37 protein-coding genes are annotated in these 53,959 nt (G+C 57.6%); 23 read left to right on the top strand and 14 right to left on the bottom strand.

The genetic code is table 11. The annotated features are described in order from the left end of the window. Nucleotides 1-23: 23 nt before the first annotated feature. The 6 genes from KHU33_RS11930 (at nt 24) to KHU33_RS11905 (ending at nt 6,104) form a co-directional block, all read left to right on the top strand. Nucleotides 24-1,322, top strand: a complete 1,299-nt coding sequence (locus tag KHU33_RS11930; protein WP_211463065.1) for a CitMHS family transporter — start codon at nt 24-26, stop codon at nt 1,320-1,322. A gap of 28 nt (nt 1,323-1,350) precedes the next feature. After that, a complete protein-coding gene (locus tag KHU33_RS11925) occupies nt 1,351-2,679 on the top strand; it encodes an acyclic terpene utilization AtuA family protein (protein ID WP_211463064.1) in 1,329 nt (442 codons plus the stop codon). A gap of 8 nt (nt 2,680-2,687) precedes the next feature. After that, entirely contained in the window at nt 2,688-3,008 is a 321-nt protein-coding gene (locus KHU33_RS11920; RefSeq protein ID WP_211463063.1) for an AtuA-related protein, read from the top strand. Nucleotides 3,009-3,037: 29 nt separating this feature from the next. Continuing rightward, nucleotides 3,038-4,447: a M20/M25/M40 family metallo-hydrolase gene (locus KHU33_RS11915; protein ID WP_211463062.1), complete on the top strand. Its 1,410-nt coding sequence runs from the start codon at nt 3,038-3,040 to the stop codon at nt 4,445-4,447. 148 nt (nt 4,448-4,595) lie between these two features. Next, on the top strand, nt 4,596-5,534 hold the full coding sequence (locus KHU33_RS11910) for a DMT family transporter (protein ID WP_211463061.1): 939 nt from the start codon (nt 4,596-4,598) through the stop codon (nt 5,532-5,534). A 78-nt stretch (nt 5,535-5,612) separates the two neighbouring features. Next, nucleotides 5,613-6,104 (top strand): YccF domain-containing protein, encoded by a 492-nt coding sequence (locus tag KHU33_RS11905; protein ID WP_230414206.1) that lies wholly within the window; start codon nt 5,613-5,615, stop codon nt 6,102-6,104. Nucleotides 6,105-6,156: 52 nt separating this feature from the next. Here KHU33_RS11905 and pbpC read toward each other — a convergent pair whose 3' ends face one another. Next, nucleotides 6,157-8,394, bottom strand: a complete 2,238-nt coding sequence (gene pbpC, locus KHU33_RS11900; protein WP_407928275.1) for a penicillin-binding protein 1C — start codon at nt 8,392-8,394, stop codon at nt 6,157-6,159. Beyond that, nucleotides 8,391-14,279: an alpha-2-macroglobulin family protein gene (locus KHU33_RS11895; RefSeq protein WP_211463059.1), complete on the bottom strand. Its 5,889-nt coding sequence runs from the start codon at nt 14,277-14,279 to the stop codon at nt 8,391-8,393. Before KHU33_RS11895 ends, pbpC begins: the two co-directional genes overlap by 4 nt. Before the next feature lie 310 nt (nt 14,280-14,589). Between KHU33_RS11895 and KHU33_RS11890 the strand changes: the two genes are divergently transcribed. Further along, nucleotides 14,590-14,904 carry a transcriptional regulator gene (locus KHU33_RS11890; protein ID WP_211463058.1) on the top strand — a complete coding sequence of 105 codons (315 nt, stop codon included), beginning with the start codon at nt 14,590-14,592 and terminating at the stop codon, nt 14,902-14,904. Further along, nucleotides 14,897-15,196, top strand: coding sequence for a helix-turn-helix domain-containing protein (locus tag KHU33_RS11885; RefSeq protein WP_329956044.1), 300 nt, complete (start codon nt 14,897-14,899; stop codon nt 15,194-15,196). The genes KHU33_RS11890 and KHU33_RS11885 overlap by 8 nt, the downstream gene beginning before the upstream one ends. A 66-nt stretch (nt 15,197-15,262) precedes the next feature. On the opposite strand, the gene KHU33_RS11880 is transcribed toward KHU33_RS11885, so the two are convergent. Beyond that, nucleotides 15,263-16,519, bottom strand: a complete 1,257-nt coding sequence (locus KHU33_RS11880; RefSeq protein ID WP_211463057.1) for an alkaline phosphatase family protein — start codon at nt 16,517-16,519, stop codon at nt 15,263-15,265. 433 nt (nt 16,520-16,952) lie between these two features. Between KHU33_RS11880 and KHU33_RS11875 the strand changes: the two genes are divergently transcribed. The 5 genes from KHU33_RS11875 (at nt 16,953) to KHU33_RS11855 (ending at nt 22,168) form a co-directional block, all read left to right on the top strand. Continuing rightward, on the top strand, nt 16,953-17,105 hold the full coding sequence (locus tag KHU33_RS11875; protein ID WP_211463056.1) for a hypothetical protein: 153 nt from the start codon (nt 16,953-16,955) through the stop codon (nt 17,103-17,105). A gap of 280 nt (nt 17,106-17,385) precedes the next feature. Further along, complete coding sequence (locus KHU33_RS11870; protein ID WP_211463055.1) at nt 17,386-18,933, top strand: ABC transporter ATP-binding protein; 1,548 nt, start codon at nt 17,386-17,388, stop codon at nt 18,931-18,933. Beyond that, on the top strand, nt 18,926-20,020 hold the full coding sequence (locus tag KHU33_RS11865) for an ABC transporter permease (RefSeq protein ID WP_211463054.1): 1,095 nt from the start codon (nt 18,926-18,928) through the stop codon (nt 20,018-20,020). Before KHU33_RS11870 ends, KHU33_RS11865 begins: the two co-directional genes overlap by 8 nt. A gap of 10 nt (nt 20,021-20,030) precedes the next feature. Next, nucleotides 20,031-20,951 carry an ABC transporter permease gene (locus tag KHU33_RS11860; protein ID WP_211463053.1) on the top strand — a complete coding sequence of 307 codons (921 nt, stop codon included), beginning with the start codon at nt 20,031-20,033 and terminating at the stop codon, nt 20,949-20,951. A 74-nt stretch (nt 20,952-21,025) separates the two neighbouring features. Then, nucleotides 21,026-22,168: a BMP family ABC transporter substrate-binding protein gene (locus KHU33_RS11855; RefSeq protein WP_211463052.1), complete on the top strand. Its 1,143-nt coding sequence runs from the start codon at nt 21,026-21,028 to the stop codon at nt 22,166-22,168. 539 nt (nt 22,169-22,707) lie between these two features. Here KHU33_RS11855 and KHU33_RS11850 read toward each other — a convergent pair. Further along, nucleotides 22,708-23,631, bottom strand: a complete 924-nt coding sequence (locus KHU33_RS11850) for a hypothetical protein (protein WP_211463069.1) — start codon at nt 23,629-23,631, stop codon at nt 22,708-22,710. A gap of 151 nt (nt 23,632-23,782) precedes the next feature. On the opposite strand from KHU33_RS11850, the gene KHU33_RS11845 reads away from it, so the two are divergent. The 4 genes from KHU33_RS11845 to KHU33_RS11830 all read left to right on the top strand — a co-directional run bounded on the left by KHU33_RS11845 (nt 23,783) and on the right by KHU33_RS11830 (nt 30,554). Then, nucleotides 23,783-24,622 carry a M15 family metallopeptidase gene (locus KHU33_RS11845; protein ID WP_211463051.1) on the top strand — a complete coding sequence of 280 codons (840 nt, stop codon included), beginning with the start codon at nt 23,783-23,785 and terminating at the stop codon, nt 24,620-24,622. A 302-nt stretch (nt 24,623-24,924) separates the two neighbouring features. Then, nucleotides 24,925-28,788, top strand: coding sequence for a type VI secretion system membrane subunit TssM (tssM, locus tag KHU33_RS11840; RefSeq protein WP_211463050.1), 3,864 nt, complete (start codon nt 24,925-24,927; stop codon nt 28,786-28,788). Next, the gene (gene tagF, locus KHU33_RS11835) at nt 28,785-29,768 is read left to right on the top strand and encodes a type VI secretion system-associated protein TagF (RefSeq protein ID WP_211463049.1); all 984 of its coding nucleotides are present in this window, start codon (nt 28,785-28,787) and stop codon (nt 29,766-29,768) included. Before tssM ends, tagF begins: the two co-directional genes overlap by 4 nt. Nucleotides 29,769-29,771: 3 nt before the next feature. Then, nucleotides 29,772-30,554, top strand: coding sequence for an OmpA family protein (locus KHU33_RS11830; RefSeq protein WP_211463048.1), 783 nt, complete (start codon nt 29,772-29,774; stop codon nt 30,552-30,554). 5 nt (nt 30,555-30,559) lie between these two features. Here KHU33_RS11830 and tssA read toward each other — a convergent pair whose 3' ends face one another. After that, nucleotides 30,560-31,648 carry a type VI secretion system protein TssA gene (gene tssA, locus KHU33_RS11825; RefSeq protein WP_211463066.1) on the bottom strand — a complete coding sequence of 363 codons (1,089 nt, stop codon included), beginning with the start codon at nt 31,646-31,648 and terminating at the stop codon, nt 30,560-30,562. Between the two features lie 493 nt (nt 31,649-32,141). Here tssA and KHU33_RS11820 point away from each other — a divergent pair, with 493 nt between their 5' ends. The 6 genes from KHU33_RS11820 to KHU33_RS11795 all read left to right on the top strand — a co-directional run bounded on the left by KHU33_RS11820 (nt 32,142) and on the right by KHU33_RS11795 (nt 42,840). Continuing rightward, entirely contained in the window at nt 32,142-32,756 is a 615-nt protein-coding gene (locus KHU33_RS11820; protein ID WP_211463047.1) for a hypothetical protein, read from the top strand. A gap of 299 nt (nt 32,757-33,055) precedes the next feature. After that, a complete protein-coding gene (locus tag KHU33_RS11815) occupies nt 33,056-35,299 on the top strand; it encodes a type VI secretion system Vgr family protein (RefSeq protein ID WP_230414205.1) in 2,244 nt (747 codons plus the stop codon). 22 nt (nt 35,300-35,321) lie between these two features. Further along, entirely contained in the window at nt 35,322-36,959 is a 1,638-nt protein-coding gene (locus KHU33_RS11810) for a hypothetical protein (RefSeq protein WP_211463045.1), read from the top strand. 22 nt (nt 36,960-36,981) lie between these two features. After that, a complete protein-coding gene (locus tag KHU33_RS11805; protein WP_211463044.1) occupies nt 36,982-41,613 on the top strand; it encodes an RHS repeat-associated core domain-containing protein in 4,632 nt (1,543 codons plus the stop codon). Between the two features lie 16 nt (nt 41,614-41,629). Continuing rightward, the gene (locus KHU33_RS11800) at nt 41,630-42,121 is read left to right on the top strand and encodes an SMI1/KNR4 family protein (protein WP_211463043.1); all 492 of its coding nucleotides are present in this window, start codon (nt 41,630-41,632) and stop codon (nt 42,119-42,121) included. A gap of 305 nt (nt 42,122-42,426) precedes the next feature. Next, the gene (locus KHU33_RS11795) at nt 42,427-42,840 is read left to right on the top strand and encodes an SRPBCC family protein (RefSeq protein WP_211463042.1); all 414 of its coding nucleotides are present in this window, start codon (nt 42,427-42,429) and stop codon (nt 42,838-42,840) included. Between the two features lie 982 nt (nt 42,841-43,822). On the opposite strand, the gene KHU33_RS11790 is transcribed toward KHU33_RS11795, so the two are convergent. The 9 genes from KHU33_RS11790 to KHU33_RS11750 all read right to left on the bottom strand — a co-directional run bounded on the left by KHU33_RS11790 (nt 43,823) and on the right by KHU33_RS11750 (nt 53,564). Beyond that, nucleotides 43,823-44,191, bottom strand: coding sequence for a hypothetical protein (locus tag KHU33_RS11790; RefSeq protein ID WP_211463041.1), 369 nt, complete (start codon nt 44,189-44,191; stop codon nt 43,823-43,825). A gap of 12 nt (nt 44,192-44,203) precedes the next feature. Then, a complete protein-coding gene (gene tssH / locus KHU33_RS11785; RefSeq protein WP_211463040.1) occupies nt 44,204-46,903 on the bottom strand; it encodes a type VI secretion system ATPase TssH in 2,700 nt (899 codons plus the stop codon). A gap of 24 nt (nt 46,904-46,927) precedes the next feature. After that, nucleotides 46,928-48,010: a type VI secretion system baseplate subunit TssG gene (gene tssG / locus KHU33_RS11780; protein ID WP_211463039.1), complete on the bottom strand. Its 1,083-nt coding sequence runs from the start codon at nt 48,008-48,010 to the stop codon at nt 46,928-46,930. Beyond that, nucleotides 47,974-49,818, bottom strand: coding sequence for a type VI secretion system baseplate subunit TssF (tssF, locus tag KHU33_RS11775; protein ID WP_211463038.1), 1,845 nt, complete (start codon nt 49,816-49,818; stop codon nt 47,974-47,976). The genes tssG and tssF overlap by 37 nt, the downstream gene beginning before the upstream one ends. Nucleotide 49,819: 1 nt before the next feature. Continuing rightward, entirely contained in the window at nt 49,820-50,311 is a 492-nt protein-coding gene (gene tssE, locus KHU33_RS11770) for a type VI secretion system baseplate subunit TssE (protein WP_211463037.1), read from the bottom strand. Nucleotides 50,312-50,382: 71 nt separating this feature from the next. After that, the gene (locus KHU33_RS11765; RefSeq protein WP_211463036.1) at nt 50,383-50,874 is read right to left on the bottom strand and encodes an Hcp family type VI secretion system effector; all 492 of its coding nucleotides are present in this window, start codon (nt 50,872-50,874) and stop codon (nt 50,383-50,385) included. 24 nt (nt 50,875-50,898) lie between these two features. Beyond that, entirely contained in the window at nt 50,899-52,386 is a 1,488-nt protein-coding gene (tssC, locus tag KHU33_RS11760) for a type VI secretion system contractile sheath large subunit (RefSeq protein WP_211463035.1), read from the bottom strand. 1 nt (nt 52,387) lies between these two features. Beyond that, nucleotides 52,388-52,897 carry a type VI secretion system contractile sheath small subunit gene (tssB, locus tag KHU33_RS11755; RefSeq protein ID WP_211463034.1) on the bottom strand — a complete coding sequence of 170 codons (510 nt, stop codon included), beginning with the start codon at nt 52,895-52,897 and terminating at the stop codon, nt 52,388-52,390. A gap of 76 nt (nt 52,898-52,973) precedes the next feature. Further along, the gene (locus tag KHU33_RS11750; protein ID WP_211463033.1) at nt 52,974-53,564 is read right to left on the bottom strand and encodes a tetratricopeptide repeat protein; all 591 of its coding nucleotides are present in this window, start codon (nt 53,562-53,564) and stop codon (nt 52,974-52,976) included. Between the last annotated feature and the right edge of the window lie 395 nt (nt 53,565-53,959).

Here is a 53,959-nt window from a genome sequence, read left to right as displayed (position 1 = left end):
CAAAAGGATAGGAGACAGACAACATGCTGGCATTACTCGGTTTCATCACCATCGTCACCTTGCTGGCGGCGATCCTCACAAAGAAAATGTCGCCGCTGGTGGCCCTGATCGCGATCCCCATCGCTGCCGCCCTGATAGGCGGCTTTGGGCTCGACACCTCCAAATTCATCGTGTCAGGCATCACCAATATTGCGCCGGTGGCCGGCATGTTCGTATTCGCGATTCTGTTCTTCGGCATAGTCACCGACGCCGGCATGCTGGACCCGATCATCTCCGCCATCCTGCGCATCGTCGGCAGCCGCCCTACCCGCATCGTTCCCGGCACCGCGCTGCTGGCGCTGCTGATCCATCTGGACGGTTCGGGCGCGGTCACCTTCCTGGTGACGATTCCCGCCATGCTGCCGCTCTACCAGCGCCTCGGAATAGACAAGCGCATCCTGGCTTGCGTCGCCTCGCTGGCGGCCGGTGTCAATTTCCTGCCATGGACCGGCCCCATGATTCGCGCCTCCGCTGCCTTGCATATCCCGGTCAGCGAGATTTTCGCGCCCTTGATTCCGGTGCAGATTGCCGGCCTGATATTCGTTTTTTCGGTGGCCTATTACCTGGGCTTGAAAGAAGAGCGGCGTCTCGGCCTGACTCAAGGTACGGCCGTCGGTTTCGTCCACACCCATGAATTGTCAGAAGCAGAAAAGAGCATCCGTCGTCCGCAGAATTTCTGGATCAATATCGTGCTGACCGTTTTTGTATTGGGCCTGATGATCAGCGGGAAAATCGATCCGGTGGTGATGTTCATGGTCGGCGTGGTGCTGGCCTTGATGATCAATTATCGCAACGCCGATATGCAGCGCACGCGTATCGATGCGCATGCCAAAGCCGCCTTGCTGATGGCCAGCATCTTGTTTGCTGCCGGCGTATTCACCGGCATCATGAGCAAATCCGGCATGTTGTCGGCCATGGCCAAGATGGCGGTCGGCCTGGTGCCGCCGTCCATGGCCTCGCATATTCCGGTGGTGCTGGGGCTGCTTTCGATGCCGCTTTCCATGCTGTTCGATCCCGATTCTTTTTACTTCGGCGTGCTGCCGGTGATCGCAGAAGTCGGCCATATGCTGGGCGTGCAACCGCTGCATGTGGCGCAAGCCGCGCTGCTAGGCCAGATGACCACCGGCTTTCCGGTCAGCCCGCTGACACCTGCCACTTTTCTGGTGGCCGGCCTGGCTGGTATCGATTTGGCCGATCACCAGAAATACACTTTTAAATATCTGTTCGCGGCATCCGTCATCATGACGATTGCCTGTGTCGCGATCGGCGTCTTCCCTTTGTAAAACGAGTACCTGGATTGAGGAATTTATCGTGAGGCATATCAGAATCGGCGCCGGCGCCGGTTATTCCGGCGACCGCATCGAACCCGCCATCGAGCTGGCAGAAAAAGGCGAGATCGACTACCTGGTCTTTGAATGCCTGGCCGAGCGCACCATCGCCATCGCCCAGCAAAGCAAGATGAAAAATCCAACTCTGGGTTTCGATCCGCTGCTGGCAGAGCGGATGCAAGCGGTGCTCGGCATCTGCAGCGAAAAGAAAATCAAGATCATCACCAATATGGGCGCGGCCAACCCGCTGGCCGCGGCGGCGATGGTCAGGCAGATCGCGCTATCCATGAATCTCAAGCTGAAGGTGGCTGCAGTGATTGGCGACGACGTACTGGATATCTTGAAAGCAGGCGCCTACATCAGTGATCAAGATATCTTGGTCAACACCCTGGGCGACAAGCTGCTTTCGGCCAATGCCTACATCGGCGCCGCGCCGCTGGTAGCGGCGCTGGCGCAAGGCGCCGATGTCATCGTCACCGGCCGCGTCGCCGATCCGGCTCTGTTCCTGGCGCCTTTGATTCACGAGTTCAACTGGGCCATGGACGATTGGCATCGCCTGGGACAGGGCACACTGGTCGGCCACTTGCTCGAATGCGCAGGCCAGGTCAGCGGCGGCTATTTCGCCGATCCAGGCTACAAGGATGTGCAGGGGCTGGCGCGGCTGGGTTTCCCGATCGGCGAAGTGGCGGAGGATGGCTCGGTGGTCATCACCAAAGTAGCGGGATCCGGCGGCCAAGTGACGCCTGCTACCTGCAAAGAACAACTGCTGTACGAGATACACGACCCCGCCGGTTATCTGACGCCGGACGTGGTGGCCGATTTCTCGGGAGTGACGATGAAGGAAATCGGTCCCGACCAGGTTCTGGTGCAAGGCGCAAGCGGACGCGCCAGGCCGGATACCCTGAAAGTATCGATAGGTTATATCGACAGCTATATCGGCGAAGGACAAATCTCCTACGCCGGACCGGGAGCGCTAGCGCGCGCCAGGCTGGCGCAAGCCATCGTTGCGGAAAGACTGGAGTTGAGTGCGGTGAAATTCGACGAAATCCGCTACGACCTGCTGGGAGTCGACGCCATCCATGGCACGAGCTTGTCGGTACAAACCTCCGAACCTTATGAAGTGCGCGTCAGAGTGGCCGCCCGCAGCGATAACATGCGCGACGCGGTCCGCATCGGCAACGAAGTCGAAACGCTGTATACCTGTGGACCGGCAGCCGGCGGCGGCGTCACCAAATCTGCAAAAGAAGTGGTCGCCGTGCAGTCCTGCCTGCTGCCACGCCAGCTGGTAAAAACCGCTGTTCATTTCGAGTGAGAACCAAGATGAAATTACGCGAACTTGCCCATTCCCGCGCCGGCGACAAAGGCGACATTTCGAATATCTCAGTGATCGTCTATCAGGAAAAAGACTATGCGTTACTGGAAAAATACCTGACTGCGGAAAGAGTCAAAGCCCATTTTTCGGACATCGTGCAAGGCGACGTGCTGCGCTATGCACTGCCGACTCTAGGCGCGCTGAATTTCGTCATGCAACGCGCTCTGGGCGGCGGCGTCACGCGCTCGCTTGCGCTCGATGCCCACGGCAAATGCCTGAGTTCGGCGATAATGAAGCTGGAAATCCCTGACGACATAAAACCATCCTGACGCATCCATCCCGCCAAGAAAGGAAGTCCATGAGAACACAGATTCGCCGCTTGCCCGCCCGCGCCGCACTCGCTTTGACGCTTGCTACACTGGGAGCTGTAGCCTCCGCGCAAGCGCTGACGCCGGAAACCCAGCGTTACCACGACATCTACAAAGAACTGGTGGAAATCAACACCACGCACTCCGTGGGCGATACCGCCAAAGCCACCCGCGCCATGCAAAAACATTTGCTGGACGCCGGCTTCGCGAGTAGCGACATCCAGCTGTTCGAGCCGTTTCCGCGCAAGGGCAGCCTGGTGTTGCGCTTCAAGGGCAATGGCAGCAAGCAGCCGCTGTTGCTGCTGGCGCATATCGACGTAGTCGAAGCCAAGCGCGAAGACTGGAAAACCGATCCCTTTCAGTTGCAGGAAAGCGGCGGCTACTTCACCGCCCGCGGTTCCATCGACGACAAAGCCATGGCTTCAGCCTTCGTCTCGGTGCTGAGCCAGCTGAAACAGGAAGGATTCAAACCTAGCCGCGACATCATCCTGGCCCTGACCGCCGACGAAGAACGCGGCGATGTGCCGAGCAACGGCGCTTACTGGCTGATCAACAACAAACCCGAACTGCTGAAAGCCGAGTTCGGCATCAACGAAGGCGGCGGCGGCGAACTGCGCGGCGGCAGACCTAATCTGCACCGCTTGCAAGTCGCCGAGAAAATGTACACCACCTATGAACTGGAAGCACGCGATGTCGGCGGCCACAGTTCGATCCCGACCGCCAACAACCCGATCTACGCCCTCTCCGCCGCACTCGACAGATTGGGCGCCTACCGCTTTCCAGTGCACCTGGCCGACGTTACGCAAACTTATTTCGCCCGCAGCGCGGCGTTTGCCAGCGGCCAGTTGGCGGCGGACATGCGCGCAGTCGGCAGCGGCAAACCGGATGCCGCCGTGATCGACCGTCTGTCGGCCACCCCCGCCTACAATGCACAGTTGCGCACCACCTGCGTGGCGACCATGGTCACCGCCGGCCACGCCGAAAACGCTCTGCCGCAATCGGCCAAGGCCACGGTCAATTGCCGCATCCTGCCGCAAGACGATCCGCAAGATATCGATCGCCAGCTCAAGCAGGTGATCAATAACGACAAGATTACCGTGCGCTACATCAACCAGCCGCTGCGCAGCCCCGCGTCGCCGCTGAACGGCGATCTGGTGAAGACGGTGGAAACGCTGACGCAGGAAATGTGGCCCGGCGTGCCGGTAGTGCCGGCCATGAGCACCGGCGCCACCGACAGCCGCTTCATGCGCAATGCCGGCATCCCCATGTATGGTGTGACCGGGCTGTTTGCCGATCCGGCCGACTACCGCACCCATGGCCTGGACGAACGAGTCGAAATCCAGCGCCTGTACGACAGCCGTGAATTCCTTTACCGGCTGGTGAAGCGTCTGGCGCAATAAGATAGCAAACCGAAGCGGCTCCGGCGTTCGCCGGGGCTTCCTCCTTGCAGCCGAATTCGAGCGCAAGAACCAGAGTGCCCAGGGTCTCGATATGCCCTATGTTTCAATTGTGCAGCGCCCGCTGCTCGCCAATTGACGGACACTCCCCATGAACTTTATCGAACTGCTCCTGCTCGCCGCAATCTGGGGCGCATCCTTTCTCTTCCTGCGGATTGCCGCACCCGAATTCGGCCCCTTCGCATTGATCGCGCTGCGCGTCGGCATTGCTGCGCTGATGCTGGCCCCGGTGCTGCGTTCCGCTGCCGCCCGTAGCCAATGCCGCAGCAAAGCGTGGCCCTTGCTGGTGGTCGGCGTCAGCAATTCCGCACTTCCGTTTGGCCTGTTTGCTTATTCAACGCTGTACGTCAATGCCGGCATCGATTCCATACTGAATGCGACCACGCCGATCTGGGCTGCCATGATCGCAGCGCTGTGGTTTCAGCAAGCGCTGAATCGTGGCCAAATCTTTGGCTTGATGCTGGGACTGGCCGGCGTCGTGGTATTGGTTTGGGATACCGTAGGCGCCGGCATCGCAGGCGTGCCGCTGGCAATCGCCGCCGCGCTGCTGGCCACCGTATGTTACGGCTTCGCAGTGAATTACTCGAAACGCCATCTGGCCGGCGTCGAGCCGTTGGTGGTCGCCTTTGGCAGCCAGTTCTTCGCTACCATCGTGCTGCTGCCGCCGGCGCTGCTGTTCTGGCCGCAACAGGCTATCTCGCCGTCGATCTGGGCCGGTGTCGCCGCACTTGGCGTGGTCTGCACCGGCTTTGCCTACATCCTTTATTTTCGGCTGATCGAGCGAGTGGGCGTCGCTTATGCTGCATCCGTGACTTTCCTGATTCCGATTTTCGGTCTGATCTGGGGCGCTGTTTTCCTGGATGAAAAAGTCACGCCCACCATGCTAGCCGGGTGCACCATCACCCTGATCGGGACAGCGCTCGCCAGCGGTAAACTCAGCGGCTTGCGGATCAAGGCAAAGTCAAAGGGGGGAGCCGATATGCCTCTAGCCTATACGCAGCGGGTTGATAACGACAAACAGAGCAGGTAAGGATTCTCTTGTGAGCCGTTACCTGCAATGTTACATTTTCTCTTTTTGCAATTTCCGGCAGCAAAGGACGAAGAACCTTTGTCATGCCTTCATCAGGAAGAAAAAGATATGCGCGCCATCGGCAATTTTCTGTGGTTTGTTCTGGGCGGGGTGTTTATGGGTCTGGGCTGGTGGCTGATTGGCGTATTGGCCTTCATCACGATCGTCGGCATCCCATGGGGCAAAGCCTGCTTCGTGATTGGCCAGTTTACTTTTTTCCCTTTCGGTAAAGAAGCGGTGAGCCGAAAAGAACTGACAAACAAGGACGATATCGGCACCGGCGGTTTTGGTCTTATCGGTAATGTCATCTGGTTCGTGCTGGCCGGTATCTGGCTGGCTATCGGCCATGTACTCTCGGCTATCGCATGCTTCGTCACCATCATCGGCATTCCGTTTGGCATCCAGCACCTGAAGCTGGCGGGTATTGCGTTGGCGCCGATCGGGAAAACCATTGTGACCAAAGAAGTCGCGGCAGCGCTACGCAAGCAAGACGCAGAAGCAAGCGTCGCCAAACTGCGCAGCAAAACCTAATAAAACGCCGGATAAGTCGAATCACCGGTGCAGCCTCGACCGGAGACGCCAACTATTTCTTGGTGGCGCGGCTGGATTTCTGTTGCGCCACGTTCTCGACCGCGCCACGCACTTCGAATCGGACCTGGTCGACCACGGTCATTTTATGGTCCAGCAATTCCAGCACATGCCTGCCTGGCCATGGCATCCAATCGAAGACCAATTGCGAATCTGACGCCGTTGCCTGAAGGCTGGCTTTCTTGCCGGTCTTCGGCGCAAGCGAGGTTAGCAACTTGCCGTCCAGCCGCCATGTGCCGCTAGACAATCCATCTGCCGCAAAACGTATGCGTTGCCGCTGCGGCGGAATATCCGGATCGAGCGCTACCAGCATGCCTGGCGTCGGGTAGCGTATGGCGATGTTGATGTCGTCCGATCTGGCGGTCGTGATCAGGCTTTGTTCGGTCCCGGCCAGAAAATATTCCTGGCGCGGCGCTTCAAGCTTGTCGGCATAGCGGATATCTTGTTGCACCACACCGGCTGGTTTTTGCGGGATCTGTTGCCGTAGCTGGTCACGCGTGTGCAGGTATTGCATCACTTCTTGCCAGATCGGCGCGGCGCCGGTCACGCCGGACACATCCCACATCGGCAAACCGGAAGCATTGCCGACCCAGACGCCGACCGTATACCGATCCGAATAGCCAACCGCCCAGTTGTCGCGCATGTCTTTCGAGGTGCCGGTCTTGACCGCCGCCCAAACCCGTGTCGAGAGTGCATTTTCAAGGCCGAAAGTGCGGCTGCGGGCGCTGCGGTCGGCCAGGATATCGCCGATGATAAAACTGGCGCCCTGATCCATCACCTTGTGCATTGTCACTGCAGGATCGCTCAGCGCAGTACGCACGCCGCTGTAGCGCCCTTGATTGGCCAGCGCGCGATAGGCATTGCTCAACGCCAGCAGGCTGACATCGGCGCTGCCCAGCGCCAGGCTATAGCCGTAATAATCGCCGGATTCGCGCAGCTGAAACCCCAGGCCCTGCAAGCGTTCGAAAAAAGTCGTTGGCGTGACGGTTACCAGAGTCCGCACTGCCGGAATGTTCAAGGACGACGCCAGCGCGGTGCGCGCACTGACCAGGCCTTTAAACTGCTTGTCGTAATTTTGCGGAATATACAAACCGCTGGCGGTGGGCAGATTGATCGCCGAATCGTTCAGGATCGAGGCCGCGGTCAGCCATTTTTTTTCGATGGCCAGCTCGTATAAAAATGGTTTCAAGGTGGAACCGGCTTGGCGCAAGGCCAGCACGCCGTCGACCTCGGCAGCATTCGAAAACGAACCGCTGGAACCGACCCAGGCCAGGACATCGCCGCTGGCATTGTCGAGCACCACGATAGCGCCGTCTTCGATGTTGCGTTCAACCAAAGCCGCCAACTGCCGCCGCAAGGCATCGTTAGCGAAGCGCTGGACACCGGCGTCCAGCGTTGAGCGCACGGCTTGGCCGGGTGTACGCAGCAGTTTGCGCGCCAGATGGGGCGCCAGTTGCGGTGCGGTGGTGGTGACGATCACTTCGGAATTCGAGCCGCTGCGGACCAGCGCCAGCAAGGTGAAATCTTCCAGTCCCTTGCATTCCTGTGCCGCACGTTGTTCCTGCAAGATGCGGCAGGCGCGTTGCGCGACCCGGACCGGCGTCGCGTTCGGGCCGCGGATCAAGGCGACGGCAATCGCCGCCTCGCGCTGGCTCAAACCGCTAGGATGCTTGCCGAACAAGACCCGCGACAACGCATGTATGCCGACCAGCTCACCGCGAAAACTGACCAGGTTCAGATAGGCTTCCAGTATCTGATCTTTGCGCCAGTTACGCTCCAGCAGCTGCGCAACCATTACCTGCGACACCTTTTGCTGGATTGAACGTGGCGCAGTGCGACGCCGCAGATCGTCGTCCAGCAAACCCGCCAGTTGCATGGTGATGGTCGATGCGCCACGGGTCTTGGTGTTCCACAAATTGCCCCACGCGGCGGCAGCGACCGCATTCCAGTCGACCCCGCTATGCTGGTAAAAGCGCCGGTCTTCCGACGCCACCAAGGCATTGCGCAAGGCCGGCGACACATCCTCCAGCGCCACCCACGACAAGCGGCGTTCATTCGGATTCAGGCGGATCTGCTGCAGCAACTGCCCCTTGCGATCGTACAAGCTGGCTTCGGATGAACGGAATTCCTGTTGCACATCGGCGAAGCTTTGCAGGGCGTGCACCGGGGCGGCGCTCAGGGCCAGCAACAATGCAGCGCCCAGCCTCCGGCACCTGATACCAATCGAACTCACTTCACCGTCCATTTCGGATTGGGGCTTTCACCAAACATTTCCGGCGCATACATCGCTTCCACCCGGGTCGGCGGCAAGCTGAATTCGCCCTGGTTATTGATGCGGAAGGTATACGTCATCGTGAATTTCCCTTTCGGCACATATTCGTAATAACTGCGGAACGCTTCAAAACTGCGCTCTTCATACGCCACCCAGGCGCTGCCGCTAGGCCGCTCGCTGGTGGTGGCAATCGCCGAATCGCGTCCCAGGCCGGAACCGAGCAAGGTAGCGCCGGCCGGAATCGGATCGGTCACCACTACCCAGGTCATATCGGACTGCGCATCGACTTCGAGGTCGACTCGCACAATATCGCCACGCGTGTATTTGCCCTTCTCTTTTTGCTCGACCGGGACGATGTTCTTATTGATCCGGTAACCGCTTGTGAACGGCTTCTTCAACACCACCGCCGCCAGGCTTTGCACGGTGACCCAGGGCGCGCCGCTGCCGGCGTGGCTCAGCTTCAGCTCTGCCGGTGCAACGGATGACGGCCATGGCAATTGCAGCTTGCCGATCTCAGCCGTGGCGGCGCTGGCGGGCCAGTTGTAGCTTTGGCTGCCGCTCACGTTGGCGCCCTGCTCCAGGCTGGCTTTGCTGACACCGGCCACTTTCACAGACTCAAACTTGCGGGCGAATTTTTGCAGCGCCAGCGAACCCCACAGATTGGCCGTAGTGGTCGACCAGTGGCCGCGCAGCTGGCGCTGGATAGCGCCGTTGATCAGTTTCGGCATGTCTTCTTTCCAGGCTGGATTCTCCAGCATGGTCAGCACCAGCCGGTTGGCGTTGACGTCGCCGCTGGCCATCAGCCACCACCAGTAATCGCTGCTCTCGGTCGAAAAACCCATGCGCGTGCTTTGATAATTCAAGCGCGCACGGATGATCTGATCCGCTTCGGCCAGCCGCTTTGCGCGGTCCGGGATACTCGATACGCGTTGCAGAATATTGATCCAGTCCAGCAGCGCCGAGGTCGGCCACAGATTGGGCGACAGCTGGATCGAATCCAGCATTGCTGGCCGCACCCGGTCATAACGCGACAACGCTTCCAGCGCCGCCAGCTTGCGCACATCCAGATCTTTCTGCGGCGACCAGAACTCGCGCGTGATCTTGCCCTCCACAAACGCCGCCAGGCCATCCAGCATCTTGTCGCGGCTTTGCTGCGGAATCGCGAAACCGGATTCCTGCGTCACCGCCAGCAGATAGGCGGTCAGGATATCGCTGCCACGGCGGGCGTTGCCTTCATTCGGCGGATAGTAATAAGCCAGGCCATCGCTATCCAGATAAGTCGGCAGATCGTTCAGCACCTTTTGCCACAAGGCCTCGTCACGCAGACCGATCGCGCGCGAGGTCTTTTGCTCCAGGCAGGAGAATGGATAGTCGATGAAATAGCGCCGCAAGCCTTCATTGCCGGAAGCAAGCGACGGCGCCAGCGAGATCGCCAGGCCGCCACGGCCGGGCAGGCCGTCGGCGGGCGGCGCTACCGCCATGCTGAACGGCTTGTCGAGCTGGAACAAGCTGGCTTGCTGCACCGTCACCGGCACCGCCGGCACCACCCGCTGGGTGAACTTGATGCTGTCCTTGACCTTGGCGCCGCCCTGTTCCTGGGCGTTGATTTCCCACACCAGCTGGCCGACGTCTGCCGGCACCGTGACCGGCCATACCAGCTCGCGGGTTTCACCGGCGGGAATGTTCTGGTCCTTGTCTGGCAAGGGCGTCGTCGCCGTCAAGCCGACAGCCTGTGCCGTAGCATGGACTTGCATGGCGCGGGGGGTGGTGTTGCGCAGCGTTACCAGCGCGCTGAAATTATCGCCTTCGCGCACCAGCGGCGGCAGCCCGGAAATCAGTTGCAGATCCTGGGTCGAACGGATGCTGACGGCGCCGGTGCCGAACAGGCTGTCGCCGCTTTGCGCCACGGCGACTATCTTGAAACTGGTCAAGGAATCGTTCAACGGGATATCGACCTGGGTCCGGCCGTTGGCGTCCAGTACGATGATGGGCTTCCACAGCAGCAGGGTATCGAACAATTCGCGGGTCGGCGATTTACCACCGCCGCCGCCGGCAGGAATCGCCTTGCGGCCGTAATGGCGCTTGCCGACTACCTGCATTTGCGCGGTCGAGGTTTCCACTCCATAGCTGCGCCGCTGCAGCATCGCTTCCAGCAGATTCCAGCTCTTGTTGGGTTCCAGTTCCAGCAAGGCTTCATCGACTGCCGCCAGGGCGATCTCGGCGCCGGCCGCCGGTTTGCCGTTCGGCAGGTTGGCCTGGATATTCACCTTGGCCGTGGTGCGGATCGCATAACCAGGCTGATCCGCCTTGAGCGTCACCGCCAATTGGTTGGCGGCAGTGCCGACCGTGATTTCGGCAATCCCGAATTTATAGGCTGGCTTGGCCAGGTCGACGGTGGCGCTCGGCGCCTGGTATTCCTTGAATTCGCTCCACCAGTTCAAGGGTTCTTTCCAACCCCAGATAAAGAAGGAATACCACGGCACCTCGCGCATGCGGCCGCGCACCGCCAGCACCGAGACGAACACATTGGGGCCGTAACTGGCTTTGACCGGCAGGCTGAAGGTGGGATCCTGGCCGTTCAGTTGCACCACCCGGGTTTCGATCACGCCTTCGCGCTCCACCGCGATCAGGGCGGTGGCGTAACGGAAAGGCATGCGCACCTGGAACTTGGCGCTTTCGCCGGGCTGATAAGTTTTTTTCTCAGGCAGTATGTCGATGCGGTCCTGGTTCTCGCCATCGAACCATACCTCGCCTTGTCTGGTGACCCAGACCGAACTGGTAGCCAGGGCGACCTTGCCGCTCTCATCCTTGCCTTTGGCGGCGAGCACAATATTGCCCGGCTCGGCCAACTCCACGCTGCAAATCATCAAGCCGCGCGCATCGGTTTTACCGGAGCACAGCACGCCGAGATCGCTGCCGGTGGTAGTGTTTTCATAGGCGTAGAAACCACCCACCATGCGCTTGCGATGCGAGTTGGTTTGTTTCGACGAAGCGCTGATGTCAATCGGCACACCGGCTTGCGGCTGGCCGGCCGGATTCAGGGCAACCGCGGTCAGAGTCAGTTTTTTCTTGACCGAAACCCACTCCCCGGCTTTCAAGCCAACCACCACTGCCGCCGGCCACATCGGCGTAACGCTCGATATGGTCTGGATTTCGCCGTTCGGATCGGCGTAAGTCATTTCGGTCAGCAATTCCTTCGGCGCCGTGATGGCCGGCAGTTCCTTCACCAGCGTTTTGCCGGCGCCGTTTTTATCCAGGGTCACCGGTAATTTGTCGGCCACGATTTTCTGGTCGTCGGCGCTGCTGTCATCGTCATTGCGCGCAGCTGCAAAGGAATAACCATCGTAGCCGGCAAAATTCACGGCCTTGGCGCGCAGCAGGCTGGTGATGTGCACCGATTGGCCGGAAGCGCCGCCGCCGTTCAAATAGTTGAGTTGCACGGCTAGCGGCACTTCCTTGGGCGCGATCAATGTCTTCGGCGGCGTGATCCGTCCCTGCAGCAGAGGCAGACGGAATTCTTCGACGCGGAAACTGCCGCTGCTATAGCTGCGCCGATTGGCGTCGTAGCCTCCGGCGTCTGAGTTAGCATCTGAGTTAGCGTCGGCGTCAGCACCGTCACCGCCGCTGACGCCGCTCTTGACCTTGCCGCCATCCAGCACTACCTCATAGCGGCCAAGCTTGGCTTCTTTCGGAATCTGGAACACGGTCTCGGCATTTTTCTGGCCGCGCCAGTTCAACGCAAACTGATATTCCTGGCCGCTGCCCTGATGCGTGATACGCACCCGCGTCGGCAGCTTATCGCTCGGCAGCAGGCCGAAACCCTGCTGGGTTTCGGTGCGGATCACGTGTTTCATCGAGACCGTTTCGCCGGCCCGGAACAGGGTGCGGTCAAACACCGTGTGGGCGCGCACCGTGGCGGATTTGTCATAGTCCGTCGGCAGGTTGAAACGCCAGGATTCGATGCCGTCATTCCACGAAGTCAGCGCAAAAGCCATGTCGGCCCGGCCTTTTTCATCGGTCTTGCGGGCGCTGACAAAAAGACCGTCGATCTGGCCCGGCTCATTGCTGGCGCCGTTACGACAAGCGTCCAGCGGGAATTCCGGCACCATGGCAATCCCCGTTTTATCGGTCTTGCCGTGCCACAGCTCGGTGCCGCGGCAATCGGAAATGCGGACATCGGCGTCGCTCACCGGCTTGGCGCTATCCAGCGTGGTAACCCACACCGCGCCGTTCTGCCGGCCGATCTTGACATGCACCGATAAATTAGTCACCAGCGCGCTGGTCCGCACATACATGGGCGCGGCTTTGCCTAACAGGGCTGCACCCAGCTTTTGCGACTCCAGTTCGACCACATAGAATCCCGGATCCTTGAGAGGAATGCCGATCACTTCGAACGGCCGCACGCCGTCCTTGCTGTCCGGCGACGGCGGCAGGGTCAGGGTTTTGGCGCCGCTTTGCTTCGCCAGCAAACCGATGCTGCGCGTTTCCACCTGCTTCTTGTTGATGGTCACCGTGGTTTCGTGATAACGCCTGAGCTTGGTCAGCCAGGCAATGATGTTCTGGTCATCGCTGACTTTCAGATTGCTGACCGTACCTGGATTGACTTTACCGTCGGCGCTGCGCGCCAGCATGCTGCTCTCGACGCTGCGCAAGGTCACAGGCAGCGTGGCGTCGGCGTTGAGTTCGATGATGCCAAACGGAGAAGAAGGAAATTTTGCCAGCGGCGGATAAGCCGCCATCCGTACTTTCAGCGGAAACGCGGCGGCGTTCGACAGCGGCCGCCCGTTCTCATCCTGGAAACCTCTCGGCAAGTCGACGCTGAGTTCCGATTTTTCTGCGAACGGCGGCTTGAAGCTGAGTTGCGTGACGGTTTCTTCGTTATCGTTTTTCTCAAAAAACGGCTTCAGCTTGCCGTTGGCGGCGTTCAGCGTCACACCTTCTGCCAGCTTGCGTGCGACCGGTACAGTGAACAATATGCGCAAGGGCAAAATCGGCGCACAGGCGGCATTGGCGTTCTCGCGCTGGCAACTGACGCTGGCGGTGAAAACCGGCCGCACCTTGAACTTGAAGACTTGCGGCTGACTGCTGGCGACGCCCGACGCCGTGCTCACGCCCTTGTCCCAGGTCAGGCGGACCGCGCTGTCGTTGGGCAAGCGTTGCTGGCATTGCACAGTGCTGACACGTTCGGGATTGATTTTGTCGGTAAATTTATCGAGCAGCTGCTTGCGGTCGGCAGCGGCGATGAACTTGACTGGAATCCGCTCGTGCACGCCTTCGGCTTCGCAATACACATGCTTCAGAATGCTGTCGCTGGTGGCAGCGCCGTTTTGCACCAGGATGAAAATCTGCTCTTCATCGATAGTGCCGCCCGATGGCATGACATTGACGACGGCAGGGCCGCCGGTATTGAATTGAAACGTGCTCTTGCCGCTGACTGCGGCGCCCGATAATAACTTGAATCCCGGTTTCAGGGCAAAGCTGCAACGTGTTCCCGGCGGCACGTCGCGCACAAAATCATAAATCCAGTTACGCTCATCGGCCCAGCGCCCGCTGCCGGCTTCAGGACAGCTGATATCGAATGGCGTCGGCGCCTTCGGATCGCCAAACTTGATGGCGGCTTCAGAGAAATTTACCCGCACCTGGCGCACCTGGGCAATTTCGCCTTGCGGCGAAAAACTGGTGACGCCGGCCGCATGCGCCATCTGGCCGCCCAGCAAAACCATGAGCAGCGCCAATGTGTTACGCGCGCCGGCAGCGGCGCCGGAGAGTCTACGGCCGAAAAAAAACAGCCCCGGAAACTTTACGGCGCTGCTGCTGGTTTGGGCTTTTTCTGTCGCTGCTTGCATAGCTATCCTCGGGCTCGGAATACGTGAAATATGACTTTGCGAGGATACAGCATCTCTATGTCTTTATGGCAATTTTATGATTTAGATAATGCTTGCAATCCTGATGCATGACCAGCGCCATAAGCTAGTGCTTGAAAATTGTTAGAAATCGACACGAGACTCTTCTCCTTCAGAAGATGTCTTTATGATAATTACGATCTTTCAGCTCCCGAGACATGTCCCTGGAGTTTTCTGAGCCAAACCCCGGCCCTTCATTTTGGTCAACTAGAAATTTTTTGTGGGAATACGTCAATGACGTATAATCAATCATATGCGTACCGTAATCGAGACTGAAATTTTTCAGCGATATGCATCGGAAATCTGGTCAGATACCGAGCGCGAAGAACTGGTTAACTGGATTGCCGTGAATTCTTTGTCCGGCGACGTCATCCCAGGTACAGATGGATTGCGCAAGGTACGTTATGCACGTGGTGGCATGGGCAAACGTGGAGGTGCGAGAGTAATTTATTACAACCTCCTTGATAACGGCGAAATATGGTTACTGATAGCGTACACAAAAGCCAAATTCGACAAGTTGCCAACACATTTCTTAAATAAACTTCGAGAGGAAATTCATCGTGGATAAAGAACTGGATCAATTTCAATCCGACTTGCTCAAATCGGTAAGCGATATGAAGGCAGGCAAAGCCGGGCGCTCAACTGCCGTTGCGGTTTCTCCTATTGCCAAGGCACGTACGCAGTCTGGTTTGTCGCAATCGCAATTCGCTGCACTCATGGGCGTATCGGTTCGGACATTACAGGAATGGGAGCAAGGCCGCCGCGCCCCATCTGGCGCCGCGCGGACATTGTTGAATATTGCAATACGCCATCCTGAAGTGCTTATCGAAGAATCCCGGCAAGCTGTGTATTTCAAATAACTGTCCCGCGAAATGAACAGCGGCTCAGCTCATGAAAACCAAGCCAAGAACAATTCGCGCTGCCGCTCAGTTCAAGGCAGGCGCCGCAGTCAAGCTGCCATCGGATGGCAGCGGTTGCAAGCCGATCAGGTGCATCACGAGCGGATAGACGTCTACGTTGTCGAATGGTGCTAAAACGATGCCTGCTTTGAACGCCGGCCCCGCTGCGATGAAAATTGCCTGCATCTCGGCAGCCATATTGTCATAGCCGTGGCCGCCGGCCGGGGTCCGTTCCGCAGCACGCGCGTCCGGCGCGATTTGCCAGCCGACTTCAGCCAGGCAGATGAAGCCCGGCACTCGCGGGTTCTGGCCGTAGTGGAAGCGCGGCGGTATTGCTTCCTTGCGCCAGCATTGCATATGCTGGTGCGGCTTCAGCAGCGCGCCGGCTAAAACACTGTCCTGCCCCGGCTTTGCCTCAAGTCCGGCATAGCTGCCGCTCGTCACTAGCCGGTAGCTGTCGGCCGGGGCGACCTGATCTAGCAGGATCACCCGCTGCTTGCTCATGGCTGCCATGCCATGGTCGGACACCAGCACTATATTGGCCTTGATGTTGCGCGCTTTGAGGCCGGCGACGAGACGCCCTATCGCCTCATCGACATGCGCCGCTGCCTGCGTGGTTTGCACCGCCTCCGGGCCGTATTCGTGCCCGGCATGATCGACGTCTTCGAAATAGAGCGTAAGAAAAACCGGGCGCGATGCTATTGGCCGGTCCAGCCAGCCAAGCAAGGTGTCGACGCGTTCGCTGGCCGGCACCTTGCTGTCGTAGCTGCGCCATTCGCTTGGACGAACGCCCTGGATGGCTGCCTCGGATCCCGGCCAGAACATGGTCGCGGTGCGCAGGCCGCGTTTCTCCGCTGTGCTCCATATCGGCTCCGCCTGGTCCCACCAGCGACGATCATTGGCAGCTTCTCGATTGCCAAGGCTGAAACGAATGCCTGGAATCCGGCTGTCCTCCATACTGTTGCCGACAATGCCGTTGCGATCCGGCCGGAGTCCTGTCACCAGTGTGTAGTGATTGGGGAAAGTTATCGATGGAAACGAGGGGTGCATCGCTTCGGCGCTGGCGCCTTGCGCCGCCAGCGCGTTGAGATTCGGCGTGACCCCGCGCTTCAGGTAGTCCGGCTTGAAGCCGTCGATCGACACCAGGATCACCGGCGCGACCGGCGTTGCTTGATCGCTTTGGGTTGAAGACGGTGGTGCGGTTAGCGCACATCCGACGACGATTGCAGGAAGAAATGCATAAAAAAGGCAGCGCAAAGCCAGGCGGGAAAAAACAATCTTCATGATATTTTCAATGAATCGCGATTAGCCCGAAGATACACGCGATTTATTACTGCCATATGAAAGCCGGGGAAATCGCGATTCCCGCTAGCTGAGCAATCGACCTCGTTCCGGAAGAATTAAAAAATATGACGATTTTTTATCTAAAATTTTTTGTATACATATGATCATTATTCCAGATGGGTTCAATCACGCTAAGAATGCAAATCAGGATCAGAAGATGAAGGAGATTCGTTCATTAAAATAACAGCATCTATTGGTGAGCCGCGTTACAAATTGGGGATGGCGGCAAGATCCAAGAACTGGACTGGGGTGCACCGGCAGGTCAAAATGGCGACATTTTTTTAAAATTTGTATACAATCTAATGAAAATAAATCCGCACAACGACGTGCCGGCTACATTAAAAAAACATGGCGGCGATCTATGGAGGGGGCGATGCGAGAACGGTTCGGCGGTTCGGTTTTGTTACACGATGCCGAGGATGTCGGCCAGATTCACTTCATGTTCGCCGCCGCTCAGACGCAAGGCGCGCTCGATATCAAGCAGATGCCGGTGCAGAGATCGTGTCGTCGGATTTTTTTCTCATGACTTCCATTTTTGCTTTTGGATTGCAAGCCCGCAGTCATGCTGCCGTAGTTTGCAACCGCCAGGCACAGATACAAACCGCAGGCACACGCCGCGCCAGATGCGTTGACGGTTCGCGTCGCGGTATCTGGCATGCAGTTTGCTTTTACATAAGCCTTATACCGACAATACATTGTGTTGCAAGTTGGCGATGAGTATCGGAAGATTGATCCGGCATGTTGCTTTTGGCATGAATTTGCAGCAATCTTCAGGCAGCAATTTTTACCTACGCAGGCAAAACAAAATGACTTCAACCATACCGCGTCTGGACATCGCCCATATCCGCAAAGCCTACCCGGCCGTACTGGCCAATGACGATGTCAATCTGCGCGTGGCCCCCGGTGAAATCCACGCCGTCCTCGGCGAAAACGGCGCCGGCAAATCGACCCTGATGAAAATCATCTTCGGCACGGTGAAACCGGATGCCGGCGAGATTTTCTGGAACGGCGAACAAGTGCACATCGCCAACCCGCATGTGGCGCGCAAGCTTGGCATTGCGATGGTGTTCCAGCATTTCTCTCTATTCGACACCCTCACCGTTGCGGAAAACATTGCACTCGGCCTGGCCTCGGATGTCAGCATGCCGCAGCTGGTGACGCAAATCCGCCAGACCGGGGAAAAGTACGGTCTGGAACTGGAACCGCATCGCCACGTGCACACGCTGTCGGTCGGCGAGCGCCAGCGTGTCGAGATCGTGCGCGCCTTGCTGACCAATCCGCAATTATTGATTCTCGACGAGCCGACTTCAGTGCTGACGCCGCAGGCAGTGGACAAGCTGTTCGTCACCCTGCGCAAACTGGCCGACGAGGGCTGCAGCATCCTCTACATCAGCCACAAGCTCGATGAAATCCGCGCTCTGTGCCACAACGCCACGGTCATGCGCAACGGCAGGGTCACCGGCAACTGCGATCCGCGCAACGAAACCAGCGCCGGCCTGTCGCGAATGATGATCGGCGACGAGCTGGTGCGTCTGCAGCGCGAACGTAATCCGGATACCCATCTGCAACGCAGCGAGCGCAAGCTGCATATCAACCGCTTGAGCTTGCCGAAAGCGCACCTGTTCGCCACCGAATTGCACGATATCGAATGCGAAGTACGGGCCGGCGAGATTGTCGGCATCGCCGGCGTTTCCGGCAACGGCCAGCAAGAGTTGCTGGCCACGTTATCCGGCGAGGACCAGCGCGCCGCGCCCAATATGCTGATGCTGGTAGGCCGCGCCGCCGGCCAGCTGGCGCCGAATCCACGGCGGGCGCTCGGCCTCGGGCTGGTGCCGGAGGAAAGGCTGGGACGCGGCGCGGTGCCGGCCATGACGCTGGCCGCCAACATGCTGCTGTCGCATCAGAAATCCCCTTTCGTCAAACGCGGCATGATCGATTTCGCTTATGCCCGCAGCGCTGCCGCCGCCATCATCGGCAACTTCAAGGTCAAGGCCAGCGGCCCCGATGCGCTGGCGAAAAGCCTGTCCGGCGGTAATCTGCAGAAATTCATCGTCGGCCGCGAACTGGAGCGCAAACCTAGCGTGTTCATCGTGGCGCAGCCGACCTGGGGGGTGGACGTGGGCGCGGCGGCGCAAATCCATGCTGAAATCCTGGCGTTGAAAAAGGAAGGTTGTGCCGTGTTGATTATTTCCGAAGAGCTCGATGAATTGTTTGCCCTGTGCGATCGCTTGCATGTGATTGCCAAGGGCCGCTTGTCGCCCTCGATTGCGATTGAACAAGCTACGCGCGAGCAGGTCGGTTTGTGGATGAGCGGCTTATGGCGGCAGGACGGGCAGGAGGCAGCGCATGCGTGACCTATGGCCCTGGAGACTGGAACTGCGCGGCACGCCATCGCGTTCGATGACCTATCTGTCGCCCGTACTGGCGATGGTCCTGACCATGCTGCTGGGCGCATTGCTGTTCATCGCGCTCGGCAAGGACCCGCTCGCCGGACTGAAAGTATTCCTGATCGATCCGTTCAACGGCAAGCGCGCCATCAGCGAGCTGCTGCTGAAATCGGTGCCCTTGATACTCTGCGCCCTGGGCCTGGCGGTGTGCTTTCGCGCCAATGTCTGGAATATCGGCGCCGAGGGCCAGTTCACCGTCGGCGCCTTGTTTGCCGGCGGCGCGCTGGTGTTGATCGATGTACCTGGCAATGCCCATGCGATCCCCGGCGGTTTCGGCTTGCTGCTGATGGTCGCCGCCGGCATCCTCGGCGGCGCTTTCTGGGCCAGCATCACGGCGCTGCTGCGCGACCGTTTCAACGCCAACGAAATCCTGGTGTCGCTGATGCTGACCTATGTCGCGCAGTTGTTGCTGATGTATGCAGTGAACGGGCCGTTGAAAGATCCGAACGGCATGAATTTCCCGCAATCGAAAGTGTTTTCCAGCGAGTTCATGCTGCCGATGCTGATGAGCGGCACCCGCCTGCACATCGGCTTTGCGGTGACGCTGGTGCTGGCGGTTGTGATGACGGTGTTCATGGCGCGCAGCTTGCGCGGCTTTTCTCTGTTCGTTGGCGGCACCGCTCCGCACGCGGCGCGTTACGCCGGCTTTTCCAGCCGCAGCGCATTGTGGGTGTCGCTGCTGATTTCCGGCAGCTTCGCCGGTCTGGCGGGTGCGTTTGAAATCGCCGGACCGATAGGCCAGTTGCTGCCGTCGGTATCGCCGGGCTACGGCTTCGCCGCCATCATCGTCGCCTTCATCGGCCGCCTGCATCCGGTCGGCGCGGTGCTGGGCGGACTGGTCATGTCCTTGCTGTACCTGGGCGGCGAGCTGGCGCAATCGCGGCTCGGCCTGCCGTCGGCGATTACCGGCGTGTTCCAGGGCATGCTGCTGTTTTTACTGCTGGCGAGCGATACCCTGATCGACTATCGGCTGCGCCGCAAAGCCAAAGTTTAAGGAAGGGCACATGGAACAATTCGCTTCTCTCATCGCTGCATCGATCAACGCCGGAACCCCGCTGCTGCTGGCGGCGCTCGGTTTGCTGATCAACGAACGCGCGGGCGTCCTCAATCTCGGCGCGGAAGGCATGATGCTGGTCGCCGCCATCGCCGGATTTGCGGTTGGCTACACCACCCACAGCCCGATGCTGGGTTTCTTGGCCGGTGCGCTCAGCGGAGTTTTGATGGCGGCGCTGTTTTCCTGGCTGGCGCTGGTGCTGGCGACCAATCAGGTGGCCACCGGCCTGGCATTGTCGATTTTCGGCGCGGGGCTGTCGGCCTTCATCGGCCAGCGTTTTGTCGGCCTGGCTTTGCCTTCGCAAACGCTGGCTATCCCGCTGCTCAGGGATATTCCGTTCCTCGGCCAGGCGTTGTTCCAGCAACATTGGATGAGCTATCTGGCCTTGCTGCTGTGCGCCGCTATCGGCTGGTTCATTTATCGCACCCGTTCCGGCCTGATCCTGCGCGCCGTCGGCGAATCGCCGGAATCGGCGCATGCGCTGGGTTACCCGGTGCGCTGGATACGCTTTGCCGCGCTGCTGTTCGGCGGCGCCTGTTGCGGCCTGGCCGGGGCTTATTTATCGTTGGTGTATACGCCGATGTGGGTCGAGGGGCTGGTCTCCGGGCGCGGCTGGATCGCGCTGGCCTTGACCGCGTTTGCCACCTGGCGGCCGGCCCGCGTGCTGCTCGGCGCCTTGTTGTTCGGCGGCGTAACCATCCTCCAGTTTTACTTGCAAGGGATAGGCGTTACCCTGCCCTCGCAAATCCTGTCGATGCTGCCGTATCTAGCAACCGTCGTGGTGCTGGCGCTGATTTCACGTAATCCCGACTGGATTCGCCTGAACATGCCGGCCTCGCTGGGCAAGCCTTTCAAGCCGGGCGCAAGTTGAATTAAGAGTTAAGCTGCACACCTGAAAGCAAGTTGTTAGTACGTCGACCAACCATCACACCGAGGGAGTTACACATGAGAATTTCACGCAGAGCATCACTCGCCATGCTCACCGCACTGGCTGCCGCCACGCTGATCGGCTGCGGCAAGAAGGAGGAAGCGGCGCCGCCGGCAGCTCCCGCTTCGGCGCCGGCAGCAGCGCCGACCAAGGCCGAACCGTTGAAGGTAGCCTTCGTCTACATCGGACCGGTGGGCGACGCCGGCTGGACCTTCGCCCACGACAAGGGCCGCAAGGCAGTCGAAGAAAAATTCGGCGACAAGGTGAAAACCACTTTTGTGGAAAACGTTCCTGAATCCGCCGCCGACGCCGAGCGTGTGATCCGCCAGCTGGCGGTCGACGGCAACAAGCTGATCTTCGGCACCACCTTCGGCTACATGGAAGCGATGCTGAAAGTGGCCAAGGAATTCCCGGACGTCAAATTCGAGCACGCCACCGGTTTCAAAACCGCCGACAACCTGGCGCAGTACGATGTCCGCACCTATGAAGGCGCTTACCTGGCCGGCGTGGTGGCGGGCAAGATGAGCAAGTCGGGCAAGCTCGGCGTGGTCGCTTCGGTGCCGATTCCTGAAGTGATCCGCAATATCGATTCCTTCACCTTGGGTGCGCGCTCGGTCAATCCGAAAGCCACCACGCGCGTGGTGTGGGTCAACAAATGGTTCGACCCGGGCAAGGAGCGCGAAGCCGCCACCACGCTGATCGGCCAGGGCGTCGATGTGCTGATGCAAAACACCGATTCCGCCGCTGTAGTGCAGACCGCGCAGGAAAAGGGCGTGTACGCCTTCGGCTGGGATAGCGACATGACCGGCTTCGGTGCGAAAGCGCATCTGGCGGCATCCATGATCAACTGGGGCGTGTATTACAACAGGCGCGTCGGCGAAGTGCTGGACGGCAGCTGGAAAACCGGCAGCAGCTGGTTAGGCCTGAAGGACGACGGCATCGATCTCGGCGCTTTCAATCCCGACTTGCCGGCTGACGTCAAGGCCCTGGTGGCAGAACGCAAGAAAGCCATCGTCGACGGCAGCGCGCCGATCTGGAAAGGCCCGATCGTCGACAACGCCGGCAAGGAAGCGGTCGCCAAGGATGTCGTGGCAGACGATGCTTTCCTGCATGGCGTCAAATTTTACGTGCAGGGTGTAGAGGGTAAAGTGCCGGGCTGATCGCGCAAAGAATCGTGAAAATACGGAATCGGCCTTGTCACGAGGTCGATTCAAATCAAAGTAGTTGCGCCGAATAGAGCTGAGAAGAAATCCCTGCTGCAGAACGAGAGCGATGATTGCAAAGAGCTGAAACGGCAAATTCTCCGTTCCCAATACGCTACGCCGAAGTTACCGGGAGATACTTATCCAATGGGACGCAGCAAGACATCGCCTGGCACACGGAACAATAGCGAGAATAGTGTTGGATTGAAGCTGGGAATGTCGCCGGACGGCGTGACATTTAACAGTCGCGACGACGACAGCAGTCAAGCGCTCGGCTCCTCATACGGCAAACGCAGCAGCTTGGAATTGCGCTATCACAGCGAGTGCGCGAAATAGCGCGCTGCCGCCAACTGTAGCACTGCAGGTGTACTTGGCAGCGTCTTTGGCAATGTAACGAATGACCGTAGGCGCTAACTGAGGTTGCGGTTTTGGCTAGGTGTAGCGAGCCTCAATATGTCCGTCGACGACCCCTCAATACGCGCCAAATTATGAGACCCCTACCTATTCACTTTGCACGAGGGGTCTGAATCCCAGCGCCCTGAACAAATACGCCAGCGGCACAATTCACCTTCGATCAGACCAAGTTGTTTACAGCGCTGCAACAAGCCGCCCGTGCTATCGCCACTCTTTCGCTCAACAATGTCGGGCGCATCAGCCGTATTTCGTGCGAGAACAGGTTCGGCAGCTTTCTTCTTGGCTGTTTGCTTGGATTTGGCAGTTTCTTTGGTTTTGGGCGGTTCGGTCACGCTTTCGCCATGGGAAACCAGTGCCGTCAGTATGTTGACATCGCTGTCAGCCGGCTGAGCGGCGGCCGCTTTCGTCGCTTTCTGGGTGGTCGTTTTTTTCTCTTGAACACTGCGGCTTACCAACGGCGCATCCACACTCTTGCTGGCTGGCTTGGATTTCGAGACCTTGGGTTCTTCCAACGCTTTCTTTAGCGCGGTCGAAGTGACCGGCACACCTGCTTCCAGAGTTTCCGTCAATTTGATACGGGGATCTGTCGATACCTGATCTGGAGTGGAATCGGATTTTTCAGAGTGCGAGGCCGGATCATTTTCGATCACAGCTGCTTGCGACTCTGTTTTTTCCGGTGCCGCAGCGTCGTTTGCGGCAAGTACAGGAGTGCTTGACGGCAACTCCTTAGCTGCGAGCGTCGTTTGCGTATCGGCCGCGACGGCAGTTTCAACCTGACTACCGCGTTGGCTCCAGGCAAAAAACCCACCTGCCCCGATTGCCGCCAGTAAAGCGACAACAAGTGCTGCACGCACCGCGCCGGATTTCTTTTGCGCGATGGCATTCGAAGGCGATTCCTTCCCCTCCAGGGCATTCAGGATACTGCTACTGCTTTTTTCTGTAGCCGTCGATTCCGATAACAGATTCGGTTTTACGGAGCCGCGCGCAGTTTCTTCAGATGGTTGCAAGACACAATTCTCCAAATGCCAGTTATTCAACACAGACCGACGTGACGCCAAGTTTGATAAGGTATACTCTCTGACAACTAAATATGCCAACTGGCAATATATTACCAAAAAACTATAATTTTTCTTTGGTAATATTCACGAGAAGGTTTTTGTGTTCGTCTTAGTCGTTGTCCTTTATTTTTTGCTTGCATGCGGCATCGCTGGGTTGCTGTTATTTCCAGCCGTCCGCGAGATTGTTTATTTAACATTAATCAAGCAACGACAACAGATTGGGATCCAGGTCCAGAGCTGGAGAGATCGCCGATCCCGGAGCACAAAATCCTTTTCGCAAAATCTGTACGCGTCGAGGCTCTCAAGCTGGCAGTTTATCAAACGGCATTATTTGGCTCTGCTTGCCGGCACGGCGGTTGTTCTGATACCGCCCTTGATCGCTTTGACGTTGAGCAGCAAAACCATGCTGGGCAGCTACGACGATTCCGGGCAAGTAGTTAACCAGCAGATCGCCGCGTTGTTGGAAGGAGAGCAGTTAGTACCGCCGCCGCCGCTGCCGCCTGAGGTGTTTACCACTCAGGAAGTGGCGCAAGTGCGGCCGATGCTGGATACCGCAAGCCGTAACTGGCAGGCACTGGATGCGGATTTCACCCAGCGCTTGCTGATGACTTTCAAGCTCATGAAAGAGAAGTACGGCTATGACATGGTGATTATTGAAGGTTATCGTAGTCCGGAACGGCAGAATGCCCTGGCGCAAATGGGGGGCAGCGTGACCAATGCAAAGGCGTTCCAAAGCTACCATCAGTACGGACTAGCGGCCGATTCGGCGTTTATGCGCAGCGGTAAGCTGGTGATTACCGAAAAAGATCCATGGGCCATGCGCGGGTATCAGCTGTACGGCGAAGTGGCGGAGTCGGTAGGACTGACTTGGGGCGGTCGTTGGAAAATGATGGATCTGGGTCACGTGGAGTTCCGCAAGCCGGGCGTAATGAAAAGATAAGACCGTTGTATTTGTGAAAATGACGGGAAATCGATAAGAAGAGGAATGGCATGGCGAGGCGATTGATAGTATCGAGTGATAAAACTTCATCCAGCGGAACAGTCATCCGGTGGGTGAGATCCGCTTCTGACAGCGCTACCTTGGTTCATTGTTCAGGCTGACACAGTCATGCAGCACGACCCTGTCAGCGGCAATTGCTTTTACCGTACTGTCGGGCGCAAGCAATATTTGCAGGTCCGGCCGCCTTCGGCGCGCCGTTTGCGTAATTTCCAAAAGAATCAACTACTTAATTACTAATACCTATGCAACGAATTTGGCAATTTCTCACGAATGCACGAACCCTGGCGGTGATCGGTTTTGTAGCGCTGGCCTGCTTTCTCTTTCTCGGTGCGGACGCCTTGCAAATCGACGGCATCTGGGTCGTCATTTTTTTAGTTAGCGTTCTGCTGCTCTGGGGATTGGTCGGGCTGTACCGCAAACAGCGCACTAAAACGGCGTCGAAAAATTTTAGCACCATGCTGGAAGGTCAGGCCGAGAAAGCCAACGACAAAACCAGCGCGGTTGGCCGCGACGAAACCGAAACCTTGCGCAAGCGAATGCTGGAAGCTATTTCCACCATAAAAAATTCCAAGCTTGGCGAAAAATCCGGCGCCACTGCCCTATATGAACTGCCGTGGTACATGATCATCGGCAATCCTGCCGCCGGCAAAAGCACCGCGGTCGCCAATTCCGGCTTGCAGTTCCCACTGGCAGACAAAAACAGCAATATCGTGCAAGGCGTGGGGGGCACCCGGAATTGCGACTGGTTCTTCACTACCGATGGCATTTTGCTGGATACCGCAGGACGCTATTCGGTGCATGAAGAAGACCGCGCCGAATGGTTCAGTTTCCTCAGCCTGCTGAAAAAACATCGCAGCCGCGCACCGATCAACGGCATCATCATTGCCGTCAGCGTGGCGGAACTGGCCGGCAATCGTCCCGAGTTCGGCATCAACCTGGCTAAAAACCTGCGCCAGCGCGTGCAGGAACTGACCGAGCGGCTGGAAGTTTTTGCGCCGGTCTACGTGATGTTTACCAAAGCCGACCTGATCACCGGCTTTACCGAATTCTTCGACGACATGGATCGCGGCGAAAAAGATCGGGTATGGGGCGCGACCTTGCCTTACAGCAGAAAAACCAGCAGCCAGGACGTGCTGTCATATTTTGATGAGCGGTTTGACGAACTGTTCGAAGGCCTCAAGGAAATCAGCCTGGCCAATATGGCCTTGAATCGCGGTGACCGTTTGCCGCCCGGCGTGCTCACCTTCCCGCTCGAATTTGCGGCGGTAAAAAGTTCCTTGCGTGCTTTTATCGCCACGCTGTTCGAAGAAAATCCGTTCCAATTCAAACCGGTATTCCGCGGTTTCTATTTCACCAGCGCCTTGCAGGAAGGCAGCGGCATCAGCAGCTCTTCGGAACGAATTGCCGAACGCTTCGACCTCAAGCTGCAAGCGCTGGAACGGCCGGAGATTCATTCCAAGAACGGCTTCTTCCTGCTGAATCTGTTCAGGAAAGTGATTTTTGCCGACAAGGACCTGGTCTCTCAATATGCCAGCCGTCACAAAACCCGGCTGCGCTACACCATGTTTTTTGCCGCCACCGCGCTGGTCGGGCTGGCTTTGGCCGGCTGGAGCTGGTCGTACATCGGCAACCGCCAATTGACCGCCAACGTACAGGCAGATCTGGACAAGGCCATCAAGCTGCAGGAAAAACGCCTTGATCTGCAATCGCGCTTTGAAGCGATGGAGATCCTGCAAGACCGTATCCAACAATTGCAAAAATATGACAACGGCCGTCCTTTGTCGCTGGGCTTCGGCCTGTATCAAGGGGATTTGCTGGAGCAGAAACTGCGTGAAGAATATTTCGCCGGCATCAAGGACATCATGCTCAAGCCGGTAACGGCGAATATCGAATCCTTCCTGTCTGAAATGAATACCCACGCCGGTTCGCTGGAGCCGATGTCGCGTCCGGTGCAACTGGCCAGCGCCTCGCCGCCAGCATCGGGAACCGCCGCAGCTGCCGCTACCGCAGCCTCGGCGGCCAGCGCCGGCAGCAGCGGCGCCACCCAGCAATATAAAGATTCTTCGCCGACCAATGTGGAAGACGGCTACAACGCATTGAAGACTTATCTGATGCTGAGCGACCGCTCGCGTGCCGAGTCCAGCCATCTGAACGATCAGTTGACCCGCTTCTGGCGTGGCTGGCTGGAGAGCAATCGCGGCAACATGACGCGCGAACAAATGATCCGTAGCGCCGAACGACTGATGAGTTTTTACCTGTCGCAGATCAGCGATCCATCCTGGCCTACGATAGAAAGCAAGCTGACCCTGATTGACCAGTCGCGCGACAATCTGCGCCGCGTGGTGCGTGGCATGGCCGCCAGAGACCGGGTGTATGCGGACATCAAGGCACGCGCCTCGACCCGCTTCCCATCCATCACTGTGGCCGGCATTGTTGGCGACCAGGATAAGGAACTGATTGTCGGCAGCTATGCGATTCCAGGCACATTCACCCGCGACGCCTGGGAAAAATTTGTCCAGGGCGCTTTCAAGGAAGCGGCGAACAAAGAACTGCAAAGCGCCGACTGGGTATTGAAGACAGCATCCAACGACGACCTGACGCTGGAAGGCAGCCCGGAACAGATCCAGAAAGCCCTGGTTACCCAATACAAGACTGAATACGCCAAGGAATGGCAGAAGTTCATGCAGGGCGCCAATATCGCCGACCTCGGCGGCTTTGATAACGCGGTCAAGGCGATGAACCGCTTCGGCGATCCGTCAACTTCGCCGATCAACAAGTTTGTCACCAGCGTCTATCAGCAGACTTCATGGGACAACCCGTCGCAGCTGAACACCGGCCTGGGGCGTGCGCAAAGCGGCTTCATGGCCTGGTTCAAGCAAACCATCCTGCGGCAGGCGCCTTCCGGGGTTAACGTCAACCTCAATCTGAATGCCGACGCTACCGCGGCGCCTATGGGGCCGGTCGGCAAGGAATTTGCCGGTGTCGCGCGGATGGTGACGGCCAAGGATAACAATGCCACGCTGATGCGCGGCTATATGGAAACCCTGTCGAAATTGCGTACCCGTTTCAACCAGATCAAGAACCAGGGCGACACCGGGCCTGGCGCCAATCAGTTGATGCAGCAGACCTTGAACGGCAGCGGATCGGAACTGGCCGACGCCCTCAAGTACGTCGACGAACAGATGCTCGTCGGCATGAGCGACTCACAGAAACAGGCGATTCGTCCGATTCTGGTGCGGCCGTTGATCCAGGCTTTCGCTGTCACCATCAAGCCGACCGAAGCCGAGATGAATCGCACCTGGCTGGCGCAGGTCTACGCACCGTTCGAGAAAACCCTGTCGGAAAAATATCCGTTTGCGGCCAATTCGAAAATCGAAGCGACCAGCGCCGAGATCGGCCAGACCTTCGGCCCGGACGGCAGCATCGCCAAGTTCGTCAATTCATCGATGGGGCCGCTGGTAGTGCGCCGCGGCGATACCCTGGCAGCCAAGACCTGGGCTGACATGGGCATCACGCTCTCACCCGCCATGGTGTCGAACTTCTCGCGCTGGGTAGCGCCATTGGGCGCCAGCAGCGCAGCAGCTGGCGGCAGCGGTGCAGCGGCAGATGCGCAGACAGTGTTCCAGATACAAGCTCTGCCGGCCGGCGGCACAACCGAATACACCATCGAAATCGATGGCCAGCAACTGCGTTACCGAAATACCCAGGCGCAATGGACCAACTTCGTCTGGCCCAATCCGCAAGGGGTAGCCGGCGCCCGCATCACGGCAGTCACCTTCGATGGACGTACCGTTGAAATCGCCAACCAGCCCGGTCGTTTTGGCCTGGAGCGCTTGATCAATACCGCGGTGCGCAAGCGCAAGGATGGCAATTTCGAATTGAGCTGGACCAATGAAAACATCACGGTGCCTATCAACCTGAAGATCATCAGCAGCCCGCAAGTCAGCGCCAAGACGCCTGACGGCGGCGCACAGCAAGGCCAGGGTTTCCGCGGCATGAAATTGCCGGAAACGATCGTGGGTACAGCGGCGAGTCCGGCAACCAGTCCGGCTGCGCCAACCGTCACTGCGGCAGGTGCGGCAAATGCAGGAGGGGCCGCACAATGAGCGTAGGAGAAAAATTGGCTAATGTCGGTTATTTCGGCAAAATCCCGAGCCGCGGCGATTTCATCAAGGCGACCGACAACATGCCGTTGGTGTCGATTCTCGACGAATGGCTGGCGCAAGCCATGGATCTGCTGTCGGCCGAGCCGCGCTGGAAAATCGCTTATGACGCTGTCAGTCCGCTGCATTTTGCCTTCGTCGGCCCGCGCAGCAGACGCGCCATCGCCGGCCACCTGATTGCCAGCAACGACCAGGCTAACCGCCGCTTTCCGTTTCTCGCCGTCAGCACCATGGAAATCGACGAGCCGCAGGACTTTACGGCGAAGAGCCCGATGGCGTTTGCGCGCCTGTGGAACCGGCTTGAAACCCAGGCCTCCGAGGTTGTGGCCGCTACCGATCCGGCGCTCCCTCTGCAAAACCTGACGGCCACTATTCCTTTGCAGCTGGGCAGCGGTGCTTACCATGCGGCCTTTACCGACTTCATGGAGATTCAGACCATCGGCGGCCTGGAGAACATGCTGCGCAACGCCGGCTTCAAGGGCTCTTTGCGGCATCTGATCCTGGCGCTCGGCATCTTGCTGCAACCGGTGATGGAAAGTTCTTCGTCGCGCCTGGAAAAAAGCCTGGTGATGCCATTGCCGGACGATCCCATGTACCGCAATCTTGTGGCCTCCTATTGGCTGCATCTGATCACGCCGTTTCTGCTGCGCGGTAATTTTGAGATGGCCACATTCGTTACCAGGATCAATGACCAGCCTTCCATGGTGATCGGCTTCAGCGGCGCCTCGCCGCGTACCTTGCAGGCAATCATGGATCCGCAGGTCGCCCTTGATCACCATATTTCTTTCGAGGACGCCAACTGGGTCGAAGAGCAAGTCAAGTCGGATTACAGCATCACGAAAATCGCCAGCTATCTGGCGCAACCCACCCTATCTTTAAAATCCGCGCATGATTCGTTTCGTGACGTATTTATTGGAGCTTGACGCATGCGTTATCTGAGCATTGCCCTGACATCGTTATTCGTGTCAAACCTGGCGCTGGCGCAAAATGCCGCGCCGCCCGTCGCCGCCCCGAAACCGGGCCAGATTCTGGTCAGCGGCACCGTGCCTGACGAGGCCAGCAAGCAGAGTGCGTTAAGCAAGCTGCAGGAGTTATACGGCGCCGACCGCGTAGTCGACCAGATTGCGGTCGGTTCGGTAGTATCGCCGGCCAACTGGAACGGCTATGTGCAGAAACTGATCAATCCTAGCCTGAAGCAGGTCAGCCGCGGCCAGTTGAAGATCGATGGCAACACAGTCAGCATCAACGGTGAAGTCAGTAACGAAGCACAGCGTCAGCAGATCGCCAGCGAAATCGCCGGCAACCTGAATCCGACTTATACCGTCAAGAATGGCTTGCGGGTTTCCGCGTCAGAACAAAATATCCTGGACCAGACCCTGGCCAACCGCACCATCGAATTCGAAAGCGGACAAGCCACGCTGACGCCGTCCGGCATGAAGATTCTTGATGAAATGTCGGCCGCGCTGCTGAAGTTGAAAGACAAGAAAGTCGAAGTCATCGGCCATACCGACAACCAGGGTTTGCGGGCGCGCAACGTCTCGCTGAGCAAAGCGCGCGCCGACGCAGTGAAGGATTATCTGGCGCAGAAAGGTATCAATCCGGATTCGGTCCTGACTTCCGGCCAAGGGCCGGATCGGCCGATCACGACCAACGATACCGCCGACGGCCGCTCACGCAACCGTCGTATCGAGTTCCGGGTATCGCAATAGAGGTATCAGTTTTCGTCGTTTTGCTGGCCGGCTCCCTGCAGCCCCAGCAATTCCTCTACATGCGCCAGCGACGACGGATCCTTGATCACCGTGCGCAACCAGTGGTGCAGCGGCAGGTCGCCCCAGTCGGCGGCTTTTTCCGCCAGATAGGCGACCGGGCTGTGCGGCTCGGTGCGCCGGAAAAAATCCGCCACATGGCGTAACTGCATCAAGGCCTGGGTACGGTTCTGGATCGGGCCGTTCAGCGTGGCCTGAGTTTGCTCCACCTTGCTTACCTCCTGCTGCGGCTTGGGTGTGGTTTGCGGGTCGCTGCCGGTTTTCGCCACAGCGCCGGCGCCGGTATTCACCCCCGCTTCCTGAGCGAAGCGGGTAATCACCGAGATCGCATTTTCCAGTGCGTCTTTAGTCGCCGAAAAGGCCGGCCCATCCTGCCCGACCCGGAAATCGATCGATTTTTCCAGTTGCAACAGCGCTTGCTGGCACAAATTAGCATCCGCCAGCAATGTTTCATAAAATTTCGGCGACGATTTGCGCCTTGCCGATTCGATGTCCGCCAGCTTTACGCCATCGCTGGCGGCGCCGTCGCCATTGCCTCTTTCTTCATTGGCCGCACGGATTCTGGCCGACTCAAAATCGACTGTGGAAAAGGCAGTACCGCGGCCTTCAGTGATAGGTATCTCGCGTATCAACTGCACCGAGCGCGATAGCAGCCAGCTCAAATTACCAACCCGCAGCTCCTGGTCGCCATCGTCCGGCACCGGGTGCAGGCCCTCCCAATACCTGTCGCTCAAGCCGGCGAGCAACAGATAGCCGTCGGCCAAGCCGCTGAAATAACGGATTTTGGCATTGGCTTCCGCCAGCCAGACAGCCAGGCGCAGGTCCTTGCTTTGGGTTTCGATCAGCCGCGCGCAATTGTCGACGACGAAACCCCAATCCGCTTCTTTGAGTTCGGTCACCCATTCGCCTTGATCCAGCGACGGATCATCAAAACGACGGGCGTGTGCAATGGCATCCAGGTCGCTTGAAAAAGACAGGTCGCCGCCGCATGGCGTGGAATCGCTGACAGGATTGAGTAATTGATCGACAGAAAACATAAATAGCAAACCCGAATAAAAGTGATAAGTGATTCTAGCCAGGAAATGGCGGCGCTCTTGCAAGGTATTCATCGCACGCCTGCTGCCGCCACGGTCAGGAATTTATCGCAGCAATAAAGAAAATATTGCCAATGCACAACATGAAAACCACATGAAACATAGGAGAATTATCAGAATTTCCTTAGCGCAATCATACCCTAGCGTTTCAAAAAAGGAATCCGGGCTGCTGCGCTTATCCGCCTCAATTCCAGCGGCGACGACAGCCGGCGCACGTGTCGAAACGGCAAAGGAGATGTTTCCGTAGTAACATGTGTCCCGGATGCATCCCTGTAAACGGGTGCTTTGCATAGCATGCCGGATTTTATTCATGGGTGACATGGCTTACCTAGACAATCCCCCTAGCGTGAGCATAATGACATGATTACTCAGCGTGACCAGAATTGGCGTGGCAATCTGTTCATGCCTGCCGCCGTGATTGTTATATTTGCAATATATGAGGCCTGTCCGCCCAGGTTCTAACATTTTTAGGAAAGTGAGTAAAGCTATGAAGTTTTGGAAAACCAAGTTGGCCTGCAGTGTCGCATTGACATGTTTGATGATCCCGTACGCTGCATCAGCAGTACCAGCTGCAACACCAGCTGTTGCAGATACGACACAAAAAAGTTCGGCCGACCAGGAGATCCAGGTACTCAAGGATGTAGCGCAAGTGCGTCCGACAGAAAAAACGCCATGGGTGCGCATGACCCAGATCAAGTACGAGGCAGGCAACTATCGCGATGCAGTGTCCTATGCGTTGCAGGTATTGCAGCGTGATCCGGCGGACAAGTATGCGAAGGGCGTCGTGGCTTTAGGCGGCCTCAAGTTGTCGATCAAAGCCCTGAATGACTTGAGCACCCAGGGCGATCTGAATGGCGGCGTGCTTGCAGACGCACAAACTCAGACAAAAATGCTGCGCGAAAGCCTGGGTGAAACAGTGGTTGATCCCGCCGCAGCAGCCGAAGCCAAACCAAAAGTAAATCGTCCATTAAAGAAAAAAGCCGCACACGCCGCCAAAGCTGTTGCGTCGGATGCAGGCGGCGACGGCAAGCCGTTCGGAGCCCTGCAATAAGGCCCGGCAAGTTGCCGCCCAACTGATTTTCACACATGTTTTTGCGCGGTCGAGATCTGCATCCGGCCGCGCCATCGCCGCCGTCATTCACTGGTAACGCTAACCCGGTAAATTATTAAGACCAAGCGTCGCACCTCTCCCAAATACCGATATAATTTCACTCCGGCAATATTTCTGCTGGACAATCGTTCAATGTTTTGTTGTCGGGCGAATTGAAGTCGACGCCAAATTCATGCGGGATCGTGGCTTGAGCAGTTGGTCCAGGCAAAGCCATTCCTTTTGTAAAACGGAGAATGTCAATGTATCCAAACGCCTCTGCGTTGCTGGCCCGGGTGAGCCGTTTCAATCAGAACCGACGCCTGGTCCGGATCAAGACGCCGCTGGATGACGACCTGCTGCTGGTGCACAGGCTGCACGGCAGTGAAGCCCTGTCCAAGCCTTTCGACCTGACGCTGGAATTGTTATCCCCCTACGATCAGCTCGAACTCAAGCAATTGATCGGCCAGCCCTTGTTGCTGACCATGCAGACCCAGGCCGGCGAGCGCCATTTCCACGGCTTTGTCAAAGAATTCGCACGTACCGGCAGCGACAGCGGAGTGGCGACTTACCAGGCACAGCTGGCGCCTTGGTTTTCCTTTCTCGACTACGCCAGCAATTGCCGCGTGTTCCAGGATCTGTCGGTGCTCGATATCGCGCAAGAAGTGTTTCACAAATACGGCAAACTGGCCGACTATCGCTTCGATCTGATCGCCAGCCGCTATCCAAAGCTGTCTTACTGCGTCCAGTACAACGAATCGGATTTCAGTTTTATCTCGCGCCTGCTAGAGGACGCCGGCATCTACTATAGTTTTGAGCATAGCGAGAGCGGCCACAAGCTGGTGCTGGCTGACGACTCCACCCAGTGCTTGCCGCTGGAGGACAACGCGACAGTGCGCTTCCAGCCGAATCAGGAGCTGCAGGCCAGCGACGTATTGGATGACTGGCGGCCGCGGCGCAGAATCGGCTCCGCGGTGCATAGCATCAAGAGTTTCGATTTCAAGCAGCCGCGCAATCCACTGGCGGTGGAATTGAAGAGCAATGCCCCGCGCGGCAGCCTGCCGCAATTCGAACGTTACGCTTACGATGGCTCCGCCAGTTATGGCAACAGCGCGATTGGCGAACAACTGACCGCGGTGCGCGCCGAAGAAGCTGGCTGGCAAACCAAGTTGTTCGAAGGCTCAGGCACTTTCCGGGAGCTGGCGGTGGGACGCTATTTCGATCTGGACGGCCATTTTGAACACAGCGACGACAATCCGGACGAGCATCGTTTCATCGCGCTGCAGATCAGCCATGACGCCCGCAACAATTTTTCCAGCGATTTCAGCGAAGCCCAGGATTGCATATACCGGGTCAACGTCACTGCGCTGCGTCGCAAGATCCCCTACCGGCCTTTGCGTGAAACAGCCAGGCCGCGCATGCCGGGGCCGCAAACGGCAACCGTGGTTGGGCCGAAAGGCGAAGAAATCTGGGCCGATAAATACGGCCGGGTCAAAGTGCAGTTCCACTGGGATCGGCAGGGCCAGTTCAACGAACAAAGCTCTAGCTGGGTGCGCGTCGCCAGCCCCTGGGCCGGTAGCGGCATGGGTGGCGTCTCGGCGCCGCGGGTCGGGCAGGAAGTGGTGGTCGATTTCCTCGACGGCAATCCCGACCGGCCGATTATTACCGGACGGGTCTACAACGCCGACAATATGCCGCCGTTCGGCCAGGAAGTCAGCGGCATGCGTTCCAAAACCGTGCGCGGCGGCGGCTTCAATGAAGTCACCATGCACGATTCGGCCGGCAGCGAATTGCTGAACATGCATGCCCAACGCGATATGGCGGTGATGGTGCGGAACGATCACAACAGCACCGTCAATAACAACAAGGCGACCAAGGTCGCCGTCAACCACAACTTGCATGTCGGCGCCAACCAGGATATCTCGGTAGGCGGCAATCGTGGCGCAACGGTAACCGGCAACGATACCCGCACTGTCACCGGCACGTCTATCGCCACGGTGACCGGAGCGGTAACCCAAACCTATCAGGCTGGCCAGAAACGGACGATCAGCGCAGCGGGTTATACCGAAAACATCACCGGCGATTATGGCAGCACCCTGATTGGCAACTATAGCGGCAACACCAACGGCAACTGGAAACGCGATATCAGCGGAACCGCTACCAACACTATCACCGGCGCCGTCAGCGACACCATGCATGCCGGCCGCGAAGTGACCGTGACCGGCGCCGACAAGCGCACGGTTAACGGCCCGGTGGAAGACGGCAACACAGGCGCACGCTTGCTGTCGGTGACCGGCAACATGCAGCACGAGGTCTCCGGCACTCACACGGTGTATTCCGGCGCCGACATGACAGTCGCTTCCGGCAGCAAGGTCGATCTCGTCGTCGGCGGCGCCGGCATCAGCATCGACGCCGGCGAAATCACCATTACCGCAGGCGGCTCGATCATCAAGATCAATGGCGGCGGCGTGTCGATCAACGGCAGCAAGATCAATCTGAATAGCTAAAGCATCATTGAGAGGCGCCAGCATGGCTAAGAATCCTGTCGAAAAACGCGTAGCCGCCTTGCGCGACCTGTGGCTGGAACACACTCAGGATCCGCAATTGCGAATACTGGTGTGGCGTATCCCGGCCAATGCCGACCGCATGCTGCAAGCGTTTTTCGAGATGCAGCAGCACCCAGGCGACTGGACCACCCCTGACCTGTTCCTGCGCTTCGATGCGCCGTTCGATACCGGTTTCGGTTACAGCCGGACCTTGCGCCAAAGCCTGGTCGAGAGCTATATCGACAGCAAGGACAGCCTGCGCGAACAAGGCGTGGCGGCGGACTGGCCTGTGGCGCAAACGCCGCACCACGATTCGGCCTCAAGCGTGATGGCCATGCTGGCTTCGTTCACCCGACACCATCAGGCGCAGCTGGCGCATTTGCGTTACGTGGCTGCGGTGCTGACGCCGCATCCCATCAGCAGCCAGGATGCCTGGGAAGCATGGCTGGAGGCGGCGCTGCGCAGCCCGGTTGCGGCCGATGTCCGCCTGATATTGGTGGATACGCTGTCCGATCATCGCTGGCAAGCTTTGGCGCAACGCCATGGCGCATGCGTGCGGATAGTGGAAGCTCCCATCGACATGTTCGACATCGCCCGCGAAACCGTGGCGCAGGCAGGCGGCTCAGGGCCGACGGTCGCCTACCGCCAGCTGCTCACCGATGTCATCACCCTGGTGGAAAAAGGCAGCGCCGCACAAACCGCCGCGCGCGCCGAAAAAGCCATGCAGATCGCACAACGCGAGCAATGGCCCGACCAGCAGGTAGTGCTGCATATGGCGGTCGCCGGCGCTTTTATAAAAGAAAAAAACTATGTCGACGCCATCAAACGTTATCGCGACGCCCGCCAATGCGCGACCCTGGCGGAGCACAACCAACACCCCATGGGCGCCGATCTGATCATGCAAACCTGGTTTGGCGAAGCCGGCGCATGGCTGGCAGCCAAGCAACCCGAGGGCGCGGCGCAGGCCTATCGCAGTGCGGCGGAACAAGCCCGGCGCGTTCCCAATCCCATGTTTGAAATCGAAGGTTTCCGCATGGCGGCGTATTGTTACGCCCAAGCCAGGCAAGAACAATTGGCGCGCGACCACGGCGCCCTGGCGCTGCGTGCCGCAAAAGCAGTCGCCCCGGCCGAACGACCGCTCACCACCATGGCGCTGGCCTTGCAAGATTTGTTGCGGCTGCAAGATCCTGGCCGGACCGACAAGCTGGAGCGCAGCGCGGCCGATTATCAAGCCGCCATTGCGGCCGCGCATCTGCAAGCAGAACAGCAAGCCGCCAAGCTCGGCGAGCAGCCGCCGGCGAGCGACCTGGAAAAAATAGAAACGGCGATGCACGTGCGTTTTGAAAACAGCTTCCAGCGCCAACGCCAGGAACGCGAGCGCCTGATTGCAGGCGGCGACGAATTCTTCCGCAAAGTGGTGGCGCTGGCGCGCGAACTGCTCAACCCGCTCTGGAATGGCCTGCCTGAGGTCAAGCATCCGCTGGACAAGGATGTCCCTGAATGGAGCGCACCGCCGCAATTCACCAAGCTGCCCGATCCGTCCGGTTTGCTTGACGCCGCCGCGCCAGCACCTCCAACTCCCGCCGCCGCAAAGCCGATGAGCGCTGCGGCGACCGTCTGAGCCGCCTGAGAAGGGAGCGTCCGTGACCAACGCCGCCAAGCATTTCGATCCTCAGATCGGCATCGACATCCACATGTACGAGCTGATACCGGGAACCCCGCCGGTACCCCTGCCGACAGCACATATCTCGATGGTGCTCGACCCCTTCGACTACCTGCCCTTCATCGGCGCCACGGTACAGGTGGCCGGCGTCAAGCGCGCCACGGCGGGAACCGGCGGCTTGTCGGTGCATATTCCATTGGCGCTGTGGGTGCCGTTCCTGCGCGCGCCCGGCGGGCCGCAGTTCGACGACGAGCTTTTCATGGGCAGCAAGACGGTCATCGCCGATGACTCGCCATTCTCGCGCCTTGGCATGCCGGTGCTCGACTGCAGCGTGGTCGGCATGGTGCCGCCGTTCCGCCTGAAGAAGCCATCCAAGCCGCATTTGTCGATGACCTTGCCGACTTCGGTCAACCTGGCGATACCCGATAGCGTATTCGTTGGCGGGCCGCCGACGATTTCTCTGATGGGGATTGCTTCCAAGCTGGGTTTTGCAGCGTTGGGAAAAGGTTTTAAGGCCCTGCGCCGGACCAAAGGTTTCCAGCGTGCGGAAGAAGCATTCAAGAAGGCACGCCAGAAACTGTTCAAGAATATGGAGCCGGGTTTCCTGAAATGCAAGGTATTGCGCGCGGAACCGGTCGATATCCGCGACGGCAGCGTGAGGGTCTCGCATGAAGATTTCTCCATACCGGGGCGCTTGCCGCTGACTTGGAGCCGCGTATATTCATCGAACAACAATCACGACGGCATGTGCGGACACGGCTGGCAAACCCCTGCCGATTTCCGCTTGGAGATCGAGCCGGACGGCATGGTGTTATTTTTTGAAGCGAACGGCGCGGCGATATTCCCGCAATTGCCTGACGCTGTCGGCGCCGGCCATGCGGTGACTGAGTACGTCGACGGCGCCCGCCTAAGCTGGCTCAACAATGATGGTGCGGACGAGTTGCATGTCGTAACCAAGGATGACCTGCGCTACATTTTCCGCAAGCCTGCGCCCAATGTAACCCCCTTGCATCGAGCCCTGCGCCTGCAGATCGAAAAGATAGAAAACCTGCGCGGCAATCACTGGCGTTTTGAACGTGTCGACGGTCATTTGACACGGATCATAGAGAGCGGCATTGATGAATTGCCTGGCCGCTTTATCGAAGTGCATGAGTTCGCTGGAAAAATTCACCAGCTGAGCCTGCACGATCCGGCTACCGGACTGAATTATCCGTTGGCGAGCTATAAATATCAGAACCAGGATCTGGTCGCCGCTCTTGACGCCCTCGATGCAGCCCGCGTCTTTGACTACCACCACCATCATATGGTGCGCCACGCCGATCGCCTTGATTTGTCTTTCTATTATGCCTATGACAGTGAATGGCGCGTGGTGCACGCCTGGGGCGATCAGGGATTGCATGACTATCGTTTTGCGTACGACACCGTACTGCGCGAGACGGAGGTTACCGACTCCCTGGGCCATACCTCCCTGATCAAGTTCGACGACGACAACCTGCCCTTGTGCGAAATCGACCCGCTGGGCGGTGTCACCATTTTCGAATACGACGAAGTAGGCCGCACCACCGCAGTGGTAGATCCTGCCGGAGCGCGCACCGAGTTTTATTACGATAGGCGCGGCAATTTGTTCAAGCTAGTCCAAGCCGACGGCAGTGTTACCGTCATGGCCTTCGATGACGCCAATCGAATGACCGAACTGGTCGACCCGCTCGGCCAGCACTGGCAGCGCAGCTGGGATGAGCGCGGCCGGTTGCTGGAGCAAAGCACTCCCATGGGCGCCCGTTCGCGCTTTACCTATGACGTTCATGGCCAGCTGGCAACTCACGTCAACCCGCGCGGTGCTGCCACGACGCTGGTTTTCGACCGTTACGGCAACCTAGCGCAGTTGACTGACGGCCTCGGTCATCGCAGCCATTTTGCGTACGATGCACTGGGTTGTCTGAAACGCCGTACCGATGCCGCCGGCGACGTCACCGAATACCGCTACGACATCAAAGGCCGCCTGCTGCAGACCCTCCAGGCAGACGGTGCAAGTATCCATTACGACTACGACGCGGAAGACCAACTGATCTGCTACACGGACCGGAACGGCGCCCGGACCTTGCTGGAATACGCCGGCACCGGCCAGCTCGCCAGGCGCGTGCAAGCCGACGGCCACGCCATGCAGTACCTGTATGACACAGAGGAACAACTGATAGGCCTGGTCAACCAACGCCAAGAAGGTTATCAGCTCAAGCGCGACGCGCTGGGCCGCATCGTTGAAGAATGCGATTACTGGGAGCAGTCGCGCCACTATCGCTATGATGCTGGCGGCAACCTGTCAAGCGCCACCGATCCGCTCGGTCGAGTCATTATCTACACCACGGACCGCTTGGGTCGCATCATCAAAAAAACCTTGCCCGACAGCGACCATCCGGCACGGCAAATCCACGAAACGTTCAGTTACGACAAGAACGGCGCCATAGTGGAGATCCGCAATCCGCATCGGCACATCCTGCGCAAGTTCGACGCCGATGGCCGCATCATCGAAGAAGTACAGGACGGTTTCCAGATCGCATATCGCTACGACCAGGCCAGCAACCGGCTGTCGCGGCAAACCAGCGCCGGCAACAAGGTTGCCGCCACCTACGATCTGCGTAATCAAGTGGCAACTATCGCCATCAACGACGAACCGCCCATCCTGATCGAACGCGATGCGCTCGGGCGTGCCGTCAAAGAGCAGTTGAGCGGCAGCGTCCAGCGTCAGCTGCGCTACGACACGGCCGGCCATCTGACCGCCCAGACAGTGCTGCGCGACCAGATACCGCTGTTCACCACCAGCTACGAATACGACCGTGCCGGCAACCAGACCCGGCGCAGCGACAGCGAACATGGCAGCGACCTTTACCAATACGACCCATTGGGCAACCTCCTGCGCCATACCGATCCTGCCGGAAGGGTGACGGACTTTCTCAACGATCCAGCCGGCGATCGGCTGCGCACGCGGATCCGGCAGATGGAAATGCGGCAGGCAGCAGGCGGCGAAGGCCAGGCGGAAGTCCAGTGGAGCCGCGAAGGCAGCCACGATAACGTGCACTATGTGTTCGACCGCGCCGGCAACCTGGTTCGACGTGGGGGCAGCCAAATGTCATCGGCCGATCCAGCGGCTGCCGATCCCGCCTTGCAATTGCGCTGGGACGCTAACCAGCGCCTGATCGAAAGCAGCCAAGCTGGCCAGGCGACCCGCTATGGATACGATCCGCTAGGACGCCGGGTGTTCAAACGGAACCCCACCCATACCACCTGGTTCTTCTGGGACGGTGACGCCTTGTTGGGCGAGGTACGGCAAGCCAATAACACGCAGAGCGCCGAGATCTGGTCGGCCGGCAACGTGGCCGATTTCATGGCGGCGCGCAAGCGACTCAATGCGCTGAAGACCTTGCATGCCCAGGCGCGGGAGTATGTCTACTATCCGGACACGTTTGCGCCGCTGGCGTTGATTGATCGGCAGGCCAAGGTTGCTAAGCAACCCGTCCGCATGGCGGAAAGAAAAGCAGACACAGTCACGCAAGGGCACGCGGTACAGATCGCTACCTCTGTCGCAGCGCCTCCACCTCCCCCCTCCTTTCCGGTTGCGGCAACTACCAGTCTTGGTGAAAGCGGTGGTCTGGGCGGCATGGGGGGATTGGGCAGCGCCAAGCTCGGTCAATTGAGCGCAGCCGCTCCATGGCCCCAAGGGAGCGATCCCCAACTCAGCCTCGCACATGCACAATCGCCGGATCATATCGGTAGCCTGAGCGGCGGGCTGCGGCTCGGCGGCGATGTCAGCATGCCGCCGCCCGCGCTCATGCAAACAGTGGCTGCACCAGGCGCAACAGCAACTCATCCCCCGGAGGTCGCCGCAAGCGATACGGAAGCGGTCATTGAAGAGACCAGCAGCGGCGTCTTCCACTATCACAACGACTGCAACGGCTGCCCGACCAGATTGACCGATGGCAGCGGGCAGGTTATGTGGTCGGCTAGCTACGCAGCATGGGGGGCGGTACAGCGGCTGCATGTGCAAGCGGTGGATAATCCAATCAGGTTCCAGGGGCAATATTTTGATGTTGAGACCGGCTTGCATTACAACAGGAATCGATATTACGATCCCCACATCGGGCAGTTTATTGGACAGGATCCGATTGGACTGGCCGGAGGAAATAATCTATATGCTTACGCGTCAAATCCGATCAGATGGATTGATCCCCTTGGGTTAAACGATAAGCCGGCAAACTCCCCAACTCCTGAAAAATGGCTTGACAAGGGAGGGACGATTCATCAGGAAATCGACAGTCGAACATGGGTATACACGGATTGGGACGGTAATACTGTAAGGTACCCCGACGGGCATCCGGATTTCACTCCATACGAGCGGCAACGAGTCGAGGTTCCGGATCTTAAGGGAAATCACGGTCGTAATCCTGCAGGAGATTTTGGCAAGGCCGATGCGCTAGCGCCCAAAGGACATGCGGATTACGACCTTAATACATGGCACCACCATCAGAACATGACTACCATGCAAGAGGTACCGAAGAAAATTCACAATCGATTTACGCATTCAGGTGGAGTAAAGAACATCAAAGCTAGGTGCGACTAAAAGAAAGGACAAGATTATGCCGATAAAATACAGACCGGGCGCAGCGCTTGACGCGATAGCTGAACTTGAATCACATATCGCCCATCCATTACCTGGCGACTATAAAGATTTTCTGATTTCTCATAACGGATTGACGATTGAATATCCGGGGTATTGCGAAATTCCATTCAATAAAGTCGAATCCGGTTCAATCTCTTTTGGCGGCCTGTTTGGCACCAGAATCAATGAACCCTCAATGGACCTGATCTCATTCAATCAAGAGTTCATTTCGGAAATCGATTTTCTTGGTAAATCGATTGCAATCGGAGAAGACGGCGGCGGCAATCCATTTGTACTTATGCTGGAGCCCAGATCTGGCAATGTACTTTACTGGGATAGGACGCATCTGCATGAACCGGATGACAGTCATCAGGCCGATTTTGCCGAAGTCGATGATTGCGGCGATCTCTATGTGGTCTCAAATAGCTTTTTAGACTTTCTCATGGCAATACAGCAGCATTCTGTTTAGTTGTATTAGCTTAGCAGTGTCAGATTTTATCGCGACTAAATCGCTTTTGAAGGACTGCAATCGGCCGCCAAAAGCAGTCTTTCAGAAACTTTCTCAAGAGCGGTCGTTCGACAGCAAATCCATGATGACAGCAATGTATAAGAATTTGGGATGGGATATTTCATCCAGTCAGTCCTGCAAGGCGCATTTATTTTTACCAAGGCAAAGCAAACCGCTGATGTCGCGCATGAGAGCGCGGCACATTTGCGGCGTTATCTGGAAGCTCTATTCACTCAACCCTTTAACTGCAAACGAAAGGAAAAATCATGACCGAGAAAATCACCGTCGAAACACAGATCGATGCTCCCGTCACCCAGGTCTGGAATGCTTACACAACGCCGAGCGATATCAAGCAGTGGAACACAGCTTCTGACGATTGGCACACAACCAAATCTACTGTCGATCTGCGAGTCGGCGGCATTTTCTCGTCACGCATGGAGGCCAAGGACGGTAGCTTCGGCTTTGATTTCGAAGGAACCTACACAAAGGTGGTACCTCATGAATTGCTTGAATTCTCGTTTGGCGACCGCGCTGCGTCGGTGGCGTTCATAACAGGAGCAAAGGGCGTGACGGTTCGTGTTGTATTTGATGCTGAATCGGAAAATCCTATCGAGCAGCAGCAACAAGGGTGGCAGTCCATATTGAATAATTTTGCAAAATTCGTTCAAGCGAGACAGTAAAGGAACGTCAAAAGACAAACGACCGATGCGTTTCAAAATCGTGGTGTCATCCTGAGCTATACGTCAATTCGACAAACCGAGACTGCTGATGGTTATAGGCCGTTTAGGATATTTCTCGGGTGAATAGTCAAATACTGTTCCGACTGACTCAGCACGGCCACAACCCGCCGTTCCGAAAGGAGACGAATTTAGTATTGCTTGAACAATTATTTAATGGCAACATAGGCCGGCGGCATCCACAAGCAATTCAAAAGCCGATGCTATGCCTCCGTAATGCGTCAAAAAAAATAACAATGTTCGCCTTCGGGCGTCGATGAATTTAAAACATATAGTCCTGTATGAGAATGCCGCTAACGCCTGATAGCTTCATGGAATGCCCAATACACGGCGTTCGCAAACCGGCATTTATCTGTCAGCATATTCAGCACGGTTCGAGTCTGGGATTTTTTACTCCTACAGATGCGCCGACACCTGATGCACCGTGGCCGCAGGCATGGTGTGCCGCGTGTGAGCGCGTGGCACTTGAGGCAGGTGAGTGGAACGACGTGTCAGAAGGCTACACCTCATTCCGCTGGGTCTGCGAGGGTTGTCTCGAAACCGCTCGCATGCGAAATACATAGTGGAAAATGACAGTCCGTAATCGGCTGTGGATTCAACCGGTGAATGCAACAGATTGATGAAATCGTTCGGCAGGTGTTTCGTATTCCAGAGTTTTCCTTGGGCGTCATCCTGAAGTCGAATTACGACCTTCACGCTCGGACATATCTTGTCAGATAAAATCACGATTTATGCAGCTTTAGCGGTCGTAGGTTACTCCCGGTTACTTACGCGAATCCTGCAATCGTGCCCAATTGGCGGGCTGGGCTCAGGCCACGAAACGTGGCATAGAGTTTGCACAGGTACAGCGACGGCTCTATCGGCAGTCATGATGCGCCCGTGCTCAAATACACTCAGAAACAGTTAACGCAAATTGCTCTGGCGACTATCCGGTAATCTGAATGACATGCAAACCAGGCTGCTCCTTGCAACGCAAGTGATAGCTCTTATCCCCCACCTTCAGCGTGATGTGCAGATTATTATCCACCCCGCGCTGATCCCCGATCCCGCCTTCATGCGGCGCCGCCGACGGTAGCCACGGCCGGCCCTGCATCAGTTGCAGCAGGCGGCGCGCCTGTGAGCGTGCCGCCGCAGAGGCTGTATCCAGCAGGTCGATGATATCGACCGGCGTCAGCTTGACGAAGTTGCGCACATCGGCCGCCTTGTCCTGATACTGGAATTTGCGGCTGTACTTTTCATCGAACCGCTTCGAATAGCACTGCTTCAGGATTGTCTGTTTGGTTGCTGCATCCATGTTCGCTCCGCTCTATTTAATCGCGTATTTGAATTGTCCCTGCTTGTTGGCAGTGACCTTGATCTTGGCGATGCTGCCGCCTTCGGCCATCTTGCCCAGCACGGTTTCGGCAATTTCCGGCAACAGCGTGCCGTTGAGGATATTGTCGACATTGCGGGCGCCGGAATCGACTTCGGTGCAACGCGCCAGCACGGCTTCCACCAGCGGTTCGTCGTAGCTGAACTCGGCCTTGTGGTTGATGGCGATGCGCTTCTGGATCCGTCCCAGCTTGAGATTGATGATCTCGACCAGCACGTCGTCCGAAATCGGATAATAAGGGATCACCTTCAAACGTCCCAGAAAGGCCGGCTTGAACGCTTTCACCAGTTGCGGCCGGATCGCTTGTTCCAGGTCGTCGGTGCTGGGCAACTCTGCCGCCGCCTTGTTCAGGCAGCTTTGCATGATCAGACTGGAGGCGACATTGCTGGTCAGGATGATGATGGTGTTCTTGAAGTCGATCTCGCGGCCTTCGGCGTCGTCCAGCACGCCTTTGTCGAACACCTGGAAGAACAGTTCAAGCACGTCGGGGTGCGCTTTCTCTACCTCGTCCAGCAGCACTACGCTGTATGGATTACGGCGCACGGCTTCGGTCAAGACACCGCCCTCGCCATAGCCGACATAACCCGGCGGCGAGCCCTTCAGACCCGAGACGCTGTGCGCTTCCTGGTATTCGCTCATGTTGATGGTGACCAGCTTGCGCTCGCCGCCGTACAGCACATCGGCCAGCGCCAGTGCGGTTTCGGTCTTGCCGACACCGGACGGGCCGACGAACAGGAATACGCCCTTGGGTTTGTTCGGATCGTCCAGGTTGGCGCGCGAGGTGCGTACGCGCTGCGCCACGGCTTCGATCGCATGCGACTGGCCGAGTACACGCTCGTGCAACAAGGCGCCAAGATTGATCACCGTCTTGATTTCATCCTTGACCATCTTGCCCAGCGGGATACCGGTCCAGCTGGCGACGATTTCGGCCACCACCAGGCCGTCAACCTGGACCGGCACCATCGGCGTTTCGCCTTGCAGTTGTTTCAGTTCCTCGATCAGTTGCGCCAGTTCCTGGGTTTCCTTGCTGTCTTTGGCGGTCTTCCTGGAAGATTTTGCTGCGTCCGCGGCGGGAGTCTGCTCTGCAACCGGTGTCGCTTCCAGTTCGGTGCGTGCGGCCTTGATGCGGTCGGTCAGGGCTTTTTCCTTTTCCCAGCGTTCGCTATGGCTCGCCAATTCCGTAGTCAATCCGGCTTGCAACTCACGTAATTCCTTCAGGCGCTCGGCGTGCTTGCCGCCGGCGTTCGATTCCCGTTCCAGCGAATTCAATTCAGCCACCAGGCGGTCCAGTTTCTTGACGATATTCTCGATCAGGGCCGGGGTTGCATTCTGGCCTAGCGCGACTTTTGCACAGGCCGTGTCGAGCACGCTGATGGCCTTGTCCGGCAGCTGGCGGCCGCTGATATAACGATGCGAGAGACGCACCGCTTCGGTGATCGCTTCGTCGAACACCCGTACGCCGAAGTGCTTTTCCATCAGCGGCGCCATGCCGCGCAGCATGGCGCAGGCCAGTTCTTCGCTCGGTTCTTCGACTTTCACTACCTGGAAACGACGCGCCAAGGCAGCGTCTTTTTCAAAGTATTTCTTGTATTCGCTCCAGGTGGTGGCGGCGATGGTGCGCAGCTCGCCGCGCGCCAGCGCCGGCTTCAGCAGGTTGGCGGCGTCGTTCTGTCCCGCCTGGCCACCGGCGCCGATCATGGTGTGGGCTTCGTCGATGAACAGGATGATGGCGTGCGAGCTTTTCTTGACCTCGTCGATGACGCTCTTCAAGCGATTTTCAAACTCACCCTTGACACTCGCGCCCGCTTGCAGCAAACCCATGTCGAGGGTATGCAGCTCTACTCCTTGCAAGACGTCGGGCACGTCCTTTTGCGCAATCCGCAGCGCCAGCCCTTCCACCACCGCAGTCTTGCCGACGCCGGCCTCACCGGTCAGGATCGGATTGTTTTGCCGGCGCCGCATCAGGATGTCGATGGTCTGGCGGATCTCGGTATCGCGGCCGATCACCGGATCGACCTTACCTTCGCGCGCACGCTGCGTCAGGTTGGTGGTGAACTTGTCCAGCGACGGGGTCTTCGAGGCTTCGCCTTTGGCAGTCAAATCCTGCACCGGGTCGCCGCCCGCCTCTTCTGCCGTAGCGTTGCCATCCGCGGCGATGCTTTCCTGCGAGCCTTCGGTCAGCTTTTCCATGTCGTGCTTGAGATCGTCCAGCTTGAACTTGATGAACAGCTTGGAACCGCGATACGCCAATTGCACCAGGTCCGGTTCGGTCAGGAGGGCCAGCAGCAAATGACCGCTGCGGATACGTCCCGATTGGTTGTCGAGCGAGGCAATCAGCCAGGCATGTTCAAACAGCTTGGGCAGATGCGGGGAAAATACCGGGGTGCGCGCGTTACCGCTCTTGAAGCGGTCGATTTCATGCCGCAGATCGCTTTCCAGCGTAGCGATGCTGATGCCGGATTTACGCGCAATCACTGCAAAATCGCTCTTGGGCTGTTCCAGCAGCGCCAGGAACAGATGTTCTATATCCACCTCATATTGGCCGCGACTGACGCAAATGTTTGCCGCACGTTCCGCCGCCAGGCGCGAGGTGTCGTTCAGTTTGCCGATTAAGGTTTTGAGATTAATGCTCATTGAAGCCTTCCCATCCATGCATTGTCAAAGTGAGTGAATTTCGTAACAAACGTCGGTGCGGTCGATTGCAGCAGGCTTGCTGGTGACAAAAGTATCCCAGCCCAGCCGCCCGCCTTCGCGCTCGGAATCCAGGGCGACGCTTTGCACCTGGTCCGCGCGCAGGATCAGTTGTATTTCGTATTCCAGAAAGACGCTGGTAAACATCGCCAGTATCTTCTGCAGCCCGACAGCAGCCGTGCCGCCCGGCAAAAAGCTTTCAAATTTCTTTTTGGTCAAGGGACCGATTTTCAGGCGCATGCGCAAATCGCGCTGCCATACCCGCTGGCCTACCATCGCCACGCTGCCCAAGGTGGCGTTGGTCGAACCCAATACCGTTTGCTGGTCGGGCGGCACGTCATACCAATGACCGACAAACTGTTCGATCGCGATCGGCACCGAAAAATAGTCGCGCAGAACCCGCTGCATATACGCTGCGGAGGGAGGCCGGTGCCTGATGGCCGCGGCAAAATGGCCGATCGATTCGTCCAGCAGGCCTTCGCCGTCTTCCGACATGCGGTCGCGCAAGGTACGGTGGCCCAAGCCGGCGAGCGACATCAGCAGCGGCAGGAAACTGTCCTTGCCGTCGATCTGGTACTTGAATTCCAGCCGGTACTTGCGCCAGGCTTTGAAAAAAAGCGCCACGCCGCGATTCGAGAAGACATCCAGGAAAGCGCGCGGCCCTTGGTCTTTTTCATACAGCTGGTGCGCAGCAATGCGCTCCGAGTAATGGCTAGGCAAGGTGCCGTTGCTGCCCAAGAATCCGATGAATGCCGGCGTCAGCGCAATACTATCGAGCTGGTTGCTCTGCAATGCTTCCAGCAAGGCTTCCACCGATTGCTCGGTCAGCTTGGGCGTTACTTCCAGCGCCTCGATCTCGCTCGGCGGAAATCCCAGCGACACCGTGTTCTGAAAACGCAGGAAGTCACTCACCGCTTCCTCATGCGGAACGCCGTTACGTTTCAACCACAGCTCCAACATCATCACAGCCTGGAAAAACTGGAACCGATGCGGCTTGTCCAGCAGGCGCTGGATTACACTAGGTTCGAATCTCCGCTGCGCGGTAAGCATCGCAGTATCTCCTCACCTGTTCGTTTGGAAGCTATGACCAATCGCGTGAAGCTGTTGGCGTGCACATACAAGCCGAGGAAGCGATCCAGGATATTGGCAAACACATGGATACCGCTGCCGACAAACCCTTCCTCGTCCAGGGTTACCTTGATCTCGATGCCGCGCACCAGCGATGCAAACGGATTGCCGGGCAGCCAGGCAGTGGCAGCCTTATGATCGATGCCGATCACGCTGCCGATCTGGCGCTGGGAGATCGCCGAACGCGGCAAGTCATATAGGCTCAGGGTTTCTTGCAAAGCTTCAAGGCCGCCCTTGGCCAGCGACAGGTGGTTCAAGGCAAGATGCGAAATCAGGCGCCAATGCGCTCCGCGGCCGCGCTCGAAGCGGCAAGGCTCGGACGGCTTTCTCAAGAAACTGATGGAATTGACCAGAGAACCGCCCTCCAGGAACAGATCGCCGCCGGCCAAGCCGTAGGCCAGCGACGCCGGCAAGTTACGATTGCAGCAAGTCAGTTCGATACTCAGCGTATCGGTTTCTATCGTGGCCGGATCAAAGTCGATATCGACAATTGAAATTTCGGTTTCATAGCCGGGGCTGCGGGCCGCCACCAGTTCGTCGCGCCGCATGGCCCAGTAGTGTCCGGATTTATCCGCGCTTTCACCGTGACGCAGCGAATAGAACGGACGGAATTCAGTGATCGACTCACCTTCCGGGGTTTGCCGCACCAGCTGCACCGAATCGATCGAATGCACCTCATAGGCATAGGCGCGCCGTGAATCGCCGACCACCGGATAATAGGCGCTGGTGTGGGTCAGGCGGATCGGGTCGCCGCGCTGCTTGAACAGATTGATGACCGGCGTGCAGCCCAGCAGCAGATTATTGGTCGACAAGGTGCCCAGCATGCGGGCGGTGTTGGAATCGGCGCGCAGACCGGAGAGCACCAGATGCAAGGTGAATTTCTTGCAACCCGGCGCTAATAGCTTGGTGATCTCGGCGACGTCGACATCGAAGAAATTGAATTTCTCAGGATAGGAAAAATATTCGGTCAGCAGCCGATATGCCGGATGCGAACGCGCCGGGAAATCGATCAGCGATTCGTCTTCCTCAAAGCCAACGGGAGTTACCGGGATCTTGTTTACCGCATGCCAACGGCCACTGTTGCCGGCTTCGACATAGGCGCGCATCGTCCGCATGAACAGCGTATCGCGCAACGCTGCGCAAAACGACGGCTCGCCGTCGATAAATACGCGCAGCGTCTTGACCCCAAGCTCGGCAAAACCGGCCTGCTCGGCAGTCGTTTCAAAAGTGATGCCGATACGCGAGCTGGCGGTGGGTGGCAGCAGCACCGCGTCCGGCGGTTCGATGATAGGGTCGAACACGGCGTGCGACAGCAGCAGAGGCGCCACCACAACGTCATACGTGGTTTTGAATTTACAGGCTACGCCCCTGACCGGGCGCGTCGTCAGTTCGGTGCCGCGCGGGACCGGCATCGCGGTAGTCAATTGCGCTGCGGCGGCGCTGTAGTCCATGCGGGCAATCGAACAGGACGGGAACGGCCGCAGGTAATGCGGATAAAGCACCTCGAACAAGGCTTCGGTAAATTCCGGGTAATCGTCGTCCAGCCGCTTCGAGGTGCGGGCGTTGATCAGCGCGAACGACTGGATCATGCGCTCGATATGCGGGTCTTCGGAGACTTCGCCGGACATCAGCAGGCGCCCGGCAATCTTTGGATAGCGCTCCGAAAATTCGCGTGAATAGCGTCTTAGAAAACCGAGCTCTCGCTCATAATAGGGAAGTAATTCGTCCACGTTAACTGTCCACCCGCATCGCGCGGCGTGCTCTGCTGATTGAGTATTGCAAGGTAGATGGCTGCAGCACGGCGTCGAAGCTCACAGCCTCTTTGGCCGGCGGCACAACCAGCATGGCCGCAATCGCAAAATTCAGACGGTTGATTGATCCTTCGCGCAACTCAAGCGAAGCCCGGACATTTCTCAGGCGCGGCTCGTGGCGCGCAATACCTTGTTCCAGGCATTCGCAGATATAAGCACGGTCATCCATGCTGGCCAGACTCATGCCGGAAAAGTCGTTCAAGCCGTAGGTCAATATCGACTTGCTGCATTCGGGAAAATTCTTGAGTATTTCTTCCGGAATCACGGTGCGCGTATTCAGCATGGCCTCCAAGTCGCGGGCAACCGCGTCTTTCAAGGCATCCATCGATAATCGCACTACCAGATCGGATTGCGCAGGCGTACTGTCGCCGCCCATCAGTCTGTCAAACAATCCCGGCGTGAAACCTTTCATCGCATACCATTCAGAAGAAAAAAGAAACGCGGCATCGAGATGCCACGGCTCTCATTACCGGTACAAAAAAATTACACGACCTTGTTGGTCGACAGATCCCAGCCGCCGGATGTGTTGCCACCGGAGCCGCCACCGATTTTTTGCTGTGTGTACTTCCATTTGACTTTGGAATATTTCAGGCTGACGCTCTCGCTCAGCACTTCGCCTTCCTGGACGGATGGCGTGACATCGGAAATCAGCAGGTTCGACAACTCGATTTCGAAGTACTTGATGCGGTCGCCCTTGCCGTCAGCGCGCAGGAACTCAAACTTTGCGCTATCGATCGTCTTGCCCGAAGAGCAGTTTTGCAGCAGCAAAGGTGTGGCCAGATCGGCGATCTTGGTAATCACGATATCCTTGTGCTCGCAGCGCTCAGCAGTGTGGCCGCCGCCGGTCGACGCCGTAGCCGACTTTGGCTGCAACACTTCCCACTGTACCGATTTGCATTCGATCCAGTCTTTGTGTGCGCTGTCTGTCGATTCGCCCTTGATGCCATTAATTTGCAGATATACGTCTATTGCCATGGTGATTCCCCTTATTCAATTAAGTTAGGACTTGGTTGACGCTGGTAATTCCGCAACCAAGCGGAGTGAAACTGAAAGTTCATCAAGCTGGAAGTGCGGGCGCAAAAAAGACACTGCACGATAAACGCCCGGACGTCCTGGTACTTCAGATACCTGCACTGAGGCTTCACGCAACGGAAATTGCGCCTTTTGCTCTTGGCTGGCATTGTCATCAAGCAGCACATACTGGGTCAGCCAACGGTTGAGGAAATCTTCCACGTTGCCTGCCGAAGCAAAGCTGCCGATCTTGTCGCGCATCATCGACTTCATGTAATGCGCAATACGCGATACGGCGAAAATGTATTGCAGCTGGGCTGACAGCACGGAGTTGGCATTAGCCGAATCGGTATTGTATTTCTTGGCTTTCTGGGTCGATTGAGCACCAAAGAAAGCCGCGTAGTCGGTGTTTTTACAATGCACCAGCGAGATGAAACCAAGATCGCTCAGTTCTTTTTCACGACGATCGGTAATGGCTATCTCGGTCGGACACTTGAGCGCAACTTCGCCTTCGTCGGTTTTAAAGGTATGAGTCGGCAAGTCTTCCACCAAACCGCCGCCTTCGACACCGCGGATCGCTGCGCACCAGCCGAAATCTTCAAACGCCTTGGTCAGCTTGGTGCCGAATGCATATGCTGCGTTACACCACAGGTATTTGGAGTGATCGGTGCCATCGACATCTTCCACGAAGTTGAAACCGTCGACAGTCTGGCCATCCTTGGGATTGAACGGCAGGCGGCCCAAAAAGCGTGGCAGGGTCAAGCCGACATAACGGGAATCTTCCGATTCGCGGAAAGACTTCCATTTTGCATATTCGACGGTCTCGAACACCTTGGCCAGGTCGCGCGGCCTGCCGAGTTCGCTATAGGTTTCCAGGCCAAACAGTTCAGGCGACGCCGAACTGATGAACGGTGCGTGCGCAGAAGCGGCGATATGCGACATCTGTTCGATGAAATACATGTCTTCCGGCTGCCGGGTAATTTCAAAATCCCCCAGCAAGGCGCCGAATGGAGAACCGCCGAAAGTGCCGAACTCTTCTTCATAGACTTTCTTGAAGACAGCGCTCTGGTCGAAATCCAGGGCTGCCTGGAAGTCCTTGACCAATTCCCGTTTGGTGGCGTTCAACACCTTGATCTTGATATTCTGGCCGGTAGTCGAATTGAACACCAGATAGTGCAAGCCGGTCCAACTGCTTTCCAGCTTCTGGAATTCAGGCGCATGGATCACGGCGCTGACTTGCGCTGAAATCAGACGGTCCAGTTCGGCCACGCGGGCGTCGATGGTGGCCGACAAATTGGCTGAAACCACCACGGTGCCTTGCATGACCTGATTCACGAGTTCGGAAATGATGTCCTTGGCGCGGTCATGCTCAGCGCCGGACTTGGCAACCTTGCTCTGTTCTACGATCTGGTCAAGCAAACCGGATTCTTCTGCGGTTGCGCTGGCGGTCAACGCAGTGTTGTGCTGAAAGGACATTTCAGTCTCCTTGCTTCTTGGTTTGCTTGCTTAACGCCGCGAGCTTTTCTGTGCTGTTGAGCACATCGTTGAGGATATCTTCCAGCTTGTCGTTGCCAGCCAGCTTGTTGCGCAGATCCGCCAGCTTGGTGCGGGCTTCGAGCAACTGCTTGAGCGGCTCGATTTGCTGCACCACCGCTTCCGGACGGAAATCGTCGATGGATTTGAATTTGAGCTCGACCCCGAACTCGCCGCCGGCGTCGCTCAGATGATTCGGCACGCGGAAAGTAGCTTTCGGCTCGACGCCCTTCATCACCTCATCGAAATTATCGTTGTCGATGTTGACGAACTTGCGGTCCTTCAGCTTGGGCTGGGCCACATCGGACTTGCCGCTGAAATCGCCTACCACGCCCATCACGAACGGCAACTCCTTTTGCTCGATTGCGTCACCGATTTCAACGTCGTAAGTCATCTGCACGCGTGGTGGACGCACTTTCTGCAAACGTTTTTGAGTACTCTCTTTTTTGGCCATAAAACCCCCGCTGATGCTTACCGAATAATCACGCCCTGATTCCGCCTGGCGGGATCAGGATTCTTTTGAGTTACAGTTACTGTAGCGATCCGAATGGATTGGCGGCGTCGCCGCTAGGTTCTGGCGTCGCACCTGGCTTCGCCGCAACAGCGCCCTTTTTGGCGGTTGCTGCTGCCGGACGCGCCACCACCTTTGGCCGGGCCGGCACCAATACTGTCTCGCCCAGGCTTTCACGCAGGATTTTGGCCAGTCCTTGCGCTTCGCTGCGGACGTTGCCGTTCAAATCGTTCTGCGTGCGCAAATCGTTCAGAGCCTTGGTCGACAATCTGAGGCCGCCCACCGCCACTATGCTATTGGCAACCTTGTCCTTCGGATCGCGTTGCAAACCTTCCAGCGCATTGGAAATGGCATCGCCATAGTTTTCTGCATCGAAGCGGATTTGCGCCAGACGCACCCATGGTGTTTTGTCTGCAGGAAACGCGCTGGTCGCATCTTTCAACAACTTGACTGCTTTATCGGTTTGTCCGGCCTTTTGTGCGGCGTCTGCTTCAGCCACTATAGAATCCAGCTTGGCTGCGGGGTCTACCGGTGGCGCCTGGGTTGCACAGGCACTTAACAGGCAGGCCAATGCCGTGCCGTAGATAAACTTATTTTTCCATTGACTCATCTTGCGCTCACTTTCCATATGGCAATTTTTAAATAGCCGGATCTTAACAAAACTTGGCAGATGCAGATATCATATTGCCAATCTACATCAAAATTTGTTAACTTTGGTTACACCATAGCAACAATTTTAGTCTAGACACATACTATGTGTCTAGACGACAACTACGTTGTTGTTTTATGCAACATTAACAATAAAATACTTTTTTCGAGCGTTATTATCCATTTAATATTTCTGCAATCCAACTAAAGACTAGTCTTAATGCGCCCCTTATCTATCCTGGTTTCGCTGGTCGCAGTGCTGAGCTTGACTGGTTGCGCCGCAGGCGCCGTATCGGCGGTTGGCTCAATCGCCAGCTCTGTATTGCAAATGTCAGGTATCACCAAACCAGAAATCCC

Origin of the sequence: Collimonas silvisoli, assembly GCF_018305005.1 — a bacterium.
Lineage (GTDB): Bacteria > Pseudomonadota > Gammaproteobacteria > Burkholderiales > Burkholderiaceae_D > Collimonas > Collimonas silvisoli.
This window is presented reverse-complemented; position numbering and strand designations above follow the sequence as displayed.

Excerpts from the sequence above, each read along its gene's own strand:
- KHU33_RS11930 (WP_211463065.1), top strand. The coding sequence starts at position 24 with ATGCTGGCATTACTCGGTTTCATCACCATCGTCACCTTGCTGGCGGCG.
- KHU33_RS11920 (WP_211463063.1), top strand. The coding sequence starts at position 2,688 with ATGAAATTACGCGAACTTGCCCATTCCCGCGCCGGCGACAAAGGCGAC.
- KHU33_RS11915 (WP_211463062.1), top strand. The coding sequence starts at position 3,038 with ATGAGAACACAGATTCGCCGCTTGCCCGCCCGCGCCGCACTCGCTTTG.
- KHU33_RS11910 (WP_211463061.1), top strand. The coding sequence starts at position 4,596 with ATGAACTTTATCGAACTGCTCCTGCTCGCCGCAATCTGGGGCGCATCC.
- KHU33_RS11895 (WP_211463059.1), bottom strand. The coding sequence starts at position 14,279 with ATGCAAGCAGCGACAGAAAAAGCCCAAACCAGCAGCAGCGCCGTAAAG.
- KHU33_RS11890 (WP_211463058.1), top strand. The coding sequence starts at position 14,590 with ATGCGTACCGTAATCGAGACTGAAATTTTTCAGCGATATGCATCGGAA.
- KHU33_RS11880 (WP_211463057.1), bottom strand. The coding sequence starts at position 16,519 with ATGAAGATTGTTTTTTCCCGCCTGGCTTTGCGCTGCCTTTTTTATGCA.
- KHU33_RS11875 (WP_211463056.1), top strand. The coding sequence starts at position 16,953 with ATGCGAGAACGGTTCGGCGGTTCGGTTTTGTTACACGATGCCGAGGAT.
- KHU33_RS11870 (WP_211463055.1), top strand. The coding sequence starts at position 17,386 with ATGACTTCAACCATACCGCGTCTGGACATCGCCCATATCCGCAAAGCC.
- KHU33_RS11865 (WP_211463054.1), top strand. The coding sequence starts at position 18,926 with ATGCGTGACCTATGGCCCTGGAGACTGGAACTGCGCGGCACGCCATCG.
- KHU33_RS11860 (WP_211463053.1), top strand. The coding sequence starts at position 20,031 with ATGGAACAATTCGCTTCTCTCATCGCTGCATCGATCAACGCCGGAACC.
- KHU33_RS11855 (WP_211463052.1), top strand. The coding sequence starts at position 21,026 with ATGAGAATTTCACGCAGAGCATCACTCGCCATGCTCACCGCACTGGCT.
- tssM (WP_211463050.1), top strand. The coding sequence starts at position 24,925 with ATGCAACGAATTTGGCAATTTCTCACGAATGCACGAACCCTGGCGGTG.
- tagF (WP_211463049.1), top strand. The coding sequence starts at position 28,785 with ATGAGCGTAGGAGAAAAATTGGCTAATGTCGGTTATTTCGGCAAAATC.
- KHU33_RS11830 (WP_211463048.1), top strand. The coding sequence starts at position 29,772 with ATGCGTTATCTGAGCATTGCCCTGACATCGTTATTCGTGTCAAACCTG.
- tssA (WP_211463066.1), bottom strand. The coding sequence starts at position 31,648 with ATGTTTTCTGTCGATCAATTACTCAATCCTGTCAGCGATTCCACGCCA.
- KHU33_RS11820 (WP_211463047.1), top strand. The coding sequence starts at position 32,142 with ATGAGGCCTGTCCGCCCAGGTTCTAACATTTTTAGGAAAGTGAGTAAA.
- KHU33_RS11815 (WP_230414205.1), top strand. The coding sequence starts at position 33,056 with ATGTATCCAAACGCCTCTGCGTTGCTGGCCCGGGTGAGCCGTTTCAAT.
- KHU33_RS11810 (WP_211463045.1), top strand. The coding sequence starts at position 35,322 with ATGGCTAAGAATCCTGTCGAAAAACGCGTAGCCGCCTTGCGCGACCTG.
- KHU33_RS11800 (WP_211463043.1), top strand. The coding sequence starts at position 41,630 with ATGCCGATAAAATACAGACCGGGCGCAGCGCTTGACGCGATAGCTGAA.
- KHU33_RS11795 (WP_211463042.1), top strand. The coding sequence starts at position 42,427 with ATGACCGAGAAAATCACCGTCGAAACACAGATCGATGCTCCCGTCACC.
- KHU33_RS11790 (WP_211463041.1), bottom strand. The coding sequence starts at position 44,191 with ATGGATGCAGCAACCAAACAGACAATCCTGAAGCAGTGCTATTCGAAG.
- tssH (WP_211463040.1), bottom strand. The coding sequence starts at position 46,903 with ATGAGCATTAATCTCAAAACCTTAATCGGCAAACTGAACGACACCTCG.
- tssG (WP_211463039.1), bottom strand. The coding sequence starts at position 48,010 with ATGCTTACCGCGCAGCGGAGATTCGAACCTAGTGTAATCCAGCGCCTG.
- tssE (WP_211463037.1), bottom strand. The coding sequence starts at position 50,311 with ATGAAAGGTTTCACGCCGGGATTGTTTGACAGACTGATGGGCGGCGAC.
- KHU33_RS11765 (WP_211463036.1), bottom strand. The coding sequence starts at position 50,874 with ATGGCAATAGACGTATATCTGCAAATTAATGGCATCAAGGGCGAATCG.
- tssC (WP_211463035.1), bottom strand. The coding sequence starts at position 52,386 with ATGTCCTTTCAGCACAACACTGCGTTGACCGCCAGCGCAACCGCAGAA.
- tssB (WP_211463034.1), bottom strand. The coding sequence starts at position 52,897 with ATGGCCAAAAAAGAGAGTACTCAAAAACGTTTGCAGAAAGTGCGTCCA.
- KHU33_RS11750 (WP_211463033.1), bottom strand. The coding sequence starts at position 53,564 with ATGAGTCAATGGAAAAATAAGTTTATCTACGGCACGGCATTGGCCTGC.